This window comes from Lysobacter sp. Root690 (genome assembly GCF_001427785.1).
In the GTDB taxonomy this organism is placed as follows: domain Bacteria; phylum Pseudomonadota; class Gammaproteobacteria; order Xanthomonadales; family Xanthomonadaceae; genus Lysobacter.
In genome coordinates, this window is record NZ_LMHM01000018.1 from 299,413 (window position 1) to 356,898 (window position 57,486).

A 57,486-nucleotide genomic window follows, 5' to 3' on the forward strand; every position below is an offset into this window, starting at 1 on the left:
GGGATCGTTGGTGGTCGAGGTCGCGGTTGCGGTGTTCGCGTACGGGCCAGTAGCGCGGACGGTCGCGACGATCTGCAAGGTCGCATTCGCGCCCGAAGCCAGACCGCCCACCGCCCACACGCCGGTGCCGGCGTTATAGGTGCCCACGCTCGGCGTGGCCGAAACGAAGGTGTAACCGGCCGGCAGTTGATCGTTGACGTTGACGCCGGCCGCGGCCGAGGGACCGTTATTGCTGACGGTCACGGTGAAGGTGATGTTGGTCCCGACGGTCGGGGTCGCGCTCGATGCGGTCTTGGTCACGGCCAGATCGGCCGACGCCACCGGCACCGGGGTGCTGGTCGCGGTGTTGTTGCCCGGGGTCGGGTCGGTCGAACTGGAGGTCGCGGTCGCGGTGTTCGCGTACGGGCCGGTCGGCAGCACAGTCGCGACGATCTGCAAGGTCGCGTTCGCGCCCGAGGCCAGGGTGCCCACGGCCCACACGCCGGTGCCGGCGTTGTAGGTGCCCACGCTCGGCGTGGCCGAGACGAAGGTGTAACCGGCCGGCAGCTGGTCGGTCACGTTGGTGCCGACCGCCGCGGACGGGCCGGCGTTGGCGACGGTCACGGTGAAGGTGACGTTGGTGCCCACCGTCGGCGTCGGGTTCGACACCGTCTTGGTGACGCTCAGGTCCGACACCGCCGCCAGCGTGTTCGAGTCCGTCGCCGAGCAAGCGCCAGTGGTCGCATTAAAGGTGCCGCCGCCGGCGGTACAGGCCGTGTCGACGTTGGTCACGTTCGTCGGCGGCGTGATCGTCGCGGTGTTGCGCAAGGGATTGGCGAACTGCGCCATGGCCGGCAAGGCCGCCAGCGCCATCACGGCGGCAAGCAATACACGCGCCCCGGTTCGAGCGATTCGGGATCCAGCATGGGAGTCGCGACGAGCTGGCGACTGGCTGGCCGGGGTGCGGGTAGTGACGATATTCATGCGGTAGCCCAAACAGGAGTTCGGTAAGCGCCGGGAACGACGGCGACAGTCACCGGTGCGGTGAGGTGTCGTCGGCGCCAAGCGGCTGGTCGACGTGCTTACTGCTGGCAATGCCTTGTATTGCGAGTTCGTGCGGGTACGGCGAGTGCTTGATGCCTGGCTTCCATGCGTTTCGCATACGGCTCGCGACACGCAACAAATCCACACAAAACGAGCGTCCTGGGATGCGGACGCTCGTCTCGGAACCGCCTTCGGCTATCCGTCTGCCACGCGCAAGGGCAGTTCGCCCCATGCGCCAGCGCCGGAATGGCTTGGCGATTCACATCGACTACCAGGTAGGAACTGCTCGCCCCCGGCCACCATTCGACGGCCACGCGACACGCAGACAGAGTCCGCCGATACGGCGGCAGGAACAGCGACATCCCCATGGATACCGAGTCTTAACCCCTGACACGTCATAACGTGCCCCCCTTTTTTCCACCCCTGTTACACGCCCCACTACGACTAAGCGCAGCGTTCAGATGCAACAGATCCTCTGTGGAACCCCTATCGCAATACGCAGTACGCACTGCTTAATAGGACACGGCTGCAAATAGTGTGCCATCCATCACATTGTGATTTCAACACAGTTCACATCAAAAACGAGATTCCGCCTGCAATAACCTGCCCCTGGAGGTCACCAAACTGACAAATCTTGGCAGTTTGTCGACTTGGCGCCGACCGCTGGAGCCTCCCGGCGATGCGGCACATCAATCCAGTTCCGATGGCAAACTTATTTCCACTTTCGATGTCAGACACTAGCGCCAGTTACGCAGATAAAGCGTGAAAATACAGCGAGATGAGCCTCACGTTTAGACGTAAAAAGGCTGCAAATTATGAGTTATTCGACGACGTTCTGAATTCAGCTTCTTCAGTCAAAAGCGCGTGCCGGGTCTCGTTAGCAAGCGCCTGTGTGCGGACTGAGACACAAACCACACAAGCCCTATAATTCCTGTCCCCACGACCCGGCCGCCTCATGTCCTCCAGCGCTACGTCCCTGTCCGTCCCCGATCTGGCGAGCATCCAGGCCCTGGCCCACAACGACATGGCGGCCGTCGACGCCCTGATCCGGCGCCGGCTGGCCTCGGACGTGGTGCTGATCAATCAGGTCGCCGAGTACATCGTCGGCGCCGGCGGCAAGCGCCTGCGGCCGATGCTGCTGCTGTTGGCGGCCGGCGCGCTGAATCACCGCGGGCCGGACGCGCACCAGCTCGCCGCCGTGGTCGAGTTCATCCACACCGCCACCTTGCTGCACGACGACGTGGTCGACGAGTCCGACCTGCGCCGCGGCCGCAAGACCGCCAACGCGGTCTGGGGCAACGCCGCCAGCGTGCTGGTCGGCGACTTTTTGTACTCGCGCAGCTTCCAGTTGATGGTCGAACTCGACCGCCTGGAAGTGATGAAGATCCTCGCCGACACCACCAACGCCATCGCCGAGGGCGAGGTGCTGCAGTTGCTGCACGTGCGCAACCCCGACACCGACGAAGCCGCCTACCTGCGCGTGATCGAGCGCAAGACCGCGGTGCTGTTCGCCGCCGCGACCCGGCTGGGCGCGGTCCTGGCCGGCGCCGACGCGCGCGTGCAGCAGCGCCTGCACGACTACGGCATGGCCCTGGGCTACGCGTTCCAGATCGCCGACGACGTGCTCGACTACGCCTCCGACGCGCAGACCCTGGGCAAGAACCTCGGCGACGACCTCGCCGAAGGCAAGGCCACCCTGCCGTTGATCCATGCCATCGCTCACAGCGACGACGCCACCCGCGCGCGCCTGCGCGCCGCGGTCGAACACGGCGACACCGACGCCATGCCCGAAGTGCTCGCCGCGATCCGCGCCACCGGCGGCCTGGACTACAGCCGCAAGCGCGCCGAAGACTACGCCGACGCGGCCGACGCGGCGCTGGAAGGGCTGGAAGACAACGATTACACCGCCGCGCTACGTGGGTTGGCGCGGTATGCGGTGAGTCGGGATCACTGAGGACGGGCGCGCCGCGGCGCGCTTGTTTTGCCTGAGATCGGGTGCGCTGCCGTGTGCTTGATTCGGTAGCGGCGGCAAGGTACCGCGGTGCGCATCCCTCGATCGTGTTTGCGACGGCGACCCTGAGATCGCCGTTCTTGTTTGTGCCGGGTAATGCCGCGATCAGCTTGCGGTTCGTACGTTGTACGAACTATTGAAACAGCCACCGACGTGCAAAAGCCACTGTTGCCTCAATCCTCAGACAACCTTCAAAACAACAACGGCCCACGACACTCCCAGCCGTCATTCCCGCGAAGGCGGGAATCCAGTGACTTCAAGCGTTCTCGCACGGAGAGCCCTGGATCCCCGCCTTCGCGGGGATGACGTTCTGGAAGTGTCTCGCGCGAAAGTCACTGGATTCCCGCGTTCGCGGGAATGACGACCTTGTAGATTCGCGATCAAATTGGTCAGCCTGAAAGCTCGCTTGAGCGCTGGTAAAACTCGCGCTTTCAACCATCAACTTCGACCATCGACCTTCAACGTTCGACCTCAATGCGAACGCTGCCGTCATTCCAGCGTTCGCGGGAATGACGGCCTGAAAGATCCGTAGCAGATTGGACCGCCCGCAAGTTCGTCGAGCATTTGAAACAAAGCTTTTACGTCTCGAGCTTCGAACCTCGGCCTTCGATCATCGAATCCCGATCAATCCTTTTTGCCAAAGCGCTCAGCAAAGAACCCCCGCATCGCCGCGAACGAACGCTTCGACGCACGCTCGTCGTAACGGCAGTTATCCTCGGGCGGATTGTTGGCGTTCTCGATTTCGGCGAAGCAATGCCGCGCGCCGCTGTAGTTGACCAGTTGCCAATCCGCGCCGGCCTCGTCCATTTCCTTTTCAAACGCGACGATGTCCTCGTTGGGCACCGACTTGTCGGCGGCGCCGTTGAGCACCAGCACCGAGGTGTTGACCTTGACGCCGTTGCTCGGCAGATGCGCCTTGAGTCCGCCATGGAAGCTCACCACGCCAGCCAGGTTGGCGCCGGTGCGCGCCAGTTCCAGCACGGTCGAGCCGCCGAAGCAGAAACCCAGCGCGCCGATTTTCGATGCGTTCAACGGCGCGGTCTTGTCCTGCGCCTGCAACACCGCGACCGCCTCGCTCACCCGCTTGCGCAAGGTCGCGCCGCCGTCGGCGTAGGCCTTGCCGACCGCCGCCTTGGCTTCGTCCTTGTTCTTGGGCCGCACGTTCTTGCCGTAGACGTCGGCGACCAGCACGACGTAATCGTCGCCGGCGATGTCCTTGGCGTGGCGGATCGCGTTGTCGGTGACGCCCATCCAGTTCGGCACCATCACCAGGCCCGGACGCTTGATCGCGTTGACGTCGTCGAACACCAGCACGCCGCTGAACGTCTCCTCGCCGATCTTCCATTCGACCGGTTTGGTCTGCATCGCCGCGAACGCGGGCGAGGTGCACAGCACTAGCGACAGGGCAGCGGCGAGACGGCGCATGGTCGGATTCCGGTGTGGACGATTGGCGGCCAGCCTAACCCGTCCGGGTGACGGATGCGTGGGCGGGAGCGGACCGATTCGACGGCGGCGCGATCGGTCGCCAGGGCACCGGCGCGGGCGGAGAAACGCGGCGCCGTCCGCGCGGCGGCGGCTGCGCGCGCGGCGGAAGGTCAGGCGATGCCCAGGCCGTCGATGGCCACGATCGCGTCGGGATCGAAGCCGGCCAGTTCGGCGAAATGTCGGCCGCGCGCGACGTAATCGCGATACGGGCCGAAACTCGGCGCGCCCGGCGACAACAACACCGTGCCACCGGCCTCGCCCAGGGCCGCGCGCGCCTGCGCCATCGCCTCGGCGAGGTCCTTGGCCGCGCTCAGGTGCAAGTCCGATTGCGCCGCGATCGGCGCGAGCAAGGCGTGGATGCGCGGACCGTTCTCGCCCATGGTCACGATCGCGACCGGCGCGCGCCGACGCATCGCATCGGCGAAGGCCTGCCAGTCGATACCGCGGTCGTGGCCGCCGACCAACAGCGCGATGCGTCGATCCGAATAGCAATCCAGCGCCGCCAAACTCGCATGCGGTGTGGTGCTGATCGAATCGTTGACGTAAGCAATGCCGTCACGCGTGCCGAGCGGCTGCAACCGGTTCGGCAACGGCCTGAAACTCGCGGCATGCGGCGCCAGCGGTATCGCGTCGAGGCCAAGCGCTTCGATCGCGGTCAGCACCGCGCACAGATTGCCGCGATTGTGCCTTCCGGGCAGCGGCAGGGAAGCGGTATCCATGATCTCGCGATCGCCGCGCCACAGCGCGTCACAGCGCAGATGCCAGCCGGCCGCATGGCCGAACCAATGGATCTCGCTGTCGGGCAACTTCAAGCCCGCGAGCAGCGCATCGTTGGCGTTGAGCACCGCGATGCGCGGCTTGCCTTCGGTCAACAGGCGCAGCTTGTCTTCGACATAGCGCGCCTGCGAGCCGTGCCAGTCGAGATGTTCGGGATAGATGTTCAGCGCGACCGCGACTTCCGGCCGCGCGCCGCTCGCACCGACGTCGCCGGTCTGGTAGCTCGACAACTCGATCGCCCAGAATTCCGGCGGCCGCGGCGGGTCCAGCACTTCCAGCAAGGGCAGCCCGATGTTGCCGGCCAACGCGGTGCGATGACCGCCGGCGCGCAGCAGATGCGCCAGCAACGAGGTCGTGGTGCTCTTGCCCTTGGTCCCGGTCACGCAGACCGTGCGCGCGTCGCCATGCTCGCCGAACCACAGCGCGGTGCCGCCGAGAAAACGCGCGCCCTGCTCCACCGCCGCCAAAGCCTCGGCGCGGTACGGACTGATGCCCGGCGATTTGACGATGATCTCGAACGCGCCCAGCCGCTCGGCGGTGGCCGCGGTTTCGATCGCCAGCCGCGCGTCGCCGAGCGCGCGCGCATCGGCGGCTTCCTCGTGCGAACAGAACAGGGTCAGCGCGAGTTCGGGCAGGCGCGAGCGGATCGCGTGATAGGCCGCGCGGCCTTCGCGGCCCCAGCCCCACAGCGCGACCGCGCGGCCGTCAAGCTGCGAGATACGCACGCAACCGCTCCCACAGCCGCGGCGGCAGACGCTGCTCGTCGTCCAGGGTCAGCAGCGGCTCGATGCGCAGATCGTCGTCGCCCAGTTGCGGGCGGATCTCGCGCGCGAAGCGTTCGACCAGGGCGTCTTCGCGCCATTCCGGACGCTCGCTCAGCGCCGCCATCGCCGCGCGCGACTCGCGGCCTTCGCCGACGCATTCGAACGGCTTGTGGTTGCGGTATTCGAGCAGCGCGTCGTAGCCCTCGGTCTGGCCCGGATCGTCGAGCAGGTTGCGGCCGAAAATGCCGACCAAGCGAGGCTTGGTCATGAACGGCGCCAGCGCCAGAAACACGAAGTGGCATTTAGGACACACCCCGCACCAGCGACTCGCCGGACGCTCGCCCAGAATATGGAAATTGCGATTGCAACTGCTGAAATGCGCGTCGTAGCGATCGCTGCGCGCGAACTGCCGCGCCACCGCCAACTCGCTGAGCGGACGCAGCAGCGAGTAGTAATGCAGGTCGGCCGCGACATGCCGTTGCACGTAGTCGCCGAACGCCTGTTCGCAGGCCCAGCCCTTCGACCACTGGTGATTCACCTCGCCGGTGCCTTCGATCAGGCTGCCGTAGCTGGCCGAGCGTTCGTTCGAGAACACGACTTGATCGACGCCGTGCAACAGCGCCGCCAGCACCATGATCGCCGAGTTCACCACCGTGACCGGGATATGCCCGTTGTAGGCGCCCTGGCGATTGAGTTCGAACAGCTGCGGCGCGAGCGCGCGGCCGAGGTTGAGCGTCGGCAGCTCGGTGCGCGCGGCGCAGGCCGCGATCAGCTGCGAACCGCCGATCCAGGTGACCGTCTGTTCGATGCCGAGCGCGCGCAGGGCTTCGATGCTGACCAGCGAATCCTTGCCGCCGCCGATCGCGACCAGGGCGTGTTCGCGCAGGCTGAGCGCGGGGGCGTGGCCCTCACCCCGACCCTCTCCCGCAGGCGGGAGAGGGAGAACATCAAGAGCAGAGGCATGGGCCGGACCATCGAGTGCAGACGCATCCCCACCATCGCTCCCTCTCCCGCCTGCGGGAGAGGGCTGGGGTGAGGGCACCCCCACGGGAAACTTGATCTTCCCATGCAGATTCAACCCATTGCGATACGCGAATTCGCCGAGCCCGTTGACATAGATCAACTCCAGCAACGTCGCCGCATCGGCATCGATCGCATACGCATCGATGCGGATCTCTTCGGGCACGGCCGCCTTGTAATAGCTCACGCCGGCGATCAGGTGCAGCAGACGCAACGCCTGCTGCACCGCGTGTTCGCGCGCGCCGTCGAGCACGAACGGCGCGCCCGGGATGGTGATGGTCTCGATCAGCTCCGGACCGTCGTCGAAGGCATACACCAGTTCGGCGACGCCGGTGGCGGCGTCGAGCTGACAGCGGACGAAACGGAAGGCGCGAACCGCGTCGCGTTGGAATTGGGCACTCACAAGCGTTTTCCCGAAATCAGAACAAGGCGCGCGCAGGGTTTGGATGCGGTCGTGGATGCGGTCGATCTCATTCGATCACCTCCTCGGCCGGCAGCGCGCGCAGGTTGTAGGTATTGGCCATGGCCATGCCATAGGCGCCGGTGTCGGCGACGAGGATGACGTCGCCTTCCTCGGTCGCGATCGGCATCGGTCGGCCGCGGCCGAGGACGTCGCTGCTTTCGCACACCGGGCCGACCACGTCGAACGCGGCGACCGCGCTGTCGTCGAAGCGGCTCAGGTTATGGATGCCGTGGTAGGCCTCGTACATCGCAGGACGCATCAACGCGTTCATGCCGGCATCGCAACCGATCCGGCGCACGCCGTCCTTTTCGATCACCTGGGTCACCGCGAGCAGCAGCACGCCGCTTTCGGCCACGAGGTAACGGCCGGGTTCGATGATCAGCCCATAACGCGGATACGCGGCCTTGATTTCATCCAGACCGGCGCGCCACTGCGCGAGATCGAACAGCGGCGCTTCCGGCGTGTAGGCGATCGGCAAACCGCCGCCGATGTCGATGGTCTCGATCGTGCCGACGCTGTCGGCCAATCCGGCCAGGCTGGCGTAGACGCCGCGCCAGTGCTGCGGATCGTCGATGCCGCTGCCCAGGTGCGCGTGCAGGCCGCTGATGCGGATGTTGAGCTTGCGCGCCTCCTCGATGAAGGCGTCGAAACGCGACAGCGGCAGGCCGAACTTGGCCGCGACGCCGCCGGTGCGGACTTTCTCGTGATGGCCTTCGCCGTGACCGAGGTCCAGGCGCAGCCACAGGGTGCGACCGCGGAACAATTCCGGCCAGCGTTGCAGCGCTTCGATGTTGTCGAGGGTGACGATCACGCCGCGCTTGAACGCGGCTTCGTACTCGCGCCGCGGCGCGAAGCTCGGGGTGAACAACACCCGTTCGGGCGCCATGTGCGGGATCGCGGCGAATACGCGCTCGATCTCGGCCAGCGACACGCACTCCAGGCCGAAACCTTCGCCGACAATGGTCTTGAGCACGGCCGGATGCGAATTGGCCTTCATTGCGTAGAAGCAACGGTCGACCGCCTCGGTGCCGATCAGCGAGCGTGCGCGTTCGCGCACGGTGGCCAGATCGTAGACGTAGCGCGGGGTGCCGGCATCGGCCATCGCCAGCAGCCGTTCGCGCCGGCCCTGCCACCACGCCGGCGCGCGCTGCGGCTTGCCGTGCGCGATCTCGCGCCAGCTCGGGCCGAACACGCTGTCGTCGCGCACCGGCATGGCGCCGCCGCGGATCAGTTCGTGATGCAGATGCGGCAACAGCCCGTCGGCATCGGCTTCGTCGATCACGAAGGTCAGGTTGAGGTCGTTGGATGACTGCGAAATCAGGTGCACGCGCTCGCGCCCGAACGCGGCCCAGATATCGGACAGGCGATGCAGCAGCGAACGCATGCCGCGGCCGACCAGGGTGATCGCCGCGCACGGCGCGATCACCTTGACCCGGCACACCTCGGCCAGGTCGGCCGACAGCGCTTCGAGCACGTTGCTGTTGACCAAATTCTCGCTCGGGTCCAGCGACACCGTTACGTTGGTTTCCGACGAACCGATCAAGTCGATCGACAAGCCATGCCGCTTGAACCGCTCGAACACGTCGGCCAGGAAGCCGACCTGCTGCCACATGCCGATGCTTTCCATCGACACCAGCACGATGCCGTTACGCCGACTGATCGCCTTGACCCCGGGCACGGTCGCCGCGCTGGCGTCGATGCGGGTGCCGGGCAGATCGAAGCGTTCGGTGTCGAGGATCGCCATCGGCACGCCGGCGTCCCGGCACGGCGCGATCGAACGCGGATGCAGCACCTTGGCACCGGTGGTAGCGATTTCCTGGGCTTCGGCGTAATCCAGTCGGGCCAGCAGCCGCGCGTCGGGCACTTCGCGCGGATTGGCGCTGAACATGCCGGGCACGTCGGTCCAGATTTCCACCCGCTGCGCTTTCAGCAGCGCACCGAAGTACGCGGCCGAGGTGTCGGAGCCACCACGTCCGAGAATCGCAGTGCCGCCGTCGCCATGGCGGGCGATGAAGCCCTGGGTGATCAGCATCGCGGTCGGCTGCGCGTCGAAACGTTCGGCGAAACCCGCTTCGGCCTGGTGCCGGCAATTCACCGACAACCGCTGCGCCCATTCGGTCGCGTTCGGCAGCGACACCGCGTCGAGCCAGTCGCGCGCATCGCACCATCCGAAGTCGAGCCCCTGCGAACGCAGGTAGGCCGCGCCCAAGGTGGACGACAGCAACTCGCCCTGCCCCAGCACCTCGGCCTGCCAATCCAATGCGCGGTTCGCCGCGCGCGGATCGGTTTCCAACGCAATCAGTTTCGCCAGGCGTTCGCCGAGCACCGTATCCGGGTCGAGATCGAGTTCGGCGCAGAACGTGCGATGACGCTCGACCAGCCCGGCGAAACGCGCGGCGATGCCGTCGTCCTGGCCGGGCGCGGCATACGCGATCGCCTGCAGTTCGTTGGTCACGCCCGACAACGCCGAGACCACCACCAGCACGCGCCGGCCGTCGTCTTTCAGGCGTTTCGAAGCCAGGCGTCCGATCGTGTCCCAACGGTTGCGGCGGGATACCGAAGTACCACCGAACTTGAGCACCACCCAGCCTGTCGCTTGCGCCACCACGTCTTCCTCGGTTGTCGTTACGGGTTTCAAGCCCCGGCGAAGGCCGGGACAGGTCGATCGGCCCGCGCGCCGCATCGATGCGGGGCCGCGGGGTTGCACACTTGCCGGTCCTGCGCGCCTAGAATCGCGTGCTTGCCATCGCGCGCGCCCGGGGTCCGGGCATGAGGCGACGATTCTAGTCGAAGCGGCCGGGTCCCGAACGGGGTGGCCGGGCTGCTTGTTTCGGCGGCTCGCTTCGGCGGCTTGCCCGGCCGGCCTTTTTCATCCGCTCTATCTGACGTTTCTCACTGCTCTGCTGCTCTTTCCTCTCTCATGGTCACGCCCTTGTACCGCCACCTGCACGGGCCTCTCGGAAGCCCACCCGAATGACGCAACGCCGCTATCTGCAACTGGACGTGTTCGCCGACCGGCCCGGCGCCGGCAATCCGCTGGCCGTGGTCCTCGACGCCGACGGCCTCGACGACGCCGCCATGCAGGCCATCGCCCGCTGGACCCGCCTGCCCGAAACCACCTTCGTGTTTCCGCCGAGCCAGGCCGGCGCCAGTTACCGCATCCGCATGTTCAGCCCGCGCCGCGAGGTGCCGTTCGCCGGCCATCCCAGCGTCGGCACCGCCTGCGTGGTGCTCGAGGCCGGGCTGGCGACGCCGGTCGACGGCGTGCTGGTGCAGGAAGGCGTCGCCGGGCTGCTGCCGCTGTCGGTGACCGGCGAAGGCGAGTCGCGCACGATCGCGGTGCGCACGCCACGCGCGCGGGTGGTCGAAACCGCCAGTGCGACCGATCCGCGCCTCGCCGACACTTTGCGCAATCTGTCCTTGGGCGCATTGCCGCCTGCGCTGATGGACGGCGGCCGCCGCTGGTGGTTGGCCGAACTGCGCGACGAAGCCGCGCTGCGCGCCGCCAGCCCCGACTGGGCCGCGATCGGCGCGCTGGCCGAAAGCACCGAGAGCATGGGCCTGTGCGCGTTCGCGCGCGCCGATGCCGGCCAGGACTACGACCTGGTCGTGCGCGCCTTCGTCGGCGCCCCGGCGCAGTTCGAGGACGCCGCCTCCGGCGCGGCCAACGCCACCCTGGCCGCGTGGCTCAACCACAATGGCGCCCTGCCCGGTCGCGACGGGCGCTATACCGTCAGCCAAGGTCGCGAAGTCGGCTTTGACGCGCGCCTGGAGTTGCGCGTGGATGGCGACGGCGAGGTCTGGTCGGGTGGTCGGGTCAGCAATGTGGTGCGTGGGTCGATCGATTGGCGTTGAGCCTGCGCGGCCCTCACCCCAACCCCTCTCCCGCAAGCGGAAGAGGGGCTTTTGAGCAGGGATTTATCACGATCATGAGCAAGCTGCGGAAAATCCTTCTCCCGCTCGCGGGAGAAGGTGGCCCGAAGGGCCGGATGAGGGCGCACGCAGGCTAAGTACCACTCATCTCAAATCCGCGAGTCTCTGTAACAACCGTCAAACCGCCGCCGCGCGCGCCTGTTCCCGCGCCACCGCGCGCCGCCCCAGCACCACCACCGCGAACGCCGGCAGATACATCAGCAAGCCGTACATCGCCGCCGGCACAGCGACCTGCGGCGAGTTCAACAAGGTCAGCGCGATCACGATCGCCAGGGTGCTGTTCTGCACGCCGACTTCCATCCCGACGGTGATCGAATCGCGCAAGTCCAGCCCGCTGACCCGCGCCAGCGCGAAGCCGCCACCGATCGCCGCGCTGCACATCAGCAACGCCGCCGGGCCCAGTTCGGGGAGAGTACGCAGCAACAGATCGTGCTGGGTGACGCTGATCGCGACGATCAGCAACAACAGCAGCAACAAGGCGAAGCGGCTGACCCATGGCTCGATGCGTTGCGCCAGCGCTGGCGCGAAACGCCGCAAGCCCATGCCGAGCAATACCGGCACCAGCACCAACGCGGCCAGGTGCATCACCGTCTGGCCCACCGGCAAGCGGATCTGGCGGGTTTCGCCGCCGAACCAGTCCAAGGCCAGATTGACCAGCAACGGCACGCTGATGAACGTCACCAGCGCGCTGATCACCGTCAAGGTCACCGCCAGCGCGACGTTGCCGCGGGCGAGAAAAGTCAGTGCATTGGAGCTGCTGCCGCTCGGACAGGCCGCGACCAGCACGAAGCCGACGGCGAATTCCAGCGAATTCGGAAACAGCCACGCCACCGCGAAACCGAGCAGCGGCAGCAGCAGGTAGTGGCCGATCAGGCCGACCATGACCGGCTTGGGATGCTGGCCGATGCGGCGGAAGTCCGCGCCGCTCAGGGTCAGGCCGATGCCGCACATGATGATGGCGATGGCGATCGGCAGACCGATCTTGAGCAACAGGCTGTCCTGCACGAAGGATCTCCTGACCACGGGGTATACGAGCCGGCGCGATGCCGGCGGCTGGAACACTGATGCGCGAAGCTGCCATCGCGCGAAGCTGACTCAGCGATCGTAGCCCGGATTGTGCCGCTGCAATCGCCGCAACAGCGACGGCCACGCCAGCGCGCCGCCGAGCCCGCGCGTAACCTGCGCGGCCTGGGCCTGGATGCCGACGAGGATCGGCGCGGGAATACGCAACAAGTCGCCCCCGCCGGCCATCGCCCGCACCTGGATCGCGCATGCGGCCTCGAAGATGTACATCGCCAGGAACGCATCGGCGACGCTCGCGCCGACCGTCAGCAGGCCATGGTTGCGCAGCATCAGGAAGGTATTGCGTCCCAGATCGCGCACCAGCCGCGGCTTTTCCTCGTCGTTGAGCGCCACGCCTTCGTAATCGTGATAGCCCAACGCGGCCAGCACGAACAGCGACTGCTGCGAGATCGGCAATACCCCGTCGCGCTGCGCCGACACCGCGATGCCGTTGAGCGAATGGGTGTGCATCACGCACAAGGCGTCGTCGCGCGCGGCGTGTACCGCGCTGTGAATCACGAAACCGGCCGGGTTGACCGGGATCGGCTGATCACTGCGCGCTTCATCCACCGGCAGGCCGTCGAGGCCGATCTTGACCAGCGACGACGCGGTGATTTCGTCGAAGCCCATGCCGTAGCGATTGATCAGGAAACGATGCTCGGGCCCGGGAATGCGCGCGGTCAGATGGGTGAATACGAGATCATCCCAACCGAACAGCGCGACCAGCCGGTAGGCCGCGGCCAGGTCGACCCGCAGCGCCCATTCGGCCTCGTCCGTGGCCGCGTGCGCATCGCCGTCGTGATTGCTCGTCTGCATGGTCGTTCCCCTTCGCGGTCCAACGGGCACAATAGCCCCGCGCTCCGGCGCCGACCGTCGGCTTGCCGACAGTCGAACCCCTCGCTGTAATCGAATCATCCGCACAGGCCGCCATGCAGGATCGCCCCGCGCCCGCTCGCCACGCCGACATGACCGACCCCGCGCTGAGCGCCGATCCGTGGCTGCGCGATCTGTCGCCGGAACTGGTCGCCCACCTGCAGGCGATGTCGCTGCGTCGGCGCCTGCGCGACGGCGAACGGCTGTACGCGCGCGGCGATGCTGCCGAGGGCCTGTACGGCGTGGTCCGCGGCCGCATCCGCCTGAGCGTGCCGACTCCGAACGGGCGCGAGGTGTTGTTCGTGCTGTTCGAACCGGGCAGTTGGTTCGGCGAGGTGTCGATGTTCGACGGCGAACCGCGCCCGCAGGATGCGCACGCGATCGGCGACAGCGAAATCCTGCTGCTGCCGCGCCTGCGTTTTCTCGCCCTGCTCGACCAACACCCCGAGCTGTATCGCGGCTTCACCCGCCTGCTGTGCCGCAAGCTGCGCACGGTGCTCGATTACGTCGAGGACGCGTTGACCCTGCCATTGGCGGCGCGACTCGGCAAGCGTCTGCTGCAACTGGCGCAGGTCTACGGTGTCGATGAAGCCGACGGCCGCTTGATCGATCTGGCGCTGCCGCAGGACGATCTGGCGAGCATGCTCGGCGCGACCCGGCAAAGCGTGAGCAAGGAGCTCAAGGCCTGGGAACAGCAGGGTTGGATCAGCCTGCGTTATCGGCATGTGGTGTTGCGCGACGAGGCGGCGCTGACGCGGATGGTGGCGCGTGCGTCGGGTTTGCCCGAGCCCTGAACCGCTGGGCTTGTCTTCATCGTATGCGGCGCACGCGGCGCGTATCGCTCAAACAAGCAACGTGCAATGAAGAACGCTGGGACCTCGTCGTCCCACGAAGCGTCATGACCTCGCGATCACCACGCAAAGCGCAGTGACGCGGTCGCGGCTCGCGCCGCTCCTACAGTGAGAAACGTAGCTGCGACCGCCCATGTAGGAGCGGCGCAAGCCGCGACCGCGACATCACAGTCACGTCGCCAGCAACAACGAAACAGACACCAACCGGATCAACCGTGCTTGGTGTCTACGTTCTACCTGTGTAGCGACGTGCGGACCGCGCCCCGCAGCCCAACCGAATCAATCAATCCGGCCGCACATCCACGCGCACCCGAATACGATCGCCGGGGTTGTGATCGGTGCGGGTGCGATAAGTCTTGCCGGCGTATTCGTACGTCACGTCGTAACCGCTGACAGAGCGCTCGCCGTTGTTGCCGGTCGGGTAATAGTTGCCGTTGTCCTGGACCGGATCGCAGACCCGCACCATGCCGCTGCGCGGCGGCTGCTGGCTGCGCTTGTTCTGTTCGTAGATGCTCTTGCCGGCCATGCCGCCGACCATCGAACCGATCGCCGAGGTGGCGTAGCGCGCGCTGCCGCCGCCGACCTTGCTGCCGAGCACCGCGCCCACGATGCCGCCGACCACGGTCGCGGCCATGCGGCCGCCTTCGGTGCCGGTGCTGCGGCGCTCGCCGCCGTTGGGGTCGTAATAGGAATCGCTGTTGCGGTTGTCGTCGCCGTAATAGCTGTCGCCCTGCACATAGGCCGGACGCTCGTAGCAGCGCGGGCCGGTGCTGGCCGGCTGGGCGCGGTATTCGTCGAACACCGGATCGACCCGGATGACCCGGGCGAAATCGATCTGCGAACTGTAGCCGGCGTTGCCGCTGGCCTGCGGATACGTGTTCTGCGGGTAGTTGTTCTGCGGGTAGCCGTACGACTGCGCCGAAGCGATGCCGGTGGCGGCGGTCAGCGCCAGGCCCAGGACGGTGACGAGCGAGCGATTCATCATGGACTCCAGACGCCGGGATGGCGCGATGCGGATCGTCGGGCCGCGGCGGTCAACCCGGGCTGAATGCGGCCGGCCCGGCCCCGCGCGGGCGCGCGGCGTTTACCTCGCCGACAGCCAGTCGGCGACCGCCACGGCGGTGCCGGCGGCGTCGCGGCCGAGCAGCGGACCGACGTGACTGGCGTGCGGGTACCGCCACAAGGTCGCACCCAGCGCGTGAGCGAACTGTGCGGTGGTTCGCGCAGCGACATCCTGGTCGCGCTCGGACGCGAGGCACAACACCGGTCCGGCCGGCGCGGGCGTCTCGATCCCGGCATAAGCTTGGCGCAGGACCCGGCCGGATTCGTCGCGCCAGCGGCGCAGCGCATACAGGGCCGCGGCTTCGTCGGCGTCGGGCATGGCGCGCCGAGTCGAGGCCAGGCGCGCGTCGCGGCGCCAGGGCACGAGTTCGGGCCATTCGCGCGGCGGCAGCTGCGACGCCCACGGCGCCCGCGGCAAGGGGTTGATCAGCACCAGCGCGTCGGCGCGATCCGCGCACAGCATCGCCAGCAGGCCGCCGAGGCTGGCGCCGATCAGGGCGCACGGGCGCGGCAAGCCGGCCAGCGCCGCGCGGACCTGATCGCGGTAATCGTCCAGCGAGGTCGCGGCCAGACCGCCGGACGCGGGTTGCAGGTCCGGCGCGACGGTGATGAAGCCGCGCGCGTGCAGGACCTCGCGCCACAGGTTCCATTCCCAGCCGCCGGCGCCGGCGCCGTGGATCAGCAGGGCGTGGCGGATCGGAGCGTTGCCGCGCGGGTGGGCGGAAAGATCGTGCACGGCCGGGATTTCGTCGTGAGTGAAGTGGCGCGGTCGCGGCTCGCGCGGCTCCTACAGGGGCAAACCGATATGGCCTACCTGTAGGAGCGGCGCAAGCCGCGACCGCGTGGTTTCAAGTGTCGAGCGCGGCAGTCACGAAAGACCGTACTGCCAACTTGTACCCATCAGGCCAACTTGGCCTCCAGGCTGATCGGCACCGCGCTGAGCGCCTTCGACACCGGGCAATTGGCCTTGGCATCCTCGGCGATCGCCTGGAACTTGGCCGCATCGATCCCGGGCACTTCGGCGGTCACTTTGAGCCGGATCTGCGACAGGGTCGGACCGCCTTCCATCGACAGGTCGACCTCGGCGCGGGTATCGAGCTTGGCCGGCGGATGCCCGGCTTCGCTGAGCTTGGCCGACAAGGCCATGGTGAAACAGCCTGCGTGGGCCGCGGCGATCAGTTCTTCGGGATTGGTGCCCTTCTCATCGCCGAAGCGGCTGTTGAAACCGTAACGGGTGTTGTCGAGCAGACCGCTCTGCGGCGTGCTCAGCTTGCCCTGCCCGCTCTTGAGATCGCCTTCCCAGTGTGCGGTGGCATGACGCGAGATACCCATGGTGTAGCTCCGGCTGATGAGGAGCGCACAGGGTAGCGGGGTGAGCGTTAAGAGCCAGGAACGAGTGCAGAGGAGTGAGGAGTGAGTAAGAGCACGAGCGCCGCCCACTCGTTTCTCACTTCTGCGAACTCACTCCTCGCCAGCCCTACTCGTTTCTCACTCCTGCGAACTCGTTCCTCGCTCCATGCCGCAACGCAACACGCGCAACCGCCAAGCAGTGCGCGCTTCCCGTCACTGGGCTTGACCCACCCTGCCGCCTGCGGGAGTCTGTGATTCCCGGCGACCCGCCGGCCCGCCATGACCGCCCGCCGAGCGCCACGCTCGGGCGCGCAGCGCGGACAGCCATGACGGCCTTCCCCATCCTTGCCTCAGGGAGAAGTCCGCTCATGTCCTACAGCACAGAATCGATTCGCAACGTGGCCCTCGCGGGTCACCCCGGCGCCGGCAAAACCACGCTCTTCGAAGCCCTGCTGCAGGCCGGCGGCGCAGTCCAGACGGCAGGCACCATCGAACGCGGCAGCACGGTGTCGGATTTCGACCCGATCGAGAAGCAACGTGGCCACTCGATCGACGCGGCGATCGCCAGCACCGACCATGCTGGCATCCACCTCAACCTGATCGACACCCCCGGCTATCCCGATTTCCGCGGCCCCACCCTGTCGGCGCTGGCCGCGGTGGAAACCGTGGCGGTGGTGGTCGATGCCGACAGCGGCGTCGCCTACGGCACCCGCCGGATGATGGAACACGCCAAGGCGCGCGGCCTGTGCCGGGCGATCGTGATCAACAAGATCGATCACGAAGGCGCCGACCCGGCGCGCGTGCTCGACGCGATCCGCGAAAGCTTCGGCCCCGAGTGTCTGCCGTTGAACCTGCCTGCCGACAGCGGCCAGCGCGTGATCGACTGCTTTGGCAGCAATCAGGGCGACAGCGATCTCGGCCCGGTCGCCGAATGGCATCAGAAGATCATCGACCAGGTGGTCGAGATCAACGAAACCGTGATGGAGCATTACCTCGATCTCGGCGAAGGCGGGCTGTCGGGCGAGGAACTGCACGACGCCTTCGAACAATGCCTGCGCGAAGGCCATCTGGTGCCGGTGTTGTTCTGTTCGGCGCGCAGCGGGGTCGGCGTGAAGGAACTGCTCGACGTCGCCGAGCACCTGTTCCCGCATCCGGGCGAAGCCAATGCGCCGCCGTTCCTCAAGGGCATCGGCGAGGAGGCCAAACCGATCATGGCCGTGCCCAATGCCAAGGCGCACGTGATCGCCGACGTGTTCAAGATCGTCAACGATCCCTTCGTCGGCAAGCTCGGCGTGTTCCGCGTCTATCAGGGCACCGTGCGCAAGGACACTCAGTTGTTCGTAGACGACGGCAAGAAGCCGTTCAAGGTCGGGCATCTGTTCAAGCTCAAGGGCAAGGACCACGTCGAGATCGAACAGGCGATCCCCGGCGACATCGCCGCGGTGGCCAAGGTCGAGGACCTGCATTTCGACGCGGTGCTGCACGATAGCCACGACGAAGACCACATCCATCTGGCGCCGTTGAATTTTCCGCGGCCGATGTTCGGCCTGGCGGTCGAAGCGGCGAGCAAGGGTCAGGAGCAGAAACTCGCCACCGCGCTGCACAAGCTGGCCGAGGAAGATCCCTGCTTCCATGTCGAACACGAAATCGAGACCAACGAAACCGTGATCCGTGGCCTGTCGGATCTGCATCTGCGCATCAACATCGACCGGCTCAAGGACAAGTACGGGGTGGAGGTCAAGGCGCGGCCGCCGCGCATCGCGTATCGCGAAACCGTCGCCGGCAAGGCCGAAGGCCATCATCGCCACAAGAAACAGACCGGCGGCGCGGGCCAGTTCGGCGAAGTGTTCCTGCGGGTCGAACCGCTGCCGCGCGGCGGCGGTTTCGAATTCGTCGACGAGGTCAAAGGCGGCACCATTCCGGGCCAGTTCCTGCCGGCGGTGGAGAAAGGCGTGCGCCAGGTGCTGCACGACGGCGCGGTCGCCGGTTATCCGCTGCAGGACGTGCGGGTGATCGTGTACGACGGCAAGTACCACAGCGTCGACAGCAAGGAAGTGGCCTTCGTCGCCGCCGGCAAGAAGGCCTTTCTCGACGCGATCGGCAAGGCGCGGCCGCAGGTGCTCGAACCGATCGTCGAACTGGAGGTCAACGCGCCCGAGCAGCACATGGGCGACATCAGCGGCGGCCTGGCCAGCAAGCGCGCGCGCATCAGCGGGACCGACAGCATGCGCGGCGGCGAGATCGTGGTGCGCGCGCAGGTGCCGTTGTCGGAGCTGGAAGGCTATGCGGCCGAGCTCAAGTCGGTCACCGCCGGACGCGGCCGCTACTCGCTGGATTTCAGTCACTACGAACCGGTGCCGGGGCACGTGCAGCAGAAGCTGGTCGAGGCCTACAAGCCGCGGCACGAGGAGGACTGAAGGTCTGGGCTTGGGCCGCGATGCTCCACAGGTCCGATTGCCGCGCAGGGCGGTCGGGCCTGACGGGGCCGCCCGCAAAAGACCGCTTGGCGGCGCGAACACACCTAGTTCGCGCCGTCGTCTTGCGCGCAGGCGCGCGCCACTTCGAACGGTCACGAGATTCCGTCGCCCTCGAACCCGATTCGCGAAATCTGTATCGGCATGACTTCAGCGCGGATGTTCTTTGCCGGGCTCGCCACGACGGCGCGCCGGAATTGAAGGTCCGCGTGCCGATTGATCGACGTGAACCCCGCAGGCTCCCGCTGCGTCAGCGCTCACGATGTGGCCGTCCCGCGTATCCACCGCCGACGCCCACCCACCATCGTCACAATCCAGCCCGAACAATCGCGATGGCGCCCCTCACACGTGGCCGCCCGCCTCGTTACCATCCCAGGACATCGACCCGAAGGACACCGCGATGCCGCTCAACCTGATCAGCCGCAGCCCGACCCGCTCCGCCCCGCGCGATCCGCGCAGCGCCCATCGCCGCGCGATCGCCGGCGCTTGCCTGACGCTCTGGTTCGCGGCGCTGCCTGGGGTGACCTGGGGGAAAACCGCCACAGGGAAGCCCGCTGTCGAAAACCGCTGCGGGTGGTTCATCAATCCCACCCCGGCCAATGCCTGGCTGATCGATCGCGACGGCGAATGGACCATCGGCATCCAGGGCGGCGAGCAGGCCGAGGGCGACTGGCCTTCGCGCATCAGCGAACGCGAATGGGTCAGCTACGGCAATGCCTCTTACGGCCATGGCTGCGCCTGCATGAAGGTCGAAACCGATCGCGAAAACATGCGGATCAAGCGCATCGTCTCGGCGCAGGGCAAGCCGCTGGCGCAATGCCGCCGCGATCGCAAGCTCACCGAACCGGGCGAATGATCCGCGCGCGGACCTGTCACCATCCCCCACCGCTCCGCTCACGCCCCGACCGATGACCGTCAACGCCAAGCCCTCCCTCGAGACCGACCCCGAACTCGCCGAGATCGTGTCCGATGCCCTGGACGTGGTGTCCAATCCGACCGACCTGATCATCACCGTGCTGGTGGTGCTCGGCGCGCTGGCGATCGCGGTGCTGGTCACGCGCAAGATCAAACTCAAGCTGGGCCATCAGCGCCCGATCCTGCTGATCCTGGTCGAATACCTGTGCATGCCGCTGATCATGCTGCTGAGCCTGGGCGCAAGCAGCCTGATCGGCGGCAGCTTCGACAATCCGCTGATCGGCCTGGCCGGGACCTTGGTGTTCCTGTTCGTGATCATCCGCGTGATCGGCGCGGTGGTGGAACTGCTGTTCCGCCCGACCATGCTGCTGCGGGTCATGCTGCGACTGGCCACGGTGGTGTCGTGGCTGGCCGTGGTGTTCGCCGTATTCAAGGACCGAAGCGCGCTGATCGCCAAACTCTATTCGGCCAAGCTCAGCTTCGGCGGCATCAACCTGTCCAGCGAGGGCGTGATCCGGGGGCTGGTGGTCGGCGTGGTGATCGCGATCATCGCCTTGTGGGGCGACAAGACCATCAGCAACCTGCTGCGCCGCAGCCGCACCTTGCAGCCCAACTTCGTGCTGGCGCTGTCGCGGATTTTCAGCGTGGCGGTGTGGATCACCGCGACCGCGGTGATCTTCTCGATCAGCGGCATCAACCTCACCGCCCTGGCCGCGTTCAGCGGCGCGCTCGGCATCGGCCTGGGCCTGGGCCTGCAACGGCTCGCGGCGAGTTACATCAGCGGCCTGATCGTACTGTTCGAACAATCGGTGCGGGTCGGCGACAACATCGCGACCAACAACATCGTCGGCCGGGTCACCCGCATGACCGTGCGCTACACCATGATCCGCACTCGCGACGGCGTCGAGGCCATCGTCCCCAACGACAGCCTGACCAGCAACGTGATCGTCAACCAGTCCTGGTCCGACCGTAACCTGCGCCTGGTCTGCGGGGTGCTGGTCAAGGGCGACGTCGATCTCGAACTGGCGCGCACACTGTTCGTCGAGGCGATGGCCGCGCAATCGCGCGTGCTGCAACAGCCGCCACCGCATATGTACATCACCGGCGTCAACGACAAGGGCATCCAGCTCGACGGCCACTTCTGGATCAACGACCCGGAAAATGGCCAGCACAACGTCATTTCCGACATCTACGACACGGTGCTGGCGGCGTTTCGCAAGCATGCGGTGCAGTTGGTCGCGCAGTGATGCGTGGGCGCGGCCTGCTTGCTTGATCCGCCGCGACCGGGCGACAACGGCGGTCTCCACGTCTGACGCGATGAACACGGCGCACGGCCTGAGACAGGCGAATGATGCAATGGCCTTCGCCGGCTTCAGGCCCGCGGCCGCGAGCGTTGTTTGAGCGCGCCCCGCGCGGTTTCCGCCATCTTGAAAAAACCCGAGCGTGATCAATACCCACTATGGAAAGTGCAAGCCCATGAAAAAATCAGCCGTGTCCGCGCTGTTGTTGTCAGCCAGTCTCCCGTTCCAATCCGCCCAGGCCGCTGAATTCGTCGACGGCAGCTTCGCTTTCATGACCGCCGAGATGTGCTACACGACTCCGGCGGGCAGCGGTTGCTACCGCAACGATCCCGTGCAGGCGCGCAAAGCCGTCAATGCCCTGGCGGATCTGGGCGTGACCAAGTTCCTGCTGCCGCCCACCGACATCCTCGCCGCCGCCCGCCTTATCGCCGCGCCGATCAAGGAACGCGGCCTGAGCTTCTACACCTACGAAGGTTTCGACTGGTACAGCACCCGCGGCCCGGATGGCGCCACCGATTGCACGAGCTACACCCAAAGACGCATCGATCCGCTGCTCGCGCCGCTTCGCGCCGAGTTCGGGGATACCTACGCCGGCCTGCATTTCGCCGACGAACCCGCGCTGGACGACATCGCCCGTCTGCAGAGGCAGACCGACTGCGTCAAGAACGATCCGCGCCTGGGCGGCATGAAGATCTTCGTCAACCTGCTTCCGCTGCACGCCAACAACGCATCGTTCAACGGCACCGGACATGGCGGCGCGCTCGCGCCTCACGAGTACGGCGTGGACTGCGCCGCGGGCACCATCTCCCAACCCGCATTGACCACGGCGATGGTCAACCGCTACTCCAACTACGCCCGCGACGCGGTCGACAAGATCCGGCCGGACTACCTCGCGTTCAATCTTTATCCGTTCGTGCCGTCGCTGCAGAACTGCGCGACCGCGCGCGACCTGCTGATGTCGGAAAACATGTCGATCGTTTCCAACATGGCGCGTAGCCGCGGCCGTACGTCGGTGGCGTACATGCAGAACGTACGCACCGCCGACCCGTCCAATCATCCCGATCCGTTCAATCACGCCGACTTCAACAGCCTGCGCTGGTCGGCGAGCTGGTTCTATGTGTTCGGTGGCGATGGCCTGGCCAATTTCGCCAGCCATACTCACCGCTACAACGGTGGGTTCAACGGTCAGGGCGGCTGGCAGACCAGCATGTTCGATTGGAACAACGACCCCACCGATCTCGCCGGCGACGCGCTGAATCTGCACAGCTACAGCCGTCAGTTCCAGCATGAACTCAGCGCCTACACCTACCGCGGCTTCGTCGACAACGCGCTGGGCGTGAGCACCGGCGATCTGGTCGGCTGGATTTCCTCCAATCAGGTGCTGGCCGGCGAATACGGCAAATCCACCGACACCCGCGCCCTGGTGGTATTCGCCCGCCGCTTCCCGACCGTCTCCGGCACGGCAACGATCGGGCTCAACCGATGGTGGACGCAGATCGAGAAGCTCGACCTATACACCGGCCTGTGGACGACCGTGGGCACCAGCACCAACCGTATCGATGTCTCGCTGAGCACCGACCCGGGCGCGTTGTATCGCCTGACCATGTAAGAGGTCGCGGCATGGGGACGATCATCCATCGCCCCCATGTCGACCCTGTTCGGCGACACCGGGCCTCCCCGGCTCGTCCGGCGGCAAAGCTCCAGCGCCTGCGTGGGCCGCCACCCAGGCGCGACTGGAGTAGCATGCCCGTGTGACCGAAACCACCCACCCGCGGTTCTTCTGGCAGTTTCCGATGAAGCTGGTACGCGAAGCGCGGCTGGACGAATTCCTGCCCGACGACGGCCATCTGCGCATCCTGTTCCTGTGGGGCAAGGACTGTCCGAACTGCGACGTCGCCAAGGGCCAGATGCTGCTCGCGCAGGAGCGCTTCAGCTGGCCCGACGTGGAGTGGCTGCACGACAACGTCTACGAAGATCCGGCCATGGGCACGCGTTTCGGCCTGCATGGCATTCCGGCGTTCCTGGTGTTCCGCGGAAGCAAAAAGCTCGGACGGATCGGTCAATGGCCCGGCACCGAGGCGTTCGTGTCGGCGATCGAGAAGATTCAGAGCCAGTCGCCGACCTCGACTTGATCGGTCGGCCCGACAGTTCGGCCCGATAGTTCGGTCTGATCGTCCGCCCCGATCGCCGGCCTCGCGCGGCGCCATCCCGACAACCACCCGGCATCGCCGCAAACGCGCAACACACCCTCGCGCCGATGCGAGCGCGCGGGACTTGGCGGCCGCCATCGCCGCGGCGCAGACTGCGGTCCTGTCCCTCGCCCGCCGCCGCCATGTTCGACACCGCCACCCTCACCGCCTACCTAATCGCCGCCGCCGTGCTGGTGTTCATTCCCGGCCCCGGCACCGCCTGGATCATCGCCCAGAGCGCCGCCGGCGGGACCGCGCGCGGGGTGCAGGCGGCGTTCGGGCTGGAAACGGCGACCCTGATCCACGCGCTCGCCGCGGGGCTGGGGCTGTCGGCGTTGCTGGCGACCTCGGCGTTGGCCTTCGAAGTGCTCAAGTACGCTGGCGCGGCGTATCTGATCTGGCTCGGGATCAAGGCATGGCGCACCCCGCCGGCGCCGGTCGACGCGACTGCCGAGCCGCTCGCCACGGACGTGCCGGCGGCGCGCATATCGGCCCGCCATGTCTATCTGCGCTCGGTCGTGACCGGCGTGCTCAATCCCAAGGTCGCCTTGTTCTTCCTGGCCTTTCTGCCGCAGTTCGTGCATCCCGAGCGCGGCATGGTGTGGTTGCAGTTCCTGGTGCTCGGCGCGTTGCTGTCGATGATCGGCATGCTCAACAGCCTGATGCTGAGCTTCGCGGTCGGTCGCTTCGGCCGGCGTTTCGCCGCCGGCGGCGGCCGCTGGAAGGAACGCCTGACCGGCAGCGTGTTCATCGCGCTCGGTCTGCGTCTTGCGGTGCAGCAACGCGGCTAAGGGCCGTACCGTGTCGCTCAATTTCGCAGCGCATCGCGGCGAGCCGCATTACGCCAGCTTGAATCCCGGATGTACGTCATCACCGTCACGAGGCGTCGCCGGCCGTGCGCGCCTTGAAGGCCGGCGTCGCGGCCCATAGGTCGTTTGATCACGACCTTGATCAAGACCTCGCTACGGAGCGACCCGCATGAAGACTCATGGCTTTCTCGACCAGTTGTTGAAGACCGCGCAGAACAGTCTCGGCGCGGGCGGCCTGGACGGCCTGCTCGGCGGCGGCAAGCCGCCGGTGCGTTACCAAGGGGACGAGAAGAAAGAGGAAAAGCGCGGCCTGCTCAATGCCGACTTCGGCAAGGGCGCGCTGACCGGCGGCGCCCTCGGCCTGCTGCTGGGCAACAAGAAACTGCGCAAGCACGCCGGCAAGATCGCCCTGTACGGCGGCGTCGCCGCGGTCGGCGTGCTGGCCTACAAGGCCTATGGCGACTACCGTCGTCAGCAGGGCGACAGCGCGGCCGAACCGCAGACCGTCGACCGCCTGCCGCCGCCGCAGGCCGAGCTGCACAGCCAGGCCATTCTCAAGGCGCTGGTCGCCGCGTCCAAGGCCGACGGCCATATCGATGCGCGCGAACGCGAAGTGATCGAGGGCGAATTCACCCGCATCGACGGCGACCCGGAACTGCGCCGCTGGTTGCACGACGAACTGGAAAAGCCGCTGGACCCGGCCGAAGTCGCGCGCGCCGCGACCACCCCGGAGATCGGCGCGGAGATGTACCTGGCCAGCCTGCTCGCGACCGACGATCAGACCTACATGGAGCGCGCGTATCTGGACGAACTGGCGCGCCAGCTCAAGATCGACGACGCCTTGAAGGCCCGTCTGGAACAGCAGTTGCGCGACGCGCAGGCCTGATCGCGCGCAACCGTTCAGACGCGATATCACTGCATGCGCCTGCGTTCCGCGTGGGCGCATGCAATCGCTTCATCCTCCAGGGTTGATGCCACATTCACGACCAAGGCAATCGGACTTGGCGGTCGGCCTTGTCATCGCGTCGATAACCGGCTTTTTGCGACGTCGGGTCCGCTTTATGCCGACTTATACCGTCGCTGCTTCCTCCCCGCCGCCTACAAACGCTAGCATCGCCTGCGGCTGTAATCGTGCAGCCGCGTTGAATGGACCTCGCCGATGCGCCTGCTGATCCCCGCCTTGCTCGCACTGAGCTTCGTCGGCTGCTCCTGCCAACGCCAACCCGACCCGGACGCCGCGGTGACGCCGCCCGCGACGCAAGCGCCCGACGACGCGCAAAGCCGCGCCCAATCGGCCGCCGCGCAACGCGCCCAGGCGCAAAGCCAGCAACGTCTGGAGGCGATGACCGATGCGGTCGACGAACTGCACCAATACCTGCAGAAACTCGGCAGCGGCAAACGCGAGGAAGCCGACAAGCACTGGGCCTACCAGCGCCTGCCGCGCGGCAACGAAGAGGCCGACCTGCGCGCGCTCGACAACCTGCGCGCGATCCGCATCGAAAACGACACGCCCAAGCAGATCGATCAGGAACCCCAGCCCGAGCTGCTGGAAATTCCGGTCGACCTGCGGGTGAGCCTGCAGGACGGCGAAAACCGCCGCTACAAGGGCTGGTATCGGATGAAGCGCAATCCGGTGGATCGGCGCTGGGAATTGATCGGGGTGTCGATCGCGGTGGTGCTGCGCTGAGTTTTGCGCGGGGCGGTGCGTGTAAAAGCGCAGAGCAAAAGCGAATCCCCCCCTGCCCCCCTTTTCCAAAGGGGGGAACAGCAAGAGCGGGCGCTACGGCGATTTTCGGCGGCGAATCGCTCGAGGGAGTCGCACCGGCGAATTGGATCTTGCCGCTAGCATCGACCTAATTCTTTCTGCAGTTGCTTTTCCCCCTTTGGAAAAGGGGGGAAGGGAGGATTCGCTTTTGCTTCGCTGTTGTCTTTACCGGCACCGCGCAAACCCATCCCCAAACCGAAAGAACCGCCTTCGTAGCCCACAGCGCGAAAATAAAGCCGCACACGCCTCCAAGTCAGCCCCCATCCAGCAAGCTGAGCCGCCCCCGCCCAGCAACTTCCGGCACGTCGCCGACATCGCGGTTACGCCTATACACTCGCTCGATCGCGCGCCGGCCTGATCGAAAGACCTGATCGACACCAACCGCGCTCCCAACCGCCTCGGACTCCGCCATGCGCCCGTCTCGCCCGCTGATTGCCCTGATCGCCGTCCTGACCTGTCCGCTGTGGCTGATGACCGGCTGCAAGGACAAAGGCACCGCCGCGGACGGCGGCACCGAAGGCGAGGCCGGCCAATCCCTGCCGACGCCCGAAGGCGCGAACCGCGGCGGCGTGACCGGCATGCCCGATCGGCCCGGCCCCGGCCAGATCGGCCTGCCCGTGGTCGACCCGAACGCGCCGCCGGCGCTGGACGAAAACGGCAACCCGCTGCCACCGGCCGAACCCACCGAACCGGCCGCGCTACCCGTCGACGGCACCCTGCCGATCGCCGCGCCGATCGATCCCACCGCGCCGCCCGCCACGCCCGCCGAACCCAGCGCCGAAGACGCGGTCGCCGTGATCCGCGATTACTACGCCGCGATCAACGGCAAGAATTTCGAACGCGCCTACGCGCTGTGGTCCGACGGCGGCCGCGCCAGCGGCCAGACTCCGCAGCAGTTCGCCGACGGGTTCGGCGAAACCGCCGGAGTTTCGGTCGAAGTGATGCCGCCCGGCCGCGTCGATGCCGGCGCCGGTCAGCGCTATGTCGAAGTGCCGGTCGCGATCGCCTCGACCCAGCGCGACGGCAGCCAGCACAAGTACGTGGGCGCCTACACCCTGCGCCGCGCGGTGGTCGACGGCGCCAGCGACGCGCAACGCGCGTGGCGGATCGGCAGCGCCGACATCCGCGAAGTGAAGCCGTGAACCTCGCCGCATCACGTGCGGCGATCGTGCTGAGCGCGTGCGTGCTGCTGAGCGCCTGCGAGCGCCACGCATCGACGCCGGCACCCGCGCCTGTCGCCAAGCCCACGCCAGCGCCCGCGGTGCCCGCGCCAGCCGCGCCCACGATCACCGCCGAACCCGCGGTCGAGGCGGTGACAGATTACGTCCTGCCCGGCGCGCTCGCACCCGACGTCGGGCCCGAACGTCTGAAGCAATTGTTCGGCGCCGCCAATGTCCGCATCGACGATCATCTGCCCGGCCCGGAAGGCGAAGACTTCCGCGGCGTGATCCTGTTCGCCGACGACCCCACTCGCCGCGCCGAATTGCACTACCAGGACGAGCAGCAACTGCGCGGCCTCGCCTTCGTGAGCGTGCGCGAAGCCGACACCCGCTGGCGTCTCGACAACGGCATCGTCATGGGCATGCGCCTGAGCGAACTGGTACGGCTCAACAGCAAGCCGATCCGCTTCAGCGGCATGGGCTGGGATTACGGCGGCACCATCACCGACTGGAACGGCGGCAAGCTCGCCAGCCGCGACGGCGACCCGGTGATGCGCGGCGCACGCCTGGGTCTCGTACCTGGCGGCCCGTCCACGCAAGCCGACGCGGTGCCGTCCAGCGACGCCGACTACGCCAGCGACGATCCCAAGTTCCCCAAACAGGGCGAATTGCTGCGGGTCGAGGAACTGAGCGTGTCGTTTCCGGGCGAGGACGATCTTTGAGTCGGTCCATGGCCGTTCGCGCATGAGCGCGCAGCCGCCGCGCATCGTCCTGGACAGCAACGTCTGCCTGGACCTGTTCGCGTTCCAGGCGCCGGATCTGGCGCCCTTGCTCGACGCCATGCGCAGCGGCGCGATTGAAGCGGTCACCGACGCCGAATGCCGCGCCGAGTGGCAGCGCGTGCTGACCTACCCGCAATTGAAACTCGACCCGGCCGCGCGCGAACGCAGCCTGCTCGACTACGACCGCTGGCTGCATGTGTTGGAGCACGACCCCGCTGCGCAGACCGTCGCCCTGCCCCGCTGCGCCGATACGGACGATCAGAAATTCCTCGAACTGGCGCTGGCGGCGAACGCGCGCTGGCTGCTCACGCGCGACCACGCGCTGCTGGTGCTCGGCCGCCGCACCGCGCGCGCCGGGATGTTCGAGATCCTGACCGCGCGTGCCTGGGTCGCCCTGCGGAATTTACGCGGCGACGCCGCCACGCCCGCATAAAGCCCGCACGGACGCATGCCATACTCGGCGCATGCAAGGCGTCCCCGCCCAATTCGTCGATGCCTTTGACGCGGCTGAATTCCGCCAGCCGGCGCATCGACGCGGCATCGAGTTGTACCGCGCGCACATCGTCCGCCATGCCTTCGAACCGCACACCCACGAGGCCTACGGCCTGGGCGCGATCGAGTCCGGGGTCGAACGCTTTCGCTACCGCGGCAGCGATCATCTGGCGCCGCCCGATTCCCTGGTACTGATGAACCCCGACGTGCTGCACACCGGCCGCGCTGAAACCGAGGGCGGTTGGCGCTATCGGATGATCTACGTCGATCCCGATGTGGCCGACGAGATCACCGGCGAAGCCGGCTGGTGGTTCGATCAGGCCGTGCAGCACGATCCGCTGCGCGCGCGCCGCATCACCGCGCGCCTGGACGGCTTGTGGCGAGCACGCGAACCGCTGGACTTCGACAGCCAATTGCATGCGCTGCTCGGCGAATTCCGCGATCACGCGCGCATCCCGCAGCGCTTGCGCGACGAACCGACGCATCGCTTCGACCGCGTGGTCGACTACCTGCGCGCGCATCTGGCCGAGCGCATCACCCTGGACGAACTCGCCGCGATCGCCGGCCTGAGCCCGTTCCATTTCCTGCGCCGGTTCCGCGCGCAGTACCACGTCACCCCGCAGCAGATGCTGATGGCGCTGCGTCTGTATCAGGCCAAGCGTCTGCTCGCCGCGGGCGCCGCGCCGGCCGGCATCGCCGCAGACACCGGCCTGAGCGATCAGGCGCATCTGACCCGCGCGTTCGCGCGGCGCTATGGCATCACCCCAGCGCGGTATCAGAAACAGGTTCGCGGCTAACGGTTGACGACGACCTTTTCGAAATGACGCGGTCGCGGCTCGCGCCGCTCCTACAGGCAGCACACGAAGCTTCACGCAAGCCCCTGTAGGAGCGGCGCAAGCCGCGACCACGCCACCTCACACCCGACGCCAAACCACCGAACCCGCGACCCCACCAAAACCGCAATCTGCTACAAGACCCCGCCATCGCCGCCCTCCACACTGCGCGCATGCTGCTAGGAACCCTCTACGCCCTGCTCGCCGGCCTGATCTGGGGCCTGGTCTTCATCGGCCCGCTGCTGCTGCCCGAATACCCGGCCGCTTTGCAATCGGTCGGGCGCTACCTCGCCTTCGGCCTGATCGCCCTGCCCCTGGCCTGGCTGGACCGCGGCGCCTTGCGCCAGCTCACCCGCGCCGACTGGATCGAAGCGCTTAAGTTGTCGGCGATCGGCAACCTGCTCTATTACCTGTGCCTGGCCAGCGCGATCCAGCGCGCCGGCGGCCCGTTGCCGACCATGATCATCGGCACCTTGCCGGTGGTGATCGCGATCAGCGCCAACCTGCGCGACAGCAAACGCGACGGCCGTCTGCCGTGGCGGCGGCTGGCGCCGTCGCTGCTGTTGATCGCGCTGGGCATCGCCTGCGTCAATCAGGTCGAACTCGAAGCCTTGCGCGCCGACGCCGACGCCGACCTGGGCCGTTACGCGATCGGCGGGTTGCTCGCGCTCGGCGGCGTCGCCTGCTGGACCTGGTATCCGCTGCGCAACGCCGACTGGCTGCGCGCGCATCCCGGCCGCAACCCGCGCACCTGGGCGACCGCGCAGGGCGTGGCGATCCTGCCGCTGGCCTTGCTCGGCTACATCGCGCTGTGGCTGTACATGAGCGCGAGCGGCGCATCGTTCGCGATGCCGTTCGGGCCGCGTCCGGCGTTCTTCATCGGCCTGATGGCGACGATCGGCCTGTTCGCGTCGTGGGTCGGCACCCTGTGCTGGAATCAGGCGAGCCAGCGCTTACCCACCGCCTTGGCCGGGCAACTGATCGTGTTCGAAACCCTGGCGGCGTTGAGTTACACCTTCATCCTGCGCGGCCAGGCGCCGAAACCGTTGACGCTGGTCGGGGTCGGCTTGTTGATCGCGGGGGTGATCTGGGCGCTGCGGGTCAAGCCGGTGCATGCGCCAGTGGCATCGGTGAACGATGCGGCGTGATTGATCGGAAAGATCGGTGAGGGTTTGCTATTGAAAGGCTTATCGTCGCCGCATTGAGGTCGGCTTCGATTGCGTACGTCGCGCATTGCAATTGCGTGATCGCGGATTGAGCTCGGATTCTGGCCTAAGCAAATCCCTGCGACGCCGCCGCTTCGAGCGAATTACGAGCGTCGTCGCGCATCGAACCGCACGCAGCATCCGCAACCATTGAAAACGTCAAAGCGACGCACCAACGGCCATCGCACGCCGTCACGCACCACTGCGGCGATATGCCGCACTCGTGCGCGAAAAACGCCGCCTAAGCTTGCCGGCTTTCAACCTGCGATCACCCCGTCATGCGCATCGTCACACTTCGTATCGCCGCGCTCGCATTGGCGACCGCCGTCGCCTTCGATGCGGTCGCATTCGACGGCGTCGCGCAGTCCGATGCGGCGCCAACGCCCGACGATGCGTCGGCCAAGACGCTCGGCACGGTCCGCGTCCTCGGCCGCTACGCGCGAGGCCGCGCGGTCGACAGCCCCGAGGCCGCGCGCACGCGTCTGGACCAGCGCGCCGGCGCCACCGCGCTGGTCGACGGCGAGTCGTATCGCGACGGCCGCGTCAGCACCTTGACCGATGCATTGGGCTACGCCCCGGGCGTGTTCGTGCAACCGCGCTTCGGCGCCGAAGAGGCGCGCCTGTCGATCCGCGGCTCGGGCCTGCAACGTACATTTCACGGCCGCGGCCTGGAACTGCTGCAGGACGGCAGCCCGCTCAACCTCGCCGACGGCGGTTTCGATTTTCAGGCGGTCGAACCGCTGGCGACGCGCTACATCGAGGTCTACCGCGGCGCCAACGCGCTGGAGTTCGGCGCGGCGACGCTCGGCGGCGCGATCAACTTCGTTTCGCCGACCGGTTACGACGCCGCGCCCGTGACCGTGCGCGCCGAGGCCGGCGCGTTCGGTTATCGCCGCGGCCAGATCACGCTCGCCGGCGTGCGCGGCGAGGCCGACGGCTATCTGAGCCTGAGCGGTCTGAATCAAACCGGTTATCGCGATCACGCCGAACAGGAAAATTATCGCTTGTTCGCCAATGCCGGCTATCGCTTCAGCGACACGCTCGACGCGCGCGTCTACCTGACCCATGTCGATACGCGCTCGGCCCTGCCGGGCAATCTGACCCTCGACGAATCGCGCCGCGATCCGCGTCTGGCCGCGCCCGGCAATCTCGCCCTGAACCAACGCCGCGATTACCGTCTCGACCGCATCGCCGGCAAGCTGGCCTGGGCCGCGTCCGAACGCAGCACGTTGACCGTGTCGGCCTATTACGCCGACAAATCGCTGCACCACCCGATCTTCCAGGTGTTGCAGCAGGACAGTTCCGATGTCGGCATCGATGTTCGCTGGCGCCACGAATCGCAATGGCTGGGCTTGCGCAATGTATTGATCGCCGGTGCCGCGTTCGCCCAGGGCGACATCGACGACGATCGTTACTTCAACATCGCCGGCCACGCCGGCGCGCGCAGCAACCGTTTCGATCAACGCGCGCGCAATCGCAAACTCTATCTGGAGAACCAGACCTGGCTCGCGCCGCAATGGGTGTTGTCGCTCGGCGCGCAGGCGCTCGACGCCGACCGTCGCTCGCGCGATCGCTTCATCACCGGCGGCCGCGACGAAAGCTTCGCCGCCGACTATTCCGGCATCAGCCCCAAGCTCGGCCTGCGTTATGTGATCGACGAACACGCCCAGCTCTACGCCAACCTCAGCCGCAGCCTGGAACCGCCGAGCTTCGGCGAACTCAGCGGCGGCCCGGGCATCACCCAGGTCGACAAGCAGCGCGCCGGCAGCGGCGAGATCGGCCTGCGCCTCAACGCCGACGCGCTGTCGCTGGACCTGGCCGTGTACCGCGCGCGGGTCCGCGGCGAACTGCTTTCGCTCAGCGACGGCAACGGCAATCCGCTGGGCACGGTCAACGCCGATCGCACCGTGCATCAGGGCATCGAACTCGGCGTGGGCTGGAAACCCGCGGCGCAGTGGACCGTATCGGCCAACTACCTCTACAACGATTTCCGTTTCGACGGCGACCGCGTCTACGGCGACAACGAACTGGCCGGCGTGCCGCCGCAACAACTGCGCGCCGAACTACGCTGGTCGCCGGGCGACTATTTGTACCTCGCGCCGAGCGTGGAATGGACGCCGCAGTCGTACTACATCGACCACACCAACAGCTTCAAGGCGCCGGGTTACACCATCGCCGGCTTGCGCGTCGGCGGCAAGCTCGCCAAGCAATGGTCGTGGTTCGCCGACGCGCGCAACCTCGGCGACCGCAAATGGATCGCCAGCACCAACGTGATCGCCGATGCGCGCGGGTTGGATGGGCGCAATTTCCTGCCGGGCGATGGGCGGGCGGTGTATTTCGGGGTGGAGTGGCGGAAGGATTGATGTCCGTTCGCTTATGGATCGTCGAATTCGTGCCGCCGCTCGGTGCATTGGTCAGCAGCGTCGTCGATGCGGTGTCGCGGTCGCGGCGCAAGCCGCGACCACGACAGCACGNCTTCCGCAAGAAGATTTCTCCACGCCCGACGCAACAAAGCACCGGCCGGCACCCACCTATCAGGGAAGCAGAGCCCGCCTCTCGAACCGATACGTCGATTCACCCAGAACCCGAAACACCCGCCGACCAAACGGGCGGCGGGCACCCGATTCAGTTCCAACAACTACTGGGCTGATCGACCACCGTCACCCAGAAGCGCGTGGTGGCGTCGATGTTGCCGTAAGCCCGCCAACTCCAGCCGCCGTCGCCGTCGTGGTGCGTGGCCAGGCGATAGCCCGGGCCGAACTCGGCGCGGCAGAACGCATCGGCCTGCGCGCGGGTGGCGAACGAATCGCCGCGTACCGCGCGACTCAGCGCGATGTTGCCCTTGGCCCAGCCGTTGTAATAGTCGGTCGGCACCGGCGCGGGCGAACCGTCCTGCTTCAGACACAACATCGGCAGGCGCACCGAGCACTCGGTGTCACCCTGGTAAGCGTCGCACTCGGGACTGAAGCAGCCCACATGGTCGACACCGTTGGCGTTACCGGCCTTGCGCCATGTCACGCCCTTGCCGCCGGCGGCGGCCGCGGAGAATGCCACCATGATCAGGGCCGCGGCGGCGGCGATACGGATTGCGCGAACATCCATTTGCTTGCTCCTTATCGGAAGATTCGAAAAGGCGCGCCTCGCGCAACGTCCGCCGTGCAAGCACGGCCTGCCCACCGCGGCGATGCGCACCGGCACGTCGGGGGATGGCGTGCCGGCGCGATCTCTATCACCTCGAGCGCGCGGGAACCGGTATTCCTAAGCCCTTTGGCCCGCGCGCGCGTACGCTTAGGCAACCGGTCACACGCGGCGCAAGCGTACGCCGCCAAAACGCGGCGACGGCGGCAACTTCGTACTGCAACCCAGTTCGTTGTACGCGCCGGACGGCGATCAAATCTCGAATCGGTACGACAGCTTCACCAGCAACTGCTCGCTATCGCGCAGATCGAACGCATCGCGGAACTGGCGGCCGACGCCGTCGTGCCGCATGCCTTCCTCGAACATCTCGCCGCCGCGCACGTAGGCCACGTACAGGTACGACAGCGGCGCCAGTTCGTAGCGGTAGCGCACCTGGAAACCAAGATTGCGCAGGTTGAAATCCGGAACCTCCTCGGCCACCGCCAGCGCGCGTCCGTCGCTGCCGACCCGATAGGCCTGACGCATGCGCGCATCCACGCCGATGGTTTCCAGCCGCAAGCGCAGTTCCTGCTTGCCGTCGATGAACCACTGCAGGCCGGCGTTGAGCGACAGAAAATCGGCGCGGAAGCTGGCGACACGGTTGTCCTGCCGCCACAGCAGCCAGTCCGGGTTGTGGCTGTACTCAACCCCGGCGAACAGCAGCATGCGATCGCTGAACTGGTAGTTCGGCTCCAGGTACAGGCTCAGTTCGCCCTCGTCCAAGCCGCCCAGTCCCTCCGCGCTGTAGCCGGCCTCGGTGTATAGCGACCACGGGTTGTCGCCCTGGCGCGGACGCAATCTTTCGTAGGTCATGAACAACTTCGCCGGCACCCTCAGCACGCCGTGGCCGCGGGTGATCAGATCGTCGTGGCCGCTGCCCCACAACGCCGCTTCGATAAATTCGCGGCCGCCATTGCGCAGATCGCTGCGGCGGTTGATCGATACCGCATCGGCGATATGCACGCCGTCGTCGGTATAGCGACGCGACACCGCGTAATGCCAGTCGTGGCCTGAGTACGCCGAATCGGCCGGCAGGTCGGTGACGCGCCGGCCCAGGTCGTAGCGCATGTAGTTGAAGTTGTTGCGCTCCAGATAGCCGAAATCGTTGAGCATCAGGTCCTTGCCCAGATGCAGACCGTACAGCTGCTGGCGCCAGCCCTTGCCCATGTCGTAATCGATGCGAACCTGGCCGCCGCTGTCGCGGAAACTGCGCCCGGCCTGCTCAACATCGGAGGCGACTACCGCGCCACGGATCGACCACTGCGGATTCGGCGTCCAGCGCTGATCGAATTCGTAGACGTTGGCCTGGCGATCCAGAAACGGCCGGTCGACCTGGGTCACCATCGCACCAAGCCCGAAGCGGGTGAAATCGCGGGTGACGCGCGCGGCGTAGAAGTCGCGGCCGACCTCGTCGCCTTCGCTGGCGGCGAACAGTCCGTAGTTGAAGCCGGCCGCGCTGCCATTGAGCTTGAGCGCCGCGGTCACGTCGCCCGATCCGTCGCCGTCATCGCGGCCGCCGCCGACGCGGCGAGTGTAGATCAAGCGGCTATTGCTGCTGTACGAACCGAACGGCACGTCGAAGAAGCTCTGGTTCTCGGTGAAGAACGGCCGCTTGTCGCTGAAGAAGGTTTCGGTGGCGCTGAAGTTGACGGTCAGTTCGTCGCTTTCGACCTGGCCGAAATCCGGATTCACGGTCGCGCTGAGCTGGAACTTGCCACTGGGTTTCCAGAACAGGTCCAGGCCGCCATCGAAGTCACCCTGGTGCTTGACCGCATCCTGCACGCCGACCACGTACGGCGTGATCGCCAGCAGGGTCTGGCCGTAGGCCGGCATCTGCACGCGATTGAACGCCGATAGGTAACGCGCCTGGGTGTAATGCACCGCCGGCCACGAGGTGCGTTCGCCGGTCGAGGCGATCACCCGGTCGAGCTGGATGCCGAGCGTGCGGTTGCCGCCGTCGGCCTTGCGCATCGGCGCGATATGCCAGGGGATCAGCATCTCCGCCGACCAACCCTCGTCGTCTTCGCTGGTGGCGTGGCGCCAGTCGCCGTCCCAGTCGTTGTTGAACTGATTTTCGCTGGTGATGGTGGCGTCGGTGATGCTGTTGGCCAGGGTCACGGTGAAGTTGTAGCCCATGCGGCCGTCGCCATCGAAGTCGACATACAGATTGACCCGGTCAACCGTGCCGTCGCCGTCGCGCTCGGTGTGCTGGCGCAGCCGCGGCACGCCGGCCGGTTGCCGGTTGCGGAACGCGATCGCCAGGCCGTCCGGCGTGGCCATCATCCAGGCCTGGGTCGGCTGCGACGCGGCTTCGCGCGACAGCGGCTGGGTCAGGCGGAAATCCTCGATGTGCTGGGCCTGGCTCCACTCCTGCGGATCGATGCGGCCATCGATCTCAACCGCATGCGCGCACGGCGCGGCCAATACGGCGCAGGCGGCCGACAACGAAACGAACAGTGGATTGCGCATGGTGCGACCCCGAGCCGGTGAACCGACCCGCGACGCATCCCCGTCGCGGGTTCGAGTCGCGGCATACGGCACCGCGACGCCGCGCAGACTAACGATGCGACGGCCGTGCGCTAAATGGCGTAAGTCATGGCAACCATTGGTCGTTCATGTGCATCCCAGTGCCATGGGCCATTGGTTCAGGTTGCGGTGTGGCCGCTGCGTGACAAACGTCAGCGGCAGTGACTGACTGCGTGCGCTCGTCCGTGGAATGGAACTGCGCCCGGCTGTATCGAGCCGTTACCTCCCCGAATCAAATCGGCCTGAGCTCAAGGCGCCGTGGCGTCATGCGCGACGAACGCCGACTCGCCGTGCGGCAGTTGCAGCCACTCCGGATGGCTCAACGCACGCGCGATATCGCTCTGCCCCGACAGCCAATGCTCGCGCATCGCCACCCGGCCGAACTGATAGTCCTTGAAATGGCCGATCCGCGCGCGATCGCGGTAGATCAGATGGACCACGCTGTAGCGGCGGTCGCAGGCCAGTTCGGCCGCGTGCTGCGCCCAGGGATTGGTCTTGCGCACGGCCTCGGGGATTTCTTCCAGCAGCTCGCGCAGCAAGCGCCGGTAATGCTGGAACACCCGCTGGGTGTCGGTGATCAGGCGGGTGCGGCTGGAATACTGGATTTCCTTCTGCCGCTCGGCCACGTCGAGCAGGTTTTGCGGCAGATCGCCATGCGCATTCCACAGGTCCACCTGGAACACCAGGGTGTCGCTTCGCGGCGATGCGGTCAGCACCTGCGACAACGGCGTGTTGGACACCAGGCCGCCGTCCCAGTAGAACTCGCCGTCGATCTCGACCGCCGGAAACGCCGGCGGCAGCGCGCCCGAGGCGAGGATATGCCGCGCGTCCAGGCGCATCTGGGTGTTGTCGAAATACTCCAGGTTGCCGGTGCGCACATTGACCGCGCCGACGCTGACCCGGATGCCGCCGTCGTTGAGCCGATCGAAATCCACCATGCGCTCGAGCGTGGCGATCATCGGCGAGGTGTCGTAGAAGCTCGCCGCCGACGGCCCCGGCGGCGCGCCGAACAGCGCCATCGGATCCTGGCCGAGCCAACTGCGCGGTTGGTAGAAGCCATGCTGGCCTTCGACGATCGCGCGCCAGGCTTCCCAGGTATCGAGCCAGGCGCGGCTGTCGGCATCTATGTCGGCGAAGCGTGCTTCCTGGCCGAAGGTGGTCGACGGCAATAGATAGGGTTGCGAGATCGTGTCCCAGAATTCGCGCAACGCCTCCATGCGCCGCTGCGGCGGATTGCCGGCGATGATTGCGGTGTTGAACGCGCCGATCGAAATGCCGGCGATCCAGTTCGGCGCGATGCCGGCTTCGAACAGGCCTTGGTAGACCCCGGCCTGGTACGCGCCGAGTGCGCCGCCGCCTTGCAGGACCAGAGCTATGTTGTCGGGCAGGACGGGGGCGGTGTCGCGGGTGTGAGTCCGGCGGGTGTCGCCGCTGCGACGCGGATCAGCGTTGCCATCGGCGCGACCGTCATCGGCGCGCTTGGCCGCGCGCGACGTCGCCGCCTTGTCGGGTGCGCGCTTTTGCTCGCCCTTTCGATTTCGACCCTGTGCTGCGTTGACGGCTTCGACGGCCGCGGCTGGCGCGTCAGCCGGATCGATGAACGCCGCTCGCTGGCTGGTGCGTTTGCTCCCCGCTTGCTTAACGACGCGGTTGCCCGCCGTTTGCCTGGCGACATGTTTGCGTACCGCAGGCGTGGCCGCCGCCCGGGCTGTATTCGCGGACTTGGGCGGCTCTTTTTGCGCCGGTGCGTTGGCAGGCGGATCTTTTTTCGCCGGCGTGGCCGGCTTGGGGTCGCGCTTGGCCGGATCACGACGCGCCGGTTCGCGCTTGGCCGGCTCAGGCTCGCTGGCGCGCTTTGCGCTACCGGAAGGAGCGGCGTTGCGCCGGGTCGGGATGCGCGTGGTTGCCATGCTGACCGCCTTTTGCTGTGAAGAACTGCGGGGTGCTGCTTTGGAAGTTGCTGCTTGTGAAGTTACTACTTTGGTAGTTGCTGCTTTTGAAGGCGCCGCTTTCAAACTGCGAGTTAGATGCTCCGACGAAAAACAGGACACCTTGTTCCGGCGCCCAATGCCTTGTGCTCGTCATCCCCGCGAAGGCGGGGATCCAGAGACTTCAGCGCAAACTTTCAACACCGTCATTGCCGCGACTCTCTCGCCACCGTCATTCCCGCGAACGCGGGAATCCAGTGACTTTCGCTCCACCAAGTCACGACGATTCCAACTGGCGAAAAAGTCGCTGGATTCCCGCGTTCGCGGGAATGACGAGCAACGGCAGCCTGCATTCCCACATCCAGGGAGTGACGAGCAAAAGCAGGCGCCGCGATCAAATCGCTAGCGCAACCGCGTTACTGCATATACCACCCATGACTCACCACAAAACTCTGCCCCGTCAACGCCGCGCTCGGGAACTCGGCCAGGAAGCGCACCGTCTGCGCAACATCCTCGACCGTGGTGAACACACCGTCGACCGTATTACCGAGCATGACCTTTTTGATCACCTCGTCCTCGCTGATACCCAGTTCCTTCGCCTGCTCGGGAATCTGCTTGTCGACCAGCGGCGTGCGCACGAAGCCCGGGCAGATCACATGGCTGCGCACGTTGTGCTTGGCGCCTTCCTTCGCGAGCACCCGCGACAGCCCCAGCAGGCCGTGCTTGGCAGTGACGTAAGCCGATTTCAGCGGCGAAGCCTCGTGCGAATGCACCGAGCCCATGTAGATCACCGTGCCGCCCTTGTCGCCCTTGTACATATGCGGCAACGCCGCCTTGGTGGTCAGGAACGCGCCGTCGAGGTGGATCGCGAGCATCTTCTTCCAGTCGGCGAAGGCGTAGTTCTCGATCGGGTTGACGATCTGGATGCCGGCGTTGGAAATCAGGATGTCGATGCCACCGAGCTCGGCGACCACCCGCTCGATGCCGGCGTTGACCGCGGCTTCGTCGGTGACGTCCATCGCCACGCCGATGGCGCGGCCGCCGTTGCCGATGATTTCGTCCGCCACCGCCTGGGCTCCGGCCTGGTTGAGGTCGGCGATCGCGATCGCGGCGCCGGCACGGGCCAACTCGTGGGCGATTTCCTTGCCGATGCCGCTGGCGGCTCCGGTGACGACGGCGACTTTGCCTTGGATCGAGCTCATGCGTGGAACTCCTGGGATGCGATGCGGGAAGGACAGACGGGAAGAAAACGTGGCCCATGCGGGCGAACCGGCGGCCATTGTCGCCGCCCGGTGTTATCGCGGCGTGGCGGCGGATGCATCGCAGTGTCCCGTCGCGGGACATGGGTGAGCTATCGGACTTTCGTACGCGGTCAATGATTGACCGACACGCCCCGCTCCGGCTTTTGCTTGCGCTCCCTCTCCCGCCCAGCGGGAGAGGGCTGGGGTGAGGGCCCGAGCGGTTGACGCCACTTCACGCCAGCCTGTCGCCTGCCCTCATCCGGCCCTTCGGGCCACCTTCTCCCGCGCCGCGGGAGAAGGGACGTTCGCGCCCCTCAATCCTTCTTCTTGCCCTTCTTATCCTTCTTCTTTTTCTTGTCCTTCTTCTTATCTTTCTTCTTGGACTTCTTGTCCTTCTTGGGCTGCAGCATCGTGCCGGTACAGTTTTCCGAGCCGCAGCGGCATTCCCAGATCTTCTTGAGTTCCTTGGTGTGCTTCTCGGCCAGGGTGATGCCGTAGTTGTACGACAGCTCCTCGCCCGCGGCGATGTCGCGGATCGCCTCGATGAACACCCGGTCCTTGCGGCGGTCGTCGCCGTCGTCCTCTTCCAGCACCGCTTCGCAGCTCGGCGAGCAGCTGTGGTTGATCCAGCGCGCCGAATTGCCTTCGTAGTTGGCGTCGATCACGAACTCGTCGTTGAGCGTGAACAGGAAGGTGTGGCCCGAATCGGCGTCGCCGGTGTCGCCGGCATCGACCTCTTCGTGGCTGCGGCGGCGGCCCTTGTACTCAATGACGCGTTCGCCCTTGGCGATCGGGGCGACGGCGAATACACCGTTGCCGTGGATGGCGGAACGACGGGCGGCGATCTTGCGCGGCATGGGGATTCCCAACAATGACGAACGCGCATTCTGACCTGCCGCGCCGGTCGCCGCTATCGGCAGCCGTCGCCTTTCTTCCGCGACCTGCTTCGATCGCCCGCCCATCGTCCGGCCACGGTCCGCAACGCGGGGCCGCGCCGCGGCCCGCGCCGGGGGCGCCGAGCCCCCGATGAACACCCCGCTGAATTGCGCAAAACCACCCCGCTAGCCCCGCCCGGCATAAAAACGTACAATTTCGGTACGAATTCATCCCGAGCTTCCCCCACGATGCTCCGCGTCACCAAACTCACCGATTACGCCACGGTCGTCCTGACCGTCCTGGCGGCCGGCCCCGATCGCGTATTGAGCGCGTCGGAACTGGCCGAACGGGCGGGTCTGGAAGCGCCCACGGTCAGCAAGGTGCTCAAGCCGCTGGCCCAGGCCGGGCTGGTCGAAGGCTTCCGCGGCGCCAACGGCGGCTATCGCCTGGCCCGCGCCGCCGACGACATCGGCCTGATCGAGATCGTCGAGGCGATGGAAGGCCCGCTCGGCATGACCGAATGCAGCGTCCACGAAGGCCACTGCGGCCTGGAAAACCAGTGCGGCGTGCGCGCCAACTGGCGCCGCATCAACGACGTGGTCATCGAAGCGCTCAGCAACGTCACTTTGGCTCAAATGCTCGCACCCACCGCACCCCTTCCTCACGACACAGCCGCCAAGCGCATCGATCTGCGCCTGGCCGGCGCTTAGACAGTAGGCAGCCGCCATGGCCACCGACATCAAACCGACTCCCGCGCAGACGGGCGACATCGCCAATAAAGAGATCCACGAGCAGCTGGGTCGCCGCTACGAGGCCGGTTTCATCACCGACATCGAGTCCGACAGCCTGCCGCCGGGACTGGACGAGGACGTCATCCGCGCGCTCTCGGCCAAGAAGGACGAGCCGCAGTGGATGACCGACTGGCGTCTTGAGGCCTATCGCCATTGGCTGACCATGCCGATGCCGCACTGGGCCAAGCTCAACATCGCGCCGATCGATTTCCAGGCGCTGAGCTACTACAGCGCGCCGAAGGCCAAGTACGCCTCGCTCGACGAAGTGCCGCAGGAACTGCTCGACACCTACGACAAGCTCGGCGTGCCGCTGCACGAGCGCGCGCGCCTGGCCGGTGTCGCGGTCGACGCGGTGTTCGACTCGGTCTCGGTCGGCACCACCTTCCGCAAGGAACTGGCCGAGAAGGGCGTGATCTTCTGCTCGATGTCCGAAGCGATCCGCGAGCAGCCCGAGCTGGTCAAGAAGTACCTCGGCAGCGTGGTGCCGACCGGCGACAACTTCTTCGCCGCGCTCAACTCGGCGGTGTTCTCCGACGGCAGCTTCGTGTTCATTCCCAAGGGCGTGCGCTGCCCGATGGAACTGAGCACCTATTTCCGCATCAACGCCGGCCATACCGGTCAGTTCGAACGCACCTTGATCATCTGCGAGGACAAGGCCTACGTCTCGTACCTGGAAGGTTGCACCGCGCCGATGCGCGACGAAAACCAGCTGCACGCGGCGGTGGTCGAGCTGGTCGTGCTGGAAGACGCCGAGATCAAGTACTCGACCGTGCAGAACTGGTACCCGGGCGACGAAAACGGCAAGGGCGGCATCTACAACTTCGTGACCAAGCGCGGCGAATGCCGCGGCGCGCGCAGCAAGATCAGCTGGACCCAGGTCGAGACCGGTTCGGCGATCACCTGGAAATACCCCAGCTGCGTGCTGCTCGGCGACGATTCGACCGGCGAGTTCTACTCGGTCGCGCTGACCCATCACCGTCAGCAGGCCGACACCGGCACCAAGATGATCCACGTCGGCAAGCGCACCAAGTCCAAGATCATCAGCAAGGGCATCAGCGCCGGCCGCGGCCAGAACACCTATCGCGGCCTGGTCAAGATCGAGAAGAACGCCGCCGGCGCGCGCAACCACACCCAGTGCGACAGCCTGTTGATCGGCAAGAAGTGCGGCGCGCACACCTTCCCGTACATCGAGGTCAAGCACCCCGATGCGACGGTCGAGCACGAAGCGACCACCTCGAAGATCAGCGACGACCAGCTGTTTTACTGCCGCTCGCGCGGTATCGGCGAGGAAGACGCGGTGTCGATGATCGTCGACGGCTTCTGCAAGTCGGTGTTCCGCGAGCTACCCATGGAGTTCGCGGTCGAAGCGAAAAAACTGCTGGAAGTCAGCCTGGAAGGGTCGGTCGGATGATGCGCGTACTCGCTGTGTGCTGCCTGGCCGCGTTGACGGCCGCATGCTCCAAGACCCCGGAAACGCCGGCCGCGCAAGCGCCCGCGGCGACCGCCCCGGCGGCCAAACCCGCGCAAGCGGCCGAAGCGCCCGCGCCGGCCACGCCGACGGCGACGGTCGCGACGACCCAGTACGCGTTGCCGTTCACCAGCCAGGCCGAAGAAGGCGCGCCGGACGATCCGCGCATCGTGCGCTGGGGCGAAGGCCCCTGCGGCGCGACGCCGTACGCGCGGGTGACTTCAATCCCGCTCGACGATAAATCGCTGCTGGCCGACTACGTGGTCGAATTCGACAAGACCGGGCGCGAACTGCGCCGCTGGGGCAAACCTTACGAAGCCGACGTGATCGGCCTGGAAGGCGACTGGCTGCGCGTGCGCGCGAAGGACAGCGACGAAAAATCGCACGAGTTCCGCATCGACGTGGCGGGCCGCATCGAAGCCGTCGCCGACAAGGCGCAGCCGCTGGCGGATCGCTCGAAGATGATCGACTGCCCGAAGCTGCCGACCTTCGCCGAATCCGATTACGAACAGTGCTACGACGTCACCGACGCGGCCGGCGCGCAGCGCCGCCTCGCGTACGAAGGCGTCTGCGCCTGAGCGCGCGAACCCGCCGCCGCGCCGCGCGGGTTTCGTCGCATCGACTCATTCCGACTTTCCGATGACCCATTCCATGCTCAAGATCGAAAACCTTCACGTCCAAGTCGCCGGCAAGGACATCCTCAAGGGCCTGTCGCTGGATCTGCGGCCCGGTCAGGTCCACGCCATCATGGGACCCAATGGCGCCGGCAAATCCACTCTGGGCAACGTGCTGTCGGGCCGCGAAGGCTATGAGGTCACTCAGGGCACGGTCGAGTTCGAAGGCCGCGACCTGCTCGCGCTCGAGCCCGAGGAACGCGCCGCCGCCGGCGTGTTCCTGGCGTTCCAGTACCCGGTCGAAATCCCGGGCGTGAACAACACCTATTTCCTGCGCACCGCGCTCAATGCACAGCGCAAGGCGCGCGGCCAGGCCGAGCTCGACTCGATGCAGTTCCTCAAGCTGGTGCGCGAAAAACTCGCCGTGCTGCATCTGAAGGACGAACTGCTGCACCGCGGCGTCAACGAAGGCTTCAGCGGCGGCGAGAAGAAGCGCAACGAGATCTTCCAGCTCGCCCTGCTCGAACCCAAGCTGGCGATCCTCGACGAAACCGATTCGGGCCTGGACATCGATGCGCTCAAGGCGGTCGCCCACGGCGTCAACACGCTGCGCTCGCCCGATCGCGCGTTCCTGGTGATCACCCACTATCAGCGCCTGCTCGACTACATCAAGCCCGACGTGGTGCATGTGCTCGCCGACGGCCGCATCGTCGAGACCGGCGGCCCGGAACTGGCGCTGGAACTGGAAGCGCACGGCTACGAATGGCTCAAGGACCGCGTCGCACCGGAGAACGCGGCGTGATGCGCGGCGACCGGTGGTTGCAGGAGCGCGCCCGATGAGCGCCCTGCTCGACGCATTCGTCTCGGCCTTCGATGCGCTGCCCGTGCGCGAATCGGCCGGTCTGGGCGCGACCCGCCGCGCCGCGCTCGACGCGGCCCTGCGCGACGGCCTGCCCGGCCCGCGCACCGAGGCCTGGAAATACACCCCGCTGCGCTCGCTGGAGCGCCGCGCCTTCGTCGCCGCCGACGCCGCCCCGGCCGCGTTCGACAGCGCCGCGATCGCCGGCATCCCGGCGCCGCGCATCGTCTTCCACAACGGCCGCTACGACGCCGCGCAGTCCGACCTGACCGGCTTGCCGGCCGGCGTGTCGCTGCAGCCGCTGTCGCGGGTGCTGGCGCAAGGCGACGTGCGCGAAGCCAACTTCCTCGCCCGCCGCTACGAGCGCGCCGACGAAGTGTTCGCCCGCCTCAACGCCGCGCTCGCCGACGAAGGCGCGGTGCTGCGGGTGGACGCGGGCGTGCAGGCGCAGGTACCGGTGCATCTGGTGTTCGTCGGCAGCCCGGCCGCGGGCGATCGCGCCTGGCATCTGCGCCACCTGATCGAGCTGCGCGAAGGCGCCAGCCTGACCGTGGTCGAGCATCAGCTCGCCGCCGACAGCCACACCCATCTGAGCAACAGCCTGACCCACGTGCATCTCGCGCCGAACGCGACCTTGTCGCACGCGCGGGTGCAGGACGAAGCGCTCGGCGCGACCGTGATCGCGCGCACCGACGCGGTGCTCGCGGGCAACGCGCGCTATCGCCGCATCGATCTGGAACTGGGCGCGGCGCTGTCGCGTCACGAACTCAACGCCGCGCTGCACGGCGAAGCCGCGCAGGTCCACGCCAACGGCGTGCTGCTGGCAACCGGTCGCCGTCATCTCGACACCCGCTTAGGGATCGATCACGTCGGCCGCGACACCCAGTGCGAACTGATCTGGCGCGGCCTCGGCGCCGGCCGTTCGCGCGCCGCGTTCCACGGCGGCATCCTGATCCGCGAAGGCGCCGACGGCAGCAACGCCATGCTGTCGAACAAGAACCTGCTGCTCAGCGAAGGCGCCGAAATCGACACCCAGCCGGTGCTCGAGATCCACGCCGACGAAGTGCAGGCCGCGCACGGCGCGACCGTCGGCCAGCTCGACGCCAACGCGCTGTTCTACCTGCGCTCGCGCGGCGTGCCGGCCGAACAGGCGCGCGCCCTGCTGACCACCGCGTTCTGCCGCGAGACCTTGTCGCTGTTCGAAGACGACAGCGCGCGGGCGATGCTGGAAGTGCGGTTGAATCTGGCGCTGGAACGATTGATTTAAGAGCGAGGAAAACAGTGCAGAGGAGTGAGGAAAGAGTTCGGCCGCGCGATGACCGTTGAGCCAGACGCACTTACTCGTTTCTCACTTTTCTCCACTCGTTTCTCTCCCCACCAAGGTCTGATCAATGAACGCCGTCCCCAACTCTACCGACTGGGCCGCGGTACGCGCCGACTTCCCGGTGCTGACCCGCGAAGTCCACGGCAAGCCGCTGATCTATTTCGACTCGGCCAACACCGGCCAGAAGCCCGAAGCGGTGATCGCCGCGGTCGACGATTTCTATCGCCGCCATAACGCCAACGTCAGCCGCGCGGTGCATGCGCTGGGCTCGGAAGCGACCGAACTGTACGAAAGCGCGCGCAGCAAGCTCGCCCGTTTCCTCAACGTGCGCGGCGACGAGTTGGTGCTGTGCAGCGGCACGACGTTTGCGATCAATCTGGTCGCGTACTCGTGGGCGCTGCCGCGGCTCAAGGCCGGCGATGCGATCGTGCTCACGCGCATGGAGCACCACGCCAATATCGTGCCGTGGCAACTGGTCGCGCAGCGCACCGGCGCGGTGATCAAGGTCGCCGAGATCGACGAGCGCGGCCAGCTCGACCTGGATCAGCTGTATTCGCTGCTCACGCCCGAAGTGAAACTGCTGGCGCTGACCCACGTCTCCAACGTGCTCGGCACGGTCAACCCGGTGCGCGAGATCTGCCGCGAGGCGCGCAAGCGCGGCATCGTCACCCTGATCGACGGCTCGCAGGCGGCGCCGCACCGGCCGCTCGACATCGCCGCGATCGGCTGCGATTTCTACGCGATCACCGGCCACAAGATGAGCGGCCCGACCGGCACCGGCGCGCTGTGGGCGCGGCGCGAACACCTCGACGCGATGCCGCCGTTCATCGGCGGCGGCGAGATGATCAAGGAAGTGCGGTTCGAAGGCACCGTGTTCGCCGACGGCCCGCGTCGCTTCGAGGCCGGCACGCCGAACATCGCCGGTTTCGCCGGGCTCGGCGCCGCGGTCGACTATCTGTCGGCATTGGGCATGGCCAATATCGAAGCGCGCGAACAGGCTCTGCTGAGCCGCTTCACCGACGCCTTGAAGCAAGTGCCCGGCCTGCGTATTTTCGGCGAGGCCGCCGACAAGGCCGCGGTGGTGAGCTTCCTGATCGAAGGCGCGCATGCGCACGACCTGGCCACCCTGCTCGACCTGGAAGGCGTCGCGATCCGCTCCGGCCATCACTGCGCGCACCCGCTGATGCAACACTTCGGCGTGCCGGCGACCTGCCGCGCATCGCTGGCTTACTACAATACGTTCGAAGAGATCGACGCCTTCGTGACCGCCCTGACCAAGGTACGCAAACTACTCGCATGACCGACGACACCATCAAATTCCGCGCCGCCACGCTCGCCGACACCGACGCGGTGGTCGCGCTGGTCGAATCGGCCTATCGCGGCGATTCCGGCCGCCGCGGCTGGACCACCGAGGCCGACATTCTCGACGGCCGCCGCACCGGCCCGGACGAAATCGAAAGCGTGCTGGGCAAGGCGCAGGGCATGATCCTGATCGCCGAGCGCGCCGACGCATCGGGCGAGCTGCTGGCCTGCGCGCATATCGCGGTCGAGGACGACGGCAGCGGCTACTTCGGCATGTTCTCGGTCAATCCGACCCTGCAGGGCGGCGGCATCGGCAAGCGCGTGCTGGCCGAAGCCGAGCGCGTCGCGCGCGAGCAATGGAACCTGAGCGTGATCCGCATGAGCGTGATCAACGTGCGCGAGGAACTGATCGAGTTCTACGTGCGCCGCGGCTACGAGCGCACCGGCCGATTCGAACCGTTCCCCTACGGCGACGCGCGCTTCGGCCTGCCCAAGCGCGACGACCTGAGTTTCGAAATCCTGGAAAAGAAGCTGTAATACCGGGTTCGGATTCGGGATGGGCGCAAGTCGCGCTGTTGCGAATCCCGAATCCCCAATCTCGAATCGCGTACCAAAGGAAGCCGCCATGGGCGATTGGATTTTCGTCTGCGCCACTTCGCAACTGCTGCCGGGCGAATCCACCGTCGCCTGGGACGGCGACACCGCGATCTTCGTCTGCAATTACGACGGCGATTACTACGCGCTGGAAGACCGCTGCTCGCACGAGGACTTCGAATTGTCCTCGGGCACCTTCGACAGCGAGGAAGCGACGATCGAATGCGTGCTGCACGGCGCGCGTTTCGACGTCCGCGACGGCCGCCCACTGTGCGCGCCGGCCTACGAACCGGTGCCGAAGTTTCCGGTCAAGGTCGAAGACGGCGGGGTGTGGACCCGCGACGATCGCGAGTAGAACGCTCCAGCGCGAACGCCTCGTTCGCCTTCTTCCAGCGTCGCCGCTGCACCGCCCGAAGCCAATCGCTCCCACATGCGCGGCCTTGGCCGCGAAGTTTTATGTGGGCGGGGCTCCAGCTCCGACGTTCTTCTTTCAGATCACCACGTTGCTTCGCCCCGTGAGGCAAGAGGCAGTGCGCAGCGAGCCGAGCCGGAAGCCTCGGGACTGGCCCTTCCCTCGCTGCTGACGCGACGCTGACGTCTGGCGGGATGCGTCGGCGCCGCATTGCGAAAACGAATGGTCAGTTGGGCGAGACCTCATGCAGCGTTGAGCAACACGAGCCATGACATTTCCTTCTCCCGCAAAGCGGAGAAGGTGCCCGAAGGGCGGATGAGGGCAAGCGCGACCGAGTCGCCGAGGGAGATTCGGCTTTCAGGCCCTCGCCCCAACCCCTCTCCCGGGCTTCGAGAGAGGGGCTCGTTAAACCGCGACCCACCGCCCAATCAGCGCCCCGTTTACGCACACTAATGTGACGAAAACGGTTACAGGCCGCCCTTCACATTCATTTTTCGTTGCAAATGAGAATTCATCTCATTAAGATCGCGGCCTGACGCGGCCTTGCGCCGCCCTTCCCTGCCCCTCCCAGAGATTCCCATGTCGACCACGAAGTTCGTCGTGTCGCCGCTTGCCGGCGCGCTCGCTCTTGCCCTCACTCTGCCCGTGTTCGCCGCCCCCGCGCCGGACCCCCAGGCCAAGGACGTCGAAGGCGTCGAAGTCCACGGACAGCGCATTCAGAAGGCCAGCAGCGGCAAGTACACCGCGAACCTGCGCGACACCCCGCAGACGATCACCGTGATCGACCGCAACACCATCGACGGCCAGAACCTGCTGTCGCTGACCGACATCCTCAGCACCCTGCCCGGCATCACCTTCGGCGCCGGCGAAGGCGGCGGCGGTTTCGGCGACAAGATCAACCTGCGCGGCTTCGACGCCAGCAGCGACATCACCGTCGACGGCGTGCGCGACAGCGGTCTGTACAGCCGCACCGATCCGTTCAACCTGGAATCGGTAGAAGTCATCAACGGCGCCAACTCGGTGTACTCCGGCGCGGGCTCGGTCGGCGGCACCATCAACCTGGTGACCAAGAGCGCCGGCCTCAACGAATTCCATAAGGCCTCGATCGCCGCCGGCACCGACAGCTACGCGCGCGTCACCGCCGACAGCAACTTCGTGCTCGGCGAAAGCTCGGCGCTGCGCCTGAACATCATGGGCCACCAGAACGACGTGCCGGGCCGCGATATCGAAACCAATGAGCGCTGGGGCGCGGCCGCCTCGCTGGCGTTCGGCCTGGGCAGCGACACCACCTGGTCCTTGAACTACCTGCACCAGGAAGACGAGAACACCCCGCAGTACGGCCTGCCGTTCTTCAACGGCGACGGCCTGCCGGGCGTGGATCGCGGCAACTACTACGGTTACAGCAATATCGACCGGCAGGACATCGAGCTCGACTCGCTGACCTCGACCATCGAGCATTCGTTCAACGATCGCTTCAAGATCCGCAACCTGACCCGCTGGCAGCAGGTCGACCAGTTCTCGCTGGTCGACGCCGTGCAGGGCACCTGGTGCCTGGCCAACAACCGCACCCCGACCGGCGCCACCTGCGGCGCCACGCGCCCGGGCAACTACAGCCCGAGCGGCCCGCGCGGCTACGGTCGCGATACGCGCAACACCACGATTTACAACCAGACCGATCTGACCACCACCTTCAACACCGGTGCGATCGAACACAACCTGGTCGCGGGCTTCTCGATCCTGCACGAGAAGTTCGACCTCGACGTCACCAGCGATTTCCGCAACCCCAACGGCACCAACCCGTACATCGCCGGCCTGCCGCAGATGAACATCGCCAACCCCGATCACATCTATCGCGGCCCGCTCAATCGCACCCTCACCGGCCAGACCGAAGGCGAACTCGACAACCGCGCGCTGTACGTGTTCGACACGCTCAAGTTCAACGAACACTGGCAGCTGAGCCTGGGCGCGCGCTACGAGCGCAACGAGGGCAAGACCAACAACGCCGTCGTCGTGCAGGCCCCGACCACCGTCGGCGGCGCGCTGCCGGCGCTGCCGATCGGCACCATCACCGGTTATGGCGTGCCGTTCAAGAGCAACGACGATCTGTTTTCCTACCGCGCCGGCCTGGTCTACAAGCCGGTCGAGAACGGCAGCATCTACATCGCCTACGGCAACTCCAAGACCCCGTCGAAGGCCTCGGTCAACGGCTCGTGCACCGCGCAGACCTGCTCGGTCGATCCGGAAACCGCGGTCAACTACGAAATCGGCACCAAGTGGGACTTCGCCGACGGCCGCATCGCGCTGACCGGCTCGGTGTTCCGCAACGACCGCAAGAACTATAAGGTCGCCGACCTCGACAACCCGGCCAACCTGTCCGGCCTGCAGCAGCTCGACGGCCAGGCGCGCGTCGACGGCGTCATGCTCGGCGTGTCCGGCCTGATCACCGACCAGTGGGCGGTCTACGCCAACTACGCCTTCCTTGACAGCGAAGTGCTGCAGGGCGTGTCGAACCGTCAGGCCGGCCTGGGCCTGGACTACACCAAGGGCGACCGCCTGACCAACGTGCCGGAGCACTCCTTCAGCCTGTGGACCACCTACGACCTGAGCCCGAAGTGGCAGATCGGTTATGGCGCGACCTATCAGGGCAAGATCTGGCTGACCCAGCACAGCGCGACCAACGTCAACGGCCCGCTGACCACCTACGGCAGCTACTGGACCCACCGCGCGATGATCAACTACAAGATCAACCGCTCGGCCTCGCTGCAGCTCAACGTCAACAACCTGACCGATGAGGATTACTTCACCCGTATCCGCAACAACGGTTGGGCGACCCCGGGCGACGGCCGCCAGTTCGTGCTGAGCGCCAACTTCGCCTTCTAAGCGGGCGCATCGGTGCGGCGCGCCAGTGGCACGCCGCATCGGGTTCACGTTCTAATCGGACTTCCAACGTCCACGCGCGCCGCCCGGGCCCTCCCGGGCGGCCGCATTGAGGAAAACCATGCTGCTGCACGTTCCCAAGGTCCTCACCGCCGAACAGGTCGCCCATTGCCGGGCCCGCCTGGATCAAGCCGGCTGGGCCGATGGACGCATCACCGCCGGCCATCAGTCGGCCAAGGCCAAGGACAACGCGCAGTTGCCGGAAACCGATCCGGTCGCGCGCGAACTCGGGCCGCTCATTCTCGACGCGCTGGCGAAGAACTCGACCTTCTTCTCCGCCGCGCTGCCGCAGCGGGTCTACCCGCCGCTGTTCAACCGCTACGCCGGCGGCCAGTCGTTCGGTTTCCATGTCGACAACGCGATCCGCTACGACCGCAGCCGCGGCGGCATGGATGCGGTGCGCACCGATCTGTCGGCGACCTTGTTCCTGAGCGCGCCGGAGGAATACGACGGCGGCGAACTGGTCATCGAAGACACCTACGGCACCCATAACGTCAAGCTCGCCGCCGGCGATCTGGTGCTGTACCCGGGCACCAGCCTGCACAAGGTCACCCCGGTCACCCGCGGCGCGCGCATCGCCTCGTTCTTCTGGATCCAGAGCCTGGTCAGCGAAGACGCGCAGCGTCGGTTGATGTTCGAACTCGACATCTCGATCCGCCGCCTCACCGCCGACGTGCCCGATCATCCGGCGCTGGTGCAGTTGACCGGCGTCTATCACAACCTGCTGCGGCGCTGGAGCCAGCCGTGAGCGCGATCGGCGACGAACACGCGCCGCACGCCGCCGCGCGACGCGAGGCCGATCCGAATCGCCGCGCGTACTGGCTGAAGACCCTGCACCGCTGGCACTGGATCAGCGCCGCGCTCAGTCTGGTCGCGCTGCTGCTGTTTTCGGTCACCGGCATCACCTTGAACCATGCCGCGCAGATCGAATCCGAGCCGCATGTGGTCAACGTCAAGGAAACCCTGCCGGCCAGCCTGCTGCGCAGCCTCAAGAAAGAACCGGCGGCCGACGCGCCGTTGCCCGGCGCGGTCAACGACTGGCTCGCTGATGCGTTGGATGTGCGCACCGCCGGGCGCAAGGGCGAGTGGTCCGACAGCGATGTCTATGTGTCGTTGCCGCGTCCCGGCGGCGATGCGTGGATCAGCATCGACCGCGAGAGCGGCGCGATCGAATACGAACGCACCGATCGCGGCTGGATCGCCTGGCTCAACGACCTGCACAAGGGCCGCAACACCGGCGCCGCATGGCGCTGGTTCATCGACCTGTTCGCGGTGGCGTGTCTGTTGTTCGCGTTCACCGGCCTGTGGCTGCTGCAATTGCACGCGCGCCAACGCGGCAAGACCTGGCCGCTGGTCGTGGCCGGTCTGACGATCCCGCTGCTGGTCATCCTTCTTTTCATGCACTGAACATCCGTTTTCAAGCACTGCAGGAGCGATCCATGAAACTGTCGTCGTTCAAGGTCCTGATTCCCGCGTTGGCGCTGCCGCTGCCGGCGTTCGCGGCCGATCTGGAACTCAAGATCGAAATTCCGCGGATCAACGCGGCCGAGTACCACCGTCCCTACGTCGCGGCGTGGATCGAAAAATCCGACAACACCGTCGCCAGCAATCTCGCGGTCTGGTACGACCTGGACATGAAGAACGGCGAAGGCACCAAGTGGCTCAAGGACATGCGCCAGTGGTGGCGCCGCAGCGGCCGCACCCTGAGCATGCCGGTCGACGGCGTCAGCGGCGCGACCCGCCCGGTCGGCAGCCACGCGGTGTCGTTCAAGGGCAACAGCAAGCAACTCGCCGGCCTGAGCCCGGGCAGCTACACCCTGGTGGTCGAAGCCGCGCGCGAAGTCGGCGGCCGCGAAATGCTGACGATTCCGTTCGAATGGCCGGCCAAGGCGCAGACGCTGTCGGCCCAGGGCAAGACGGAACTGGGCAAGGTCGGGCTGGTCGTCAAGCCCTGAAAGGCTGGGAATCGGGAATGGGGAGTCGGGAATCGTTAAAGCCCGCTTCGACCCAGGCCGATCCCGCACTGCTGCTCTTACGATTCCCGATTCTCGACTCCCTATTCCCGGACTCAAATCATGAAGACCAAACTCACTCTCGTCACCGCGCTCGCGCTCGCCACGCTCGGCCTGGCCACCACCGCGCAGGCGCATAAGGCCTGGCTGCAGCCGTCGCAAACGGTGTTCTCCGACAAGGGCTCGTGGATGACGGTCGATGCGGCCGTGTCCAACGACCTGTTCTATTTCAATCACGTGCCGCTGCCGCTGGAACGTCTGCACGTGACCGCGCCGGACGGCAGCAAGGTCGAACCGCAGAACGGTTCGACCGGCAAGCTGCGCAGCGTGTTCGACCTGCAGCTTCAGCAGGAAGGCACCTACAAGATCGCGATGAACAACGAAGGCATGTTCGCCAGCTACAAGCTCGGCGGCGAAGCCAAGCGCTGGCGCGGCAAGGCCAGCGAGTTCGCCACCGGTATTCCGGCCGGCGCGACCGAGGTCGAAGCCTCCGAAAGCCTGGGCCGGGTGGAAACCTTCGCCACCGTCGGCAAGCCGAGCACCACCGTGTTCGCCACCACCGGCAAGGGCATCGAGCTGGTCCCGGTGACTCATCCGAACGATTTGTTCGCCGGCGAGTCGGCGACGTTCCAGTTGCTGGTCGACGGCAAGCCGGCTTCGGGCCTGAAGATCGAAATCGTTCCGGGCGCGACCCGTTACCGCAACGAGCAAAGCGAAATCCACGCCACCACCGGCGCCGACGGCAAGTTCGAAGTGAAGTGGGCGCAGCCGGGCATGTATTGGCTGGAAACCGCGAGCGAAGACAAGAAGACCACGCTGCCGCAGGCCAAGCAGCGTCGTCTGAGCTACGTCGCCGTGTTCGAAGTGCTGCCGCAGTAAGTCGATGTCGCAAGCCGTGCCGCAACCGACGTGGTCGTGGTCGGGCGCCTGGGGCGCTCCGGCCGCGGCTATGCACGAGCTGCGCGGCGTGACGATGGGCACGCGGTGGTCGGTCAAGTTGATCGCCGCCGCGTCGGCCCTGGCCGCGCTTGAACGCGGCATCCAGGCGCGACTGAACGAAGTCGTCGCGCAGATGAGCACCTGGGAAACCGATTCGCATATCAGCCGTTACAACCGCGCGCCGGCCGGCAGCGTGCATGCATTGCCGGTCGAATTCGCCGAGGTGATGGACGCCGCGTTGGCGCTCGCTGCCGATACCGACGGTGCTTACGATCCGAGCCTCGGTGCGTTGGTTGATTTGTGGGGTTTCGGTCCCGCCGGTCCGAGCGCGCATGCGCCCGACGCGGCGTCGCTCGCTCACGCGCGCGAACACGTGGGCTGGCGACGCTTGCGCTGGAATGCGGCCACGCGTGAACTTACCCAACCCGGCGATGCCTGCATCGATCTGTCGTCGATCGCGAAAGGCTACGGCGTCGATCGCGTCGCCAATTGGCTGTTGCAGCAAGGCGTGAGCGATTGTCTGGTCGAAGTCGGCGGCGAGTTGCGCGGGCATGGCCGCAAGCCCGATGGCAGCGCCTGGCGGATCGCGGTCGAACAACCCGGTGGCGACGACAACGAAGCCGCCGCGGTCATCGCCCTGGATGGCCTGTCGATCGCGACCTCCGGCGATTACCGCCGCTACTTCGATGACGACGGCCAACGTTACGCGCACACCCTCGATCCACGCAGCGGCCGGCCGATCGCCAACGAAGTCGCCTCGGTCACCGTGCTGCACGCACAATGCATGCACGCCGACGCGCTGGCGACCGCGCTGAGCGTGCTCGGTCCGCATGCGGGTCTGGCCTACGCCAATCGCAAACATCTTGCCGCCTTGTTCGTGTTACGCGACGGCGATAGCTTCATCACCCGCGCCACACCGGCCTTCGTCGCCTTGCAACGTTCCGTATGACCTCAGCGCCCGCACCGTCCCGCCGACGCATCGATCTGAGCCTGATCGGCAATTCGCTGGTCGTGATCGGATTGATCGCGCTCGCGCTGTGCCTGTCGCAATGGCAGGCCGAACCCTTGCAATGGTCGTCGCCGGGACGCGGGCGGTTGTGGCTCGCCGCCGCGCTGGTCGCGGCCTACGCCGGTTTCGTCGCCGCGGTCGCGTACTCGCGTCGCCGCCGCGCGCGCGCATCCGCGCTGCCGACCATCGTCGAACAACAGCGCGGCGACTGGCTGGTCGCATTCGCCAGCCAGACCGGTTTCGCCGAGCAACTCGCGCGGCGCAGCTGGGAAGCGTTGCGCGACGCCGGCCTGCGCGCTGATCTGGCGGTGCTCGGCAATCTCGACGCCGCGCAACTGTCGCAGTATTCGCGCGTGCTGTTCGTGGTCAGCACCACCGGCGAAGGCGACGCGCCGGATTCCTCGGCGCGCTTCGTGCGCCGGGTCATGGCGCACGGCGCCCATCTCGCCTCGATGCGCTATGGCGTACTCGCCCTGGGCGATCGCGAATACGCCGAATACTGCGCGTTCGGCCATCGCCTCGACCATTGGCTGCGTCATGCCGGCGCGCAGCCGCTGTTCGATCTGGTCGAAGTCGACAACGGCGAAGCCGGCGCGTTGCGGCATTGGCAGCACCACTTGGGTCAACTCGCCGGACGCACCGATCTGCCCGACTGGAGCGCGCCCTCGTATCGCCCCTGGCGATTGAGCGAACGGCGATTGTCCAATCCCGGCAGCGTCGGCGGCGCGGCGTTCCATATCGCGCTGGTTCCGGCTGATGGCGCGGCACTGGAGTGGCAGGCCGGCGATATCGCCGAAATCGGTCCGCGCAACAGCGCCGATGAGGTCGCGCAGTGGTTGCTCGCGGTCGGTCACGACGGCGATGCCTCGGTGCGCATCGACGATGCGAACACAACCTTGTCCGAGTTGCTGACGCGTTCGCGCTTGCCGGATGCCACGTCGTTGGCGGGACGCAGCGCTCAGGCCATCGCCGATGCGCTCAAGGCGTTGCCGCATCGCGAATACTCGATCGCTTCTGTTCCGGCCGATGGTTCGCTGCAGCTCTTGGTCCGGCAGATGCATCGCGACGATGGACGACTGGGCAGCGGCAGCGGCTGGCTGACCGCCCATGCCGCGCTCGATGCGACGATCGATCTGCGCATCCGCGACAACCCGTCCTTCCATGCGCCCGCCGACGCGCGGCCGATGATCCTGATCGGCAACGGCACCGGCCTGGCCGGCCTGCGCGCCTTGCTCAAGACCCGCATCGCCTCCGGCCACCGCCGCAACTGGCTGCTGTTCGGCGAGCGCAACGCCGCCTGCGATCTGCACTACCGCGATGAACTTGAACAGTGGCGTGCGCAGGCCGCGATCGAACGCGTCGACTACGCGTTTTCGCGCGATGGCGCGGCGCGGGTGTACGTGCAGGATCTGCTGCGCGAACGTATCGACTCGCTGCGCGAGTGGGTCGCGCACGGCGCGGCGATCTATGTTTGTGGCAGTCTGGAGGGCATGGCGCCCGGGGTCGAGGCCGTGCTGCACGAAGCGCTCGGCGTGGACCTGCTGGAGACGATGGCAGCCGATGGGCGCTATCGCCGCGATGTGTATTGACGATTGCGCTCCGCCGCGACTGTATCCGACCGAACACGGGCCGACGCCATGAGCCACGACGCACGCGATGCGCAGTATCGGGAAATATGGGTTGAAGGCCCGCAAGGACAGCAGCTGTGCGCGCTGATCAACGGCGAGCTGGGTTGGCTCATGTATCTGCGCGAACCCGGCGACGCCGGCATGAGTTCGCGCAATCCGGACTACGACGGTCCCGAGGCGGCCAGCATCGACTACCTGCTGGAAAACGGCCAGCGCGATGAATACCCGGCGAGTTGGGCGCTGCCGGTCGCGACCTTGCAACGCGCGATCGACGCCTTCCGCGCCGACGGCCTGCCTCCCGCGTTCGTCCTGTGGCATCGGGACGATTGAGCGGCTCGCGGCCTAGACCGGCGCCACCCGCACCAGCAGCACTTCGCCGCCGCCTTCCAGCACATGCCGCAGCCGTTCGCTGCCCGCGGCGAGGATCGCGGTATCGCCGGCCTGCAGCGGCGGCAGGCCCGCGTCGGGGGCGAAGCGCGCCTGTCCGGCCAGCAGATGCACCGCCCAGGTCTGGTGAGGCTCGGCGAAGATCACCATCGGCCCGACCAGCGGCCGGTGCCAGAGCTCGGCGCGAACCCGCTCGCGCTGCCACATCAGATTGAAATCGTGGGTCACCCCGTCGAGCAATTCGCCGCGCACCCCGCGCTCGCCGGCGAAACGCAGTTTGTCGTGCGGCGGCATCAGTTCGTGCGACTCGCCGTCGTCGAAACGCAGGCGCAGGCCGTTGCCGCTGAGCAGGACCAGTTCGCGATCGATCCCCGGAAACGCCGAGAACGGCGCGTCGGCCTCGATCTCGGCGATCGACAGGCGCCAGTCCCAGTCCTCGCCGGTCGCCGGGCGGTCCAGGCCGTCGCCGCGGCGCATGCGCACGATCTCGCGGGTCCAGCCGAACTGGTTGCGCCAGCGTTCGCGGCGGTATTCGTTGGCGGGGATGGTCCAGGACAGGCTGTCGGACATGGCGTGGGTCGGATCGCGGCGGGACGCTGAGTCTAGTGGCTCGGTCGAGCCAGGCCCAGGGGCCGTGCGGGGTGGGAGTGGACGGGCTAAAAGCGAATCCCCCCTGCCCCCCTTTTCCAAAGGGGGGGAACACTTCAGGCAGGGTTGAATGGGCTTGGGAAGATTGCCGCTTCGGAGAGGATTCGAATCGATGCTGGCGCAACTGAGCGCAAAACCGAGCGGCTTCGGAACCCGACTCCCGACTCCCGACTCCCGACTCCCGACTCCCGACTCCCGACTCCCGACTCCCGACT

At 66.6% G+C, this 57,486-nt stretch carries 47 protein-coding genes and 3 pseudogenes; 33 read left to right on the forward strand and 17 right to left on the reverse strand.

Translation table 11 applies throughout. The features are described 5' to 3' along the window. On the reverse strand, positions 1-867 hold an 867-nt coding region (locus ASD86_RS24430), incomplete at its 3' end, for a DUF11 domain-containing protein (protein ID WP_200957308.1). 1,111 nt (positions 868-1,978) lie between these two features. Here ASD86_RS24430 and ASD86_RS24435 point away from each other — a divergent pair. Then, positions 1,979-2,977: a polyprenyl synthetase family protein gene (locus ASD86_RS24435; protein WP_056116955.1), complete on the forward strand. Its 999-nt coding sequence runs from the start codon at positions 1,979-1,981 to the stop codon at positions 2,975-2,977. Between the two features lie 681 nt (positions 2,978-3,658). Here ASD86_RS24435 and ASD86_RS24440 read toward each other — a convergent pair. From ASD86_RS24440 to ASD86_RS24455, 5 genes and pseudogenes are all read right to left on the reverse strand, one after another. Then, complete coding sequence (locus ASD86_RS24440; RefSeq protein WP_056116957.1) at positions 3,659-4,459, reverse strand: dienelactone hydrolase family protein; 801 nt, start codon at positions 4,457-4,459, stop codon at positions 3,659-3,661. A gap of 170 nt (positions 4,460-4,629) precedes the next feature. Further along, positions 4,630-6,021, reverse strand: a complete 1,392-nt coding sequence (murD, locus tag ASD86_RS24445) for a UDP-N-acetylmuramoyl-L-alanine--D-glutamate ligase (RefSeq protein WP_056116959.1) — start codon at positions 6,019-6,021, stop codon at positions 4,630-4,632. Then, positions 6,002-6,961, reverse strand: a pseudogene (locus ASD86_RS28325) (endonuclease domain-containing protein); the annotation flags it as partial. The pseudogene ASD86_RS28325 and the gene murD, both read right to left, overlap by 20 nt. Before the next feature lie 144 nt (positions 6,962-7,105). Continuing rightward, a pseudogene (locus tag ASD86_RS28330) lies at positions 7,106-7,483 on the reverse strand (endonuclease domain-containing protein); the annotation flags it as partial. Positions 7,484-7,550: 67 nt separating this feature from the next. Further along, the gene (locus ASD86_RS24455) at positions 7,551-10,148 is read right to left on the reverse strand and encodes a bifunctional aspartate kinase/diaminopimelate decarboxylase (RefSeq protein WP_235567893.1); all 2,598 of its coding nucleotides are present in this window, start codon (positions 10,146-10,148) and stop codon (positions 7,551-7,553) included. Between the two features lie 368 nt (positions 10,149-10,516). On the opposite strand from ASD86_RS24455, the gene ASD86_RS24460 reads away from it, so the two are divergent. Further along, positions 10,517-11,398 (forward strand): PhzF family phenazine biosynthesis protein, encoded by an 882-nt coding sequence (locus tag ASD86_RS24460; protein WP_056116965.1) that lies wholly within the window; start codon positions 10,517-10,519, stop codon positions 11,396-11,398. A gap of 195 nt (positions 11,399-11,593) precedes the next feature. Here the strand turns inward: ASD86_RS24460 and ASD86_RS24465 are convergent, their stop codons facing one another. Then, positions 11,594-12,481 (reverse strand): bile acid:sodium symporter family protein, encoded by an 888-nt coding sequence (locus ASD86_RS24465; protein ID WP_056116966.1) that lies wholly within the window; start codon positions 12,479-12,481, stop codon positions 11,594-11,596. 90 nt (positions 12,482-12,571) lie between these two features. Beyond that, on the reverse strand, positions 12,572-13,354 hold the full coding sequence (locus ASD86_RS24470; protein WP_056116968.1) for a class II aldolase/adducin family protein: 783 nt from the start codon (positions 13,352-13,354) through the stop codon (positions 12,572-12,574). Between the two features lie 149 nt (positions 13,355-13,503). Between ASD86_RS24470 and ASD86_RS24475 the strand changes: the two genes are divergently transcribed. Beyond that, the gene (locus tag ASD86_RS24475) at positions 13,504-14,205 is read left to right on the forward strand and encodes a Crp/Fnr family transcriptional regulator (protein WP_162253738.1); all 702 of its coding nucleotides are present in this window, start codon (positions 13,504-13,506) and stop codon (positions 14,203-14,205) included. A gap of 340 nt (positions 14,206-14,545) precedes the next feature. Here the strand turns inward: ASD86_RS24475 and ASD86_RS24480 are convergent, their stop codons facing one another. The 3 genes from ASD86_RS24480 to ASD86_RS24490 all read right to left on the reverse strand — a co-directional run bounded on the left by ASD86_RS24480 (position 14,546) and on the right by ASD86_RS24490 (position 16,656). Next, positions 14,546-15,244 (reverse strand): glycine zipper 2TM domain-containing protein, encoded by a 699-nt coding sequence (locus ASD86_RS24480; protein WP_056116973.1) that lies wholly within the window; start codon positions 15,242-15,244, stop codon positions 14,546-14,548. A 102-nt stretch (positions 15,245-15,346) separates the two neighbouring features. After that, the gene (locus tag ASD86_RS24485) at positions 15,347-16,060 is read right to left on the reverse strand and encodes an alpha/beta fold hydrolase (RefSeq protein WP_056116974.1); all 714 of its coding nucleotides are present in this window, start codon (positions 16,058-16,060) and stop codon (positions 15,347-15,349) included. A 164-nt stretch (positions 16,061-16,224) separates the two neighbouring features. Beyond that, positions 16,225-16,656 carry an OsmC family protein gene (locus tag ASD86_RS24490; RefSeq protein ID WP_036110342.1) on the reverse strand — a complete coding sequence of 144 codons (432 nt, stop codon included), beginning with the start codon at positions 16,654-16,656 and terminating at the stop codon, positions 16,225-16,227. 386 nt (positions 16,657-17,042) lie between these two features. On the opposite strand from ASD86_RS24490, the gene fusA reads away from it, so the two are divergent. The 14 genes from fusA (at position 17,043) to ASD86_RS24560 (ending at position 32,962) form a co-directional block, all read left to right on the forward strand. After that, positions 17,043-19,091 carry an elongation factor G gene (fusA, locus tag ASD86_RS24495; RefSeq protein WP_056116976.1) on the forward strand — a complete coding sequence of 683 codons (2,049 nt, stop codon included), beginning with the start codon at positions 17,043-17,045 and terminating at the stop codon, positions 19,089-19,091. Positions 19,092-19,548: 457 nt separating this feature from the next. Beyond that, positions 19,549-20,004, forward strand: coding sequence for a DUF4087 domain-containing protein (locus ASD86_RS24500; RefSeq protein WP_082578687.1), 456 nt, complete (start codon positions 19,549-19,551; stop codon positions 20,002-20,004). Positions 20,005-20,056: 52 nt separating this feature from the next. Continuing rightward, positions 20,057-21,310, forward strand: a complete 1,254-nt coding sequence (locus ASD86_RS24505) for a mechanosensitive ion channel domain-containing protein (protein WP_056116978.1) — start codon at positions 20,057-20,059, stop codon at positions 21,308-21,310. A 229-nt stretch (positions 21,311-21,539) separates the two neighbouring features. Further along, positions 21,540-22,973 carry a hypothetical protein gene (locus ASD86_RS24510; RefSeq protein WP_056116980.1) on the forward strand — a complete coding sequence of 478 codons (1,434 nt, stop codon included), beginning with the start codon at positions 21,540-21,542 and terminating at the stop codon, positions 22,971-22,973. A 142-nt stretch (positions 22,974-23,115) separates the two neighbouring features. Then, complete coding sequence (locus ASD86_RS24515) at positions 23,116-23,496, forward strand: thioredoxin family protein (protein WP_056116982.1); 381 nt, start codon at positions 23,116-23,118, stop codon at positions 23,494-23,496. A gap of 200 nt (positions 23,497-23,696) precedes the next feature. Further along, on the forward strand, positions 23,697-24,344 hold the full coding sequence (locus tag ASD86_RS24520; protein WP_056116983.1) for a LysE family translocator: 648 nt from the start codon (positions 23,697-23,699) through the stop codon (positions 24,342-24,344). A gap of 187 nt (positions 24,345-24,531) precedes the next feature. Further along, positions 24,532-25,248, forward strand: a complete 717-nt coding sequence (locus tag ASD86_RS24525) for a tellurite resistance TerB family protein (RefSeq protein ID WP_036110357.1) — start codon at positions 24,532-24,534, stop codon at positions 25,246-25,248. 273 nt (positions 25,249-25,521) lie between these two features. Further along, positions 25,522-26,049 (forward strand): hypothetical protein, encoded by a 528-nt coding sequence (locus ASD86_RS24530; RefSeq protein WP_056116985.1) that lies wholly within the window; start codon positions 25,522-25,524, stop codon positions 26,047-26,049. Between the two features lie 488 nt (positions 26,050-26,537). Continuing rightward, positions 26,538-27,269 (forward strand): hypothetical protein, encoded by a 732-nt coding sequence (locus ASD86_RS24535; RefSeq protein WP_056116988.1) that lies wholly within the window; start codon positions 26,538-26,540, stop codon positions 27,267-27,269. Beyond that, positions 27,266-28,009: a hypothetical protein gene (locus tag ASD86_RS24540; protein ID WP_056116990.1), complete on the forward strand. Its 744-nt coding sequence runs from the start codon at positions 27,266-27,268 to the stop codon at positions 28,007-28,009. The genes ASD86_RS24535 and ASD86_RS24540 overlap by 4 nt, the downstream gene beginning before the upstream one ends. A gap of 22 nt (positions 28,010-28,031) precedes the next feature. Next, positions 28,032-28,502: a PIN domain-containing protein gene (locus ASD86_RS24545; RefSeq protein ID WP_056116993.1), complete on the forward strand. Its 471-nt coding sequence runs from the start codon at positions 28,032-28,034 to the stop codon at positions 28,500-28,502. 31 nt (positions 28,503-28,533) lie between these two features. Continuing rightward, positions 28,534-29,358: an AraC family transcriptional regulator gene (locus ASD86_RS24550; RefSeq protein WP_056116995.1), complete on the forward strand. Its 825-nt coding sequence runs from the start codon at positions 28,534-28,536 to the stop codon at positions 29,356-29,358. A gap of 209 nt (positions 29,359-29,567) precedes the next feature. Next, complete coding sequence (locus ASD86_RS24555; RefSeq protein ID WP_056116997.1) at positions 29,568-30,542, forward strand: DMT family transporter; 975 nt, start codon at positions 29,568-29,570, stop codon at positions 30,540-30,542. Positions 30,543-30,877: 335 nt separating this feature from the next. Beyond that, positions 30,878-32,962: a TonB-dependent receptor gene (locus ASD86_RS24560; RefSeq protein WP_056117000.1), complete on the forward strand. Its 2,085-nt coding sequence runs from the start codon at positions 30,878-30,880 to the stop codon at positions 32,960-32,962. A 262-nt stretch (positions 32,963-33,224) separates the two neighbouring features. Here the strand turns inward: ASD86_RS24560 and ASD86_RS24565 are convergent, their stop codons facing one another. From ASD86_RS24565 to ASD86_RS24585, 5 genes and pseudogenes are all read right to left on the reverse strand, one after another. Continuing rightward, positions 33,225-33,701: a hypothetical protein gene (locus ASD86_RS24565; RefSeq protein ID WP_056117002.1), complete on the reverse strand. Its 477-nt coding sequence runs from the start codon at positions 33,699-33,701 to the stop codon at positions 33,225-33,227. A 288-nt stretch (positions 33,702-33,989) separates the two neighbouring features. Then, positions 33,990-36,245 carry a DUF5916 domain-containing protein gene (locus tag ASD86_RS24570; RefSeq protein WP_056117004.1) on the reverse strand — a complete coding sequence of 752 codons (2,256 nt, stop codon included), beginning with the start codon at positions 36,243-36,245 and terminating at the stop codon, positions 33,990-33,992. A gap of 305 nt (positions 36,246-36,550) precedes the next feature. Next, positions 36,551-38,212, reverse strand: a complete 1,662-nt coding sequence (locus tag ASD86_RS24575; RefSeq protein ID WP_082578689.1) for a patatin-like phospholipase family protein — start codon at positions 38,210-38,212, stop codon at positions 36,551-36,553. A 434-nt stretch (positions 38,213-38,646) separates the two neighbouring features. Further along, positions 38,647-39,432, reverse strand: a complete 786-nt coding sequence (locus tag ASD86_RS24580; protein WP_056117006.1) for a 3-hydroxybutyrate dehydrogenase — start codon at positions 39,430-39,432, stop codon at positions 38,647-38,649. 431 nt (positions 39,433-39,863) lie between these two features. Beyond that, a pseudogene (locus tag ASD86_RS24585) lies at positions 39,864-40,328 on the reverse strand (SET domain-containing protein-lysine N-methyltransferase); the annotation flags it as partial. Positions 40,329-40,595: 267 nt separating this feature from the next. Here ASD86_RS24585 and ASD86_RS24590 point away from each other — a divergent pair. From ASD86_RS24590 to ASD86_RS24665, 16 genes are all read left to right on the forward strand, one after another. Continuing rightward, a complete protein-coding gene (locus tag ASD86_RS24590) occupies positions 40,596-41,057 on the forward strand; it encodes an SUF system Fe-S cluster assembly regulator (protein ID WP_046655838.1) in 462 nt (153 codons plus the stop codon). Positions 41,058-41,073: 16 nt separating this feature from the next. Further along, positions 41,074-42,549: a Fe-S cluster assembly protein SufB gene (sufB, locus tag ASD86_RS24595; protein WP_056117007.1), complete on the forward strand. Its 1,476-nt coding sequence runs from the start codon at positions 41,074-41,076 to the stop codon at positions 42,547-42,549. Further along, positions 42,549-43,184: a hypothetical protein gene (locus tag ASD86_RS24600; RefSeq protein ID WP_157477101.1), complete on the forward strand. Its 636-nt coding sequence runs from the start codon at positions 42,549-42,551 to the stop codon at positions 43,182-43,184. Before sufB ends, ASD86_RS24600 begins: the two co-directional genes overlap by 1 nt. Positions 43,185-43,257: 73 nt before the next feature. Then, positions 43,258-44,022 (forward strand): Fe-S cluster assembly ATPase SufC, encoded by a 765-nt coding sequence (sufC, locus tag ASD86_RS24605; RefSeq protein WP_056117429.1) that lies wholly within the window; start codon positions 43,258-43,260, stop codon positions 44,020-44,022. Between the two features lie 34 nt (positions 44,023-44,056). Further along, positions 44,057-45,346 (forward strand): Fe-S cluster assembly protein SufD, encoded by a 1,290-nt coding sequence (sufD, locus tag ASD86_RS24610; protein WP_056117011.1) that lies wholly within the window; start codon positions 44,057-44,059, stop codon positions 45,344-45,346. Positions 45,347-45,470: 124 nt separating this feature from the next. Beyond that, positions 45,471-46,703 carry a cysteine desulfurase gene (locus tag ASD86_RS24615; RefSeq protein WP_056117013.1) on the forward strand — a complete coding sequence of 411 codons (1,233 nt, stop codon included), beginning with the start codon at positions 45,471-45,473 and terminating at the stop codon, positions 46,701-46,703. Beyond that, on the forward strand, positions 46,700-47,242 hold the full coding sequence (locus ASD86_RS24620) for a GNAT family N-acetyltransferase (RefSeq protein WP_056117016.1): 543 nt from the start codon (positions 46,700-46,702) through the stop codon (positions 47,240-47,242). The genes ASD86_RS24615 and ASD86_RS24620 overlap by 4 nt, the downstream gene beginning before the upstream one ends. Positions 47,243-47,330: 88 nt before the next feature. Then, positions 47,331-47,654, forward strand: a complete 324-nt coding sequence (locus ASD86_RS24625; RefSeq protein WP_036110399.1) for a non-heme iron oxygenase ferredoxin subunit — start codon at positions 47,331-47,333, stop codon at positions 47,652-47,654. A 636-nt stretch (positions 47,655-48,290) separates the two neighbouring features. Next, positions 48,291-50,591: a TonB-dependent receptor gene (locus ASD86_RS24630; RefSeq protein ID WP_056117018.1), complete on the forward strand. Its 2,301-nt coding sequence runs from the start codon at positions 48,291-48,293 to the stop codon at positions 50,589-50,591. Positions 50,592-50,709: 118 nt separating this feature from the next. Beyond that, entirely contained in the window at positions 50,710-51,396 is a 687-nt protein-coding gene (locus ASD86_RS24635; protein ID WP_056117021.1) for a Fe2+-dependent dioxygenase, read from the forward strand. 5 nt (positions 51,397-51,401) lie between these two features. Then, the gene (locus ASD86_RS24640) at positions 51,402-52,055 is read left to right on the forward strand and encodes a PepSY-associated TM helix domain-containing protein (RefSeq protein ID WP_056117432.1); all 654 of its coding nucleotides are present in this window, start codon (positions 51,402-51,404) and stop codon (positions 52,053-52,055) included. A 32-nt stretch (positions 52,056-52,087) separates the two neighbouring features. After that, positions 52,088-52,603, forward strand: coding sequence for a DUF2271 domain-containing protein (locus ASD86_RS24645; RefSeq protein WP_046655827.1), 516 nt, complete (start codon positions 52,088-52,090; stop codon positions 52,601-52,603). A 120-nt stretch (positions 52,604-52,723) separates the two neighbouring features. Continuing rightward, the gene (locus tag ASD86_RS24650) at positions 52,724-53,539 is read left to right on the forward strand and encodes a DUF4198 domain-containing protein (protein ID WP_056117023.1); all 816 of its coding nucleotides are present in this window, start codon (positions 52,724-52,726) and stop codon (positions 53,537-53,539) included. A gap of 4 nt (positions 53,540-53,543) precedes the next feature. Beyond that, positions 53,544-54,548 carry an FAD:protein FMN transferase gene (locus tag ASD86_RS24655; RefSeq protein WP_056117026.1) on the forward strand — a complete coding sequence of 335 codons (1,005 nt, stop codon included), beginning with the start codon at positions 53,544-53,546 and terminating at the stop codon, positions 54,546-54,548. Then, a complete protein-coding gene (locus ASD86_RS24660; RefSeq protein WP_056117029.1) occupies positions 54,545-56,197 on the forward strand; it encodes a sulfite reductase subunit alpha in 1,653 nt (550 codons plus the stop codon). Before ASD86_RS24655 ends, ASD86_RS24660 begins: the two co-directional genes overlap by 4 nt. Positions 56,198-56,245: 48 nt before the next feature. After that, positions 56,246-56,566, forward strand: a complete 321-nt coding sequence (locus ASD86_RS24665; RefSeq protein WP_056117031.1) for an Imm1 family immunity protein — start codon at positions 56,246-56,248, stop codon at positions 56,564-56,566. A gap of 12 nt (positions 56,567-56,578) precedes the next feature. On the opposite strand, the gene ASD86_RS24670 is transcribed toward ASD86_RS24665, so the two are convergent. Then, positions 56,579-57,193, reverse strand: coding sequence for a HutD family protein (locus ASD86_RS24670; protein ID WP_056117034.1), 615 nt, complete (start codon positions 57,191-57,193; stop codon positions 56,579-56,581). Positions 57,194-57,486 lie beyond the last annotated feature (293 nt).

Bases quoted from the DNA above. Each gene is read 5' to 3' on its own strand.
- ASD86_RS24435 (WP_056116955.1), top strand. From the start codon at position 1,979: ATGTCCTCCAGCGCTACGTCCCTGTCCGTCCCCGATCTGGCGAGCATC.
- ASD86_RS24440 (WP_056116957.1), bottom strand. From the start codon at position 4,459: ATGCGCCGTCTCGCCGCTGCCCTGTCGCTAGTGCTGTGCACCTCGCCC.
- ASD86_RS24460 (WP_056116965.1), top strand. From the start codon at position 10,517: ATGACGCAACGCCGCTATCTGCAACTGGACGTGTTCGCCGACCGGCCC.
- ASD86_RS24470 (WP_056116968.1), bottom strand. From the start codon at position 13,354: ATGCAGACGAGCAATCACGACGGCGATGCGCACGCGGCCACGGACGAG.
- ASD86_RS24475 (WP_162253738.1), top strand. From the start codon at position 13,504: ATGACCGACCCCGCGCTGAGCGCCGATCCGTGGCTGCGCGATCTGTCG.
- ASD86_RS24480 (WP_056116973.1), bottom strand. From the start codon at position 15,244: ATGAATCGCTCGCTCGTCACCGTCCTGGGCCTGGCGCTGACCGCCGCC.
- ASD86_RS24490 (WP_036110342.1), bottom strand. From the start codon at position 16,656: ATGGGTATCTCGCGTCATGCCACCGCACACTGGGAAGGCGATCTCAAG.
- fusA (WP_056116976.1), top strand. From the start codon at position 17,043: ATGTCCTACAGCACAGAATCGATTCGCAACGTGGCCCTCGCGGGTCAC.
- ASD86_RS24500 (WP_082578687.1), top strand. From the start codon at position 19,549: ATGCCGCTCAACCTGATCAGCCGCAGCCCGACCCGCTCCGCCCCGCGC.
- ASD86_RS24505 (WP_056116978.1), top strand. From the start codon at position 20,057: ATGACCGTCAACGCCAAGCCCTCCCTCGAGACCGACCCCGAACTCGCC.
- ASD86_RS24510 (WP_056116980.1), top strand. From the start codon at position 21,540: ATGAAAAAATCAGCCGTGTCCGCGCTGTTGTTGTCAGCCAGTCTCCCG.
- ASD86_RS24520 (WP_056116983.1), top strand. From the start codon at position 23,697: ATGTTCGACACCGCCACCCTCACCGCCTACCTAATCGCCGCCGCCGTG.
- ASD86_RS24525 (WP_036110357.1), top strand. From the start codon at position 24,532: ATGAAGACTCATGGCTTTCTCGACCAGTTGTTGAAGACCGCGCAGAAC.
- ASD86_RS24530 (WP_056116985.1), top strand. From the start codon at position 25,522: ATGCGCCTGCTGATCCCCGCCTTGCTCGCACTGAGCTTCGTCGGCTGC.
- ASD86_RS24535 (WP_056116988.1), top strand. From the start codon at position 26,538: ATGCGCCCGTCTCGCCCGCTGATTGCCCTGATCGCCGTCCTGACCTGT.
- ASD86_RS24545 (WP_056116993.1), top strand. From the start codon at position 28,032: ATGAGCGCGCAGCCGCCGCGCATCGTCCTGGACAGCAACGTCTGCCTG.
- ASD86_RS24550 (WP_056116995.1), top strand. From the start codon at position 28,534: ATGCAAGGCGTCCCCGCCCAATTCGTCGATGCCTTTGACGCGGCTGAA.
- ASD86_RS24555 (WP_056116997.1), top strand. From the start codon at position 29,568: ATGCTGCTAGGAACCCTCTACGCCCTGCTCGCCGGCCTGATCTGGGGC.
- ASD86_RS24560 (WP_056117000.1), top strand. From the start codon at position 30,878: ATGCGCATCGTCACACTTCGTATCGCCGCGCTCGCATTGGCGACCGCC.
- ASD86_RS24565 (WP_056117002.1), bottom strand. From the start codon at position 33,701: ATGGATGTTCGCGCAATCCGTATCGCCGCCGCCGCGGCCCTGATCATG.
- ASD86_RS24570 (WP_056117004.1), bottom strand. From the start codon at position 36,245: ATGCGCAATCCACTGTTCGTTTCGTTGTCGGCCGCCTGCGCCGTATTG.
- ASD86_RS24575 (WP_082578689.1), bottom strand. From the start codon at position 38,212: ATGGCAACCACGCGCATCCCGACCCGGCGCAACGCCGCTCCTTCCGGT.
- ASD86_RS24580 (WP_056117006.1), bottom strand. From the start codon at position 39,432: ATGAGCTCGATCCAAGGCAAAGTCGCCGTCGTCACCGGAGCCGCCAGC.
- ASD86_RS24590 (WP_046655838.1), top strand. From the start codon at position 40,596: ATGCTCCGCGTCACCAAACTCACCGATTACGCCACGGTCGTCCTGACC.
- sufB (WP_056117007.1), top strand. From the start codon at position 41,074: ATGGCCACCGACATCAAACCGACTCCCGCGCAGACGGGCGACATCGCC.
- ASD86_RS24600 (WP_157477101.1), top strand. From the start codon at position 42,549: ATGCGCGTACTCGCTGTGTGCTGCCTGGCCGCGTTGACGGCCGCATGC.
- sufC (WP_056117429.1), top strand. From the start codon at position 43,258: ATGCTCAAGATCGAAAACCTTCACGTCCAAGTCGCCGGCAAGGACATC.
- sufD (WP_056117011.1), top strand. From the start codon at position 44,057: ATGAGCGCCCTGCTCGACGCATTCGTCTCGGCCTTCGATGCGCTGCCC.
- ASD86_RS24615 (WP_056117013.1), top strand. From the start codon at position 45,471: ATGAACGCCGTCCCCAACTCTACCGACTGGGCCGCGGTACGCGCCGAC.
- ASD86_RS24620 (WP_056117016.1), top strand. From the start codon at position 46,700: ATGACCGACGACACCATCAAATTCCGCGCCGCCACGCTCGCCGACACC.
- ASD86_RS24625 (WP_036110399.1), top strand. From the start codon at position 47,331: ATGGGCGATTGGATTTTCGTCTGCGCCACTTCGCAACTGCTGCCGGGC.
- ASD86_RS24630 (WP_056117018.1), top strand. From the start codon at position 48,291: ATGTCGACCACGAAGTTCGTCGTGTCGCCGCTTGCCGGCGCGCTCGCT.
- ASD86_RS24635 (WP_056117021.1), top strand. From the start codon at position 50,710: ATGCTGCTGCACGTTCCCAAGGTCCTCACCGCCGAACAGGTCGCCCAT.
- ASD86_RS24645 (WP_046655827.1), top strand. From the start codon at position 52,088: ATGAAACTGTCGTCGTTCAAGGTCCTGATTCCCGCGTTGGCGCTGCCG.
- ASD86_RS24650 (WP_056117023.1), top strand. From the start codon at position 52,724: ATGAAGACCAAACTCACTCTCGTCACCGCGCTCGCGCTCGCCACGCTC.
- ASD86_RS24655 (WP_056117026.1), top strand. From the start codon at position 53,544: ATGTCGCAAGCCGTGCCGCAACCGACGTGGTCGTGGTCGGGCGCCTGG.
- ASD86_RS24660 (WP_056117029.1), top strand. From the start codon at position 54,545: ATGACCTCAGCGCCCGCACCGTCCCGCCGACGCATCGATCTGAGCCTG.
- ASD86_RS24665 (WP_056117031.1), top strand. From the start codon at position 56,246: ATGAGCCACGACGCACGCGATGCGCAGTATCGGGAAATATGGGTTGAA.
- ASD86_RS24670 (WP_056117034.1), bottom strand. From the start codon at position 57,193: ATGTCCGACAGCCTGTCCTGGACCATCCCCGCCAACGAATACCGCCGC.